This window comes from Acetobacter estunensis (assembly GCF_011516945.1).
In the GTDB taxonomy this organism is placed as follows: domain Bacteria; phylum Pseudomonadota; class Alphaproteobacteria; order Acetobacterales; family Acetobacteraceae; genus Acetobacter; species Acetobacter estunensis.
The window spans coordinates 1-41,405 of the sequence record NZ_WOTH01000026.1; the positions used below are offsets into that span (position 1 = coordinate 1).

The following is a 41,405-nucleotide window of genomic DNA, read 5'->3' on the forward strand; positions in this document are numbered from 1 at the left end:
CAATCTGCTCAAAACGCAGACTGGACGCCATCGCAAAAACCGTCAATCAAATCGCCAAAACCCAGAAATTACCGGCCAAGCACATCAATCAAGGGTTCTTCGATCCCTCCAGGTGCGATACCAAATGACCGAAGTAGGGGCTGGACCCATTTGGTGCAAAACCAAAATCGGTGCGGTTCTTGCCCTGTGGATAAAATCCTCCCTGCGTTCGAACCGCCGCCGCGCGCCAAATTTTGTCCCACCAAATCCCCGGCAATCCCACACAATCCCGAATTACGTGGTGTGCAGAACCCTCTGTCCCCTTACACCGGGTGTTCCCCGCACACGCGGGGATGAACCGACGTTCCGCGAGGGTGGCCGAACGCTTATCGAGTGTTCCCCGCACACGCGGGGATGAACCGTTTCTCCAGATGTCATCATGCGTGTCTGGCTCGTGTTCCCCGCACACGCGGGGATGAACCGGCGGAAAGCAATGCTTCGCCTACCTGACGATAGTGTTCCCCGCACACGCGGGGATGAACCGTTTTCAGGGGCGAATCCAAGAGTCTGAGAGGCGTGTTCCCCGCACACGCGGGGATGAACCGGGGAACGCTGTTCTGTATGTGCGAGATAGTAGGTGTTCCCCGCACACGCGGGGATGAACCGGCTATGATACTGGAATCTCGAAATACGATGACGTGTTCCCCGCACACGCGGGGATGAACCATCCGTCATTCTGATGACGGTCCTGTGAACACCTTGGAACTGCGCCAAGGCTCTATCGTATACATATTACGACACACGTGACGGGGACGGTCCTCTCACAAGCAAGCTCAGGGAGGGCGGGTTCTGTTCACGCTATGCGGGAAGGAGAGGGTGGCGGGGGCCATTCTTCTTGGGGTGCTGATGCATGGGGGAGGGGCAGCTTGGGCGCGCACACCTCCTCCAATCACTGATAATCATGATCCCGGGTTTGGTGCGCAAGGAAAGGTCGAGATCGTTGGCGCGTTACAGGCGCCCGACCCGTCTGGAATTGCCGTGATTGACGGGCGGATGTTTCTCAGCTTCCCCAAGCACGATGGCGATCATGCGGGGCCAGTTCTGGCAGAGTGGAAAGATGGGCGCCTCGAGCCATTCCCGGCAACGACCGTACCAATAGGTGCACCGCCCTCTTCTCGGCTGCTTTCCGTGCATGGTTTGACGACCGACACGCAGGGACGACTATGGGGCATTGATGACGGTAAGATAAAAGGACAGCCAATCCCACCGGGCGGAGCCAAAATTGTCGGCTTCGATGTGCGCTCAGGCAAGCAGATTGTGGCCGTCGTGCTGAAAGAGGCGTTGCTGCCCGGCAGCCATATGAACGATCTGCGCATTGATCTGACCCATGGCGCAGCCGGCACGGCGTATGTGACCGACAGTTCCTTCGATGGTCACCCTGCGCTCGTGGTGGTGGATATTGCGACGGGGCGACAGCGCCGTGTGCTGGAGCATGACCGCTCCACGCAGCCGGACCCGGGTTATCAGACCGTTCTGGACGGTCGGGTTCTGAAAGTTGACCGTGAACACCCGACATTTCCCGGCGGAGGCGCTGACGGGATCACGCTCTCGCATGCGTCGGATCGGCTTTACTATGCGCCGCTTGCCAGTCGTCGTCTCTACAGTCTTCCGACGGCCTTTCTGGCAGATTTCTCGAAATCCGATGCTGAACTTGCAGCGGCTGTGAGTGATGAGGGTGAGAAGGGAGCGGCGGATGGGCTGGCGAGCGATGCGTGGGGGCGGATTTACACGACCGCTGCCGATCATGATGCGGTCTTTCGTCGCAATCTGGACGGATCGTTCGATCTTATTGCATCCGACCCGCGTCTTGTCTGGCCGGACGGTATCTTTGCCGATGATCGGGCCGTTTATGTCGTGGCCGGTCAGTGGTCGCGTCTGCCCCGTTTCCATGATGGAAAAGACCTGCGCCGTCCACCTTACCTGATTGCGCGGATTGGTATTGCGGCTCCGTCCGAAAAGACTCAGCCCGAACAATGAAGTGATGGCTCCTGATGGAGATTGAAAGCGATCAGGAGCGCAGGAAAGGAGTGAAAAAGATGCATGCTGCAAAGCTTTTATCTGTGGCCACCGTTGTCGGCATGATGATCTCCGCAGGCACTTTGCATGCCCAGAATGTGGCTACGGCACATAAGGACGTCCTGTTGCAAAGCGATCGTTCATGGAATGGCGTGGCGTACAAACCGTATTCATCAGGGCAGCCGCAGTTGACGATGATCCGTCTGACGATCCCGGCGCATACGGCGTTGCCGTGGCATACGCATCCCTGTCCCAATGCGGGCTATGTGCTGGAAGGGCAGTTGACGATCACGGATCGTGAAAGCGGCAAGCAGCACACGTTCCACAAAGGAGAGGCGTTTGCGGAATCCGTGGATGACATTCATCGGGGCCAGTCGGGCAACACGCAGACAGTGCTGCTGCTGACCTATGCGGGGGAAGTGGGGCAACCCACTTCGGTGCCGGTAAAGGGCGAGAAGCCCGAATACTGACGCACTGTTCCCTGACATCGAGACCAAGGAGACCATTTCATGACCATGCCGCAAATTACGCTCAATGATGGGACGAAGATTCCAGCCATCGTGTTCGGCACCTACAAGCTCAACGGCGCTTCGGGTGTGGAGGCGATGAAGGGGGCTATCGATGTCGGCTATACCGGTCTCGACAGCGCCTTCAACTATGAAAATGAAGGCGCACTTGGCAAGGCGCTGCGTGAGAGCGGCCACAAGCGGGAGAGCATCCGTATCGCGTCCAAGCTGCCCGGCCGTCACCACGCCTATGATGAGGCTCTGGCCACGATCGAGGAATCTCTTTACCGGACCGGCGTGGATTATTACGATGTGTATTGCATCCACTGGCCCAATCCGAAGGTCGGGAAATATGTGGAGGCTTGGAAAGCACTGATCGAGGCGAAGAAGCGCGGATATGTGCAGTCGATTGCCGTGTGCAATTTCCTGCCTGAGCATTTGCAGCGTCTTCTGGACGAAACGGGGGTTCTGCCCTGCATCAATCAGATTGAGCTGCACCCTTATTTTCCGCAGGACGAGGCGCGTGCGTGGCACAAGCAGCATAATATCGTCACGCAATCGTGGAGTCCGCTTGGGCGCGGCAACGATATTCTCACCAATCCGGTGCTGGAAGGAATTGCCAAGCGGGTGGAGCGTTCGGTGTCGCAGGTGATCCTGCGTTGGCATCACCAGCTTGGGTGTGTGCCGCTGCCCAAGGCATCGAGCCGCAAACATCAGATCGAGAATATGTCGATCTTTGATTTTGCGCTTACGGATGAGGACATGAAGGCGATCGCCACCTTGGCGCGCCCGGATGGTCGCACGGCCAATCAGGATCCGGCGGTGTACGAAGAGTTCTGAACACGAGGAATGGCTTGCTCTGCTGGTTTATTTTCCAGAGTGAGAGATGGCGTGCCGTCCCATTAAGGGGCGGCATTTTTTATGAGGCGGGCCTGTCAAAGAACACAGACTATTCCTGTCGCTATGAAATGCGAAAAAGATAGACAGCGGCAGCGTCAGATAAGTCTGATTCTGTGTATTCGTCCTTCCTACTCAACGTAGAATTCAATGGGAACGGTCAGGGTGATCGTGTCTCCCGACACACTGTCGGGTGGTTCGGGTAGCGGCTCGGCGCGCCGGACAAGAGCCAGTGTTTCCTGATCGAGTAAGGTATAACCGGATGGTTTTGTAAGGCGAGCGGACAGCACACGTCCCTTGCGATTCATGGTGAAGGTCAGGAGTGGTGTGCCTTCCTCCCTATGGCGTTGCGCCTCCGTTGGGTAGCGTTTGAACCGTTCCAGCCTCGCCACGAGATCGCTTTGCCATGAAGCCGGAGCACGCGATGCGTGCGAAGAGGACGCTCCCGGTGAAGGGGACGCCTGTGTAACGGCAGGAGGAGCTTCGGTGGAAGGAGGCGCTGTGGTGCGTTCTGCTGGTGCTTCTTTGAGCGGAAGTGGTTTTTCCTTATGCGAAACGGGTTTGACGACGGTCTTTTTCACGATCTTGCGCGTCTCGGTTTTCGGTACGGGGGCAGGAGGATGCGGCGCAGGAGAGGGTGGCGCTGCTATCTTGGGCGGCTCTTCCGGCGTGGGATCAGGCTGGGCTTGCGTCTGTTTCGGGCCTTTCGGCACGTCTTGCGGAGGCGTGGGGATGGCTGTCGGAAGAGGGGCAAGATCGATGGCGATGGCGGCCGGGGGCGGCAGGGAAACTGCGGGTGGTGAGCGCGGAATGAGCGTGCTCAGGGCCACGCTGACGGCCACGAAAGTCACTACTGCCGTTAGCGCCGTTCCCCAGAGGCGTCGTTCCCGTTGCTGCTCGTGTTGCAGCGCCTGATGACGCCGGTCACGGAACGAGGTGGGAGACGGGAAAACAGCGCTGCTCATTGCTCTGCTCCTTCCTCCTGCCCCTGAAGATTGACCAGCGCGACCTTGAGAAAACCGGCAGCGCGCAGTTTGTCCATCACGCCCATAAGAGTGCCGTAATCCACGGTCTTGTCAGCCCGCAGAAAGATGCGTTCGTCCCTGTTGCCCTTGCTGGCTTTCTCCATGGCGCCAGCCAGAGCGTTGGGTGCGACGTCTTCTTCGCCCAGCGCCAGACCATGATCGGCTTTGATGGTGAGAAACAGCGGGTCATCGGGTCGTGGTGTGGGTTTCTCGGTGGAGGAGGGAAGGTCCACCGGCACGTTCACCGTGGTCAGCGGCGCGGTCACCATGAAGATGATGAGCAGCACCAGCATGACGTCGATGAAGGGGGTGACGTTGATCTCGTGCGCTTCGTGCAGATCGTCAGAACTGTGACGGATACGAATGGCCATGGCGTGTTTCTTATTCCGCCGGAATGCGCTGCTCGCGCGAGGCGAAAGGAATGACCTGCGCGCGCGAGAGGGTGGGGCGGAGACGCCCGAGATCACGGGACACGAGACGCATCACGGAGGCTGTCAGGTCGGCCACCCCTTCACGGCAGGCGGCGCACTGGCGTGCGAGGTGGTTGTAGATCACCACGGCGGGAATGGCCGCGACCAGTCCAAGCGCTGTGGCCAGAAGAGCCTCGGCAATGCCGGGCGCCACAACGGCAAGGCTCGTGGCCTTGGTCGCCGCGATGCCGGTGAAGGAGGTCATGATGCCCCATACCGTGCCGAACAGGCCCACGAACGGCGCGGTTGCACCGATGGTTGCCAACAAACCCGTGCCCCGCATGAGGCGCCGCGCCTCACTGGCTTCAATGCGCTCCAAATGAAGGACGATACGCTCCTTCAGCCCTTCACCGTCTTCAGGAATGTCGTGTGAACGGGTGCGTTCGTCTTCCGCTGCCAGAACCAGAGTGTGTGCGACACGGCAATTGCGTGTCAGGTCCTCCGCGCCATCAAGGGAGGCCGCATCGTCCAAAAGAATGTCGGCAGCCACCAGTCTGGTGCGCAACCGTCTGAGTTCGATGGATTTCGCGATGAAGATCGTCCACGTGGCGATGCTAGCAAGAGCCAGAAGGATCATCACGGCCCGGACGACAGGCCCCGCTCCGAGGAACATTTCCCACGGAGAGAAGGTGAGAGGAACCGAAGCAGGCGTATCGACGGGCATGACGCAGCGGAGCCTTTCATTGAGAACGGGTTTCCACCTTTTCCGCCGTTGCATGGGGAGGAAGAGCGGAGAAAACGCCACTGGATTACGGGTGTTGCGTATGTCCGGAGTCATCATCCGTAACGTCGCGAAACTTCCTGTTGGTTCTATGACGGGGCTTGGTTATGAGTGCAACTGATAATCGGTTGCATAATATGACTGACGCGCCATGTGGCAGGAAGTGTGGCCGGTTTTGTTCGTGGATCGACTGGACGGGAGTGTCACATGCTTATTCATGTGCCGGAGGTGCTCAACGCAGAGGAATTGGCGCGGTGCCTTCATGTGCTGGAAGACATTCAATGGGTGGACGGTCGGGTTACGGCGGGAGACCAGTCGGCCAAGGCCAAGAAAAATCTCCAGGTTCCCGGAGATTCCCCGGTCGGTCAGGAGTTGTCCGAGCTTGTCCTGCGCGCGTTGGGACGCAATCCGACCTTTAACAGTGCGGCTCTTCCGCTGCGTGTGTTTCCACCGCTTTTCAATCGTTACGACGTGGGGATGCACTTTCACGCGCATGTAGATAATGCGATCCGTCCTTTGCCGGGAACGGGATTTCGCATTCGCACGGATGTGTCCTGCACGCTCTTTCTGACCGATCCGAAAGATTATGACGGTGGAGAACTGGTTGTGCAGGACACGTATGGAGCGCACAGCGTCAAGCTGCCTGCAGGCGATATGGTGCTTTATCCCTCGAGCAGTCTGCATAGTGTCACACCTGTGACGAGGGGCAGTCGCTGGGCGTCCTTCTTCTGGACGCAGTCCATGGTGCGAGACGATGCAAAGCGAACGCTGCTTTACGAGTTTGACCGTTCGATCATTGCCACCCGCGCAGTCTTGCCGGATGAGCATCCGGGAGTGCTTGGCTTGACATCGACTTATCATAATCTTCTTCGTCAATGGGCGGAGTTATGAGGTGATACTCAAAAGCCACGATCATGTTTTGACACAGTGCGTTCACAACTCACTTATTGCGAATCATTCTCGTTAACATGTAGCGAAGCGTCATGTTTCGCTTCGCATGTGTAACGGCTGAAGCAGACGAAAGATTTCGTAGCAGGAGACGGGAATGAGCAGGTCTGACAGGTCGGTGATGCGGAGCACCCATGTGCCACTGGCCATGATTTTTGGTGTGTCGGCAGGATTAGGTGTGATCGGCGGCGAAGCCGAGGCGCAGGAAGCGGCTCCAAGCAACTCGGAGACGGAGAGTTCTTCCATTCGTCTGCCATCGGTAAAAGTGCGCGGCACGGAAGATCCCGGTGTGGCGGCGGGTAATACTAATAGTCAGGTTCTGGGCATTTCACGTATGCCAACCTCGGTGCGCGAGACGCCGCAGGCCATTACGGTCATTCCCAAGGAAATCCTCAAGGAGCAGCGGGCCTATACGCTGGATCAGGCACTTGCGAATGTGCCCGGGATCACGCTTTCCACGGGAGAGGGGAATGGCGGCCTGAATGGCGATCAGTTCCGTATCCGCGGTCTTCAGGCCCGACAGGATATGTATACGGATGGCTTGAAAGATTTCGGCACCTACACACGCGACATGTTCAACATGGAGAGCGTGCAGGTCATTAAGGGTGCGACGGGCGAATACTTTGGCGCGGGCAATGTCGGCGGTGTCATCAACCAGAGCATGAAGCATGCGCATGCGGGTGACAGCTACAATTACGATCAGGCTTTTGGTAGCGCGTCTCTTTTCCGGGGAGCGGGCGATATCAATTATCAGATCGATGACAACATGGCCTTGCGTGTCAACGGCATGTACAATCGGTCGGATGTGGCGGATCGGGATCGTGTGACGTCAAACCGTTATGGTACGGCGGTCGATTTCGGGGTGGGTCTGCGCAGCAAGACCTCATGGCATCTGACGTGGCAATGGCTGAACAGTAACAGCACGCCGGATTACGGCGTGCCGATGATCCAGATGAGCGATGGTATCTATCGTCCCATTACCAGCCACGGTCTTGCGCGAAACACAAGCTATGTGCGCGATTTCGACCGTGACAAGTCCGACGTACATTCCCTGACATCGGCTTTGAAGTCCGAGATCACACGTTGGTTTACGCTGACAAATGACACGCGCTGGACCAAATATGACCGTCAGTATACCGCCACAACCCCCGGTTCGTGCTCGGGAACATGCGCATCTCAGTTTCTCGCGGGGGGGAATCCCACCTTACCGTATGGAGCAGGTGGCGGCGCGGCCTATGACCAGCATGGATGGGGCGCCCAAAATGTCCTGATGGGACAGTTTCGTTTCAAGACCGGCTTTGTGCATCATGACATCAAAGCTGGTGTGGATGTGAATTACGTCAATGACGACCGTTATTACGGAAGCTGGAGCGGCCGCTCCAACACACAGACCATCCGTGATCCATATTACCACACTTCTGGGACCAGCCTGGCGTTTCCCAAGTCTGGCTATCGTAATGCGGATGCCACGGATGTGGGGTTGTTCTTTTCCGACCATATCCAGTTGACCAAACAGTTGGCACTTTTTGGCGCGGCCCGATGGGATACGTTCCGAAGCAGCTATGTTTCCCAGAAAGGCGGAGACCGCGCGACCCAGAAATCCGACCGCTGGAGTCCCTCTGGAAGTATTGTTTATACGCCGCTTGAAATGGTGTCGTTCTATTTCACTTTTGCGCGTTCGTATAAGCCGGTTGGCACGGATGTGGCTTCCATGGTCACGCTCAGTGGCAACACAGGGGAAACTCCAGCAACAGGCAAAGACTTTTCACCGCAACGTAGTGACCTGTTCGAATTTGGAAGCAAGGCGGACTTTTTCGACAAACGTCTGGGTGCCACACTGGCGTTTTTCCAAATTAATGAGAGCAATTCCCATTATTACAATGACAATGGCGACCTGATTACGGGGTTTGCCGATCAGGGCAGCGGCCGTCGCATCCGAGGCGTGGAGCTGAGTCTTACAGGAAAGATCACGAAGAACTGGGATATTTACGGATCCTACTCCTACATGGACGGCAAGGTCACGCAAAGCACGACGTCCAATGGGAATGAAGCCCCGCAAGTGCCGCACAACAATTTCTCAGTGTGGACATCGTATGATCTCTCCAGCCGTATTCTCAATCCTGGTTGGGGACAGCTCAAGATTGCCGGCGGCGCACAGTATTCGTCGGGTTACTGGGCCGGACCGGATATTACCAATACAGCACGCATGCCCTACAATTTCTCGCTCAATGGCATGGTGGCGTGGGAGCTGAAGCATTACCGTGTGTCATTCAATGCGAACAACATCACCGATCATCTGAACTACGGATCATCATTTTCGACAGGCCGTGCCGTTCCAACGTCAGGTCGCACGTTCCTGGGCAACATTGGCGTTACCTTCTGATCGCTTGATGCTTCAGATGAAAACTCAAGATGATGCTTCAGGCCTGTCCCTTTCGGTGGAGAGCTTTCTCGCTTTGGGACAGATCAGTTTGAATCAAGGTAATCTTGGCCAAGCATTTATCATGTTTGAGGCGGCGGCTCGCAGTGGAGATGTGCGGGCCGTCAACATGCTTGGACGGGCATTTGCCATGGGGTGGGGCACGGCCAGAAATCCTGTCATGGCAGCGCAATGTTTTCAGGAGGCGGCCCGGGCAGGTTACGGATGGGCGATGTTTAATCTTGCCGATCTGTATATGCAGCAATCAGCACTTGAACGAAACATCCATCGGGCGGCCGAACTTTATTTTTCTGCGGCCCGTCTTGGTGTGATCAAGGCTTTGAACATGCTGGGGCTTCTGTATGAAGAAGGACTGGAGGGCGCGCCAGACATAGCAATGGCCTTCAGACTGTTTCAGATGGCAGCTGAAGTGGGAGATTGCTGGGGGTGTCTCAATCTTGGGCGCCTGTATCTTGAAAGAAAGCAGTTCGAACAGGCGGCTTTCTGGCTCGATCACGCGATCTCCATAGGCTTTGATGATGTGTATAGAGGCGTTGCCCTGCTTGTGGGCGGGGCTCCCTGTCATTTCGCATTGGAAAAAGTATTAGAGCGGGTGCAATGCCTTCATGAGACCGCCTGAATTGACGACCGTCATCATCTGCGGTTGCGTTGCTCTGGCTACCCAACTGGATCGTCCAAGCGCATCGGTATAGTACGGGAGCCCGTAAAAAGAGGGCGGCCGCGGACCCTGCCTTTGATGCCCGGTTCAAGAGTCAGCCTGTTCGCTGTGGGTATGCTCAGAACGGGCTCGCAACTGGAGAACCGATGTCTCAAGCAGACGTCGCAACTGTGGTGCGCAGGCCAAGCCGGTCCAGCAATTGCCGATCCCGCGTTGCGGCGGGATTGGGCGTGGTCAGCAAACGCTCACCGTAGAAAATCGAATTCGCTCCCGCCAGAAAACACAGCGCCTGAGTCTCGTCGCTCATATTTTCGCGGCCAGCGGCCAGTCGCACATGGCTTGCGGGCATTGTCACGCGAGCGACGGCAATCATGCGCACGAAATCGAGTGGATCGACCTCTTCAGCCGAGGCAAGTGGCGTTCCTGCGACTTTCACCAACAGGTTGATGGGCACGCTTTCGGGGTGCTTGGGCATGGAAGCCAAGGCCGCAATCATTCCAGCCCGGTCCGATTCGCCTTCACCCATGCCGACGATACCGCCGCAGCAGACATTGATCCCGGCGTCACGGACATTGGCCAATGTATCGAGGCGCTCCTGATAGGTGCGCGTCGAAATGATCTCACCGTAGAACTCGGGCGATGTGTCGATGTTGTGGTTGTAATAGTCCAGCCCGGCGTTCTTCAGGCGATGCGCCTGCGCGTCATCGAGCATTCCCAGAGTCACGCATGTTTCCAGTCCGAGAGCCTTTACGCCCTCGATCATGGAGCACACTGTTTCAAGGTCGTGATCCTTGGGTGAGCGCCATGCCGCTCCCATGCAGAAACGTGCGGCGCCCGCCTCTTTTGCGCGGCGGGCTTCCGCCACAACTTTCTCCACGGCCATGAGTTTCTCGGCCTGCACGCGCTCTTCATGACGGGAGCTTTGCGGGCAATAGGCGCAGTCTTCGGGGCAACCGCCGGTCTTGATCGAGAGCAGGGTTGAAATCTGGATCTCGGTGGGATCGAAAAACATGCGGTGCAGTGTCTGCGCCCGGTACAGAAGCTCTGGGAAGGGAAGGTCAAGCAGAGCCTGAACATCCGCGCGCGTCCAGTCGTGGCGCAACACTGACGAGACGGGCGTGGAGGTGGCGGAGTGAATCTGGCTGCCATCGGCCATGTTGCGGAACCATCCTCTGATCGAAGCGCGGAGTGAAGCCTTTCCTTGGCATGGAACGGCGACGCTTTACAACGCAGTTGCGATTTCGCGACGATTTTAAGCTCTCCTTATTCTCTTTCCCCCACTCTGGGGCGTCGAAAGTGGAAATGTGCGGAGACCCATGGCCCCCCACAAAGAGAATAAGGCCGGGGCTTCGGCGGACCGTCGGCTTGAACAACTGGCGGCGCTGGCGTTTGCGGCGGCTGACGTGTTGTTCGAGGTGGATCGGGTTTTCCGCATTCGTCATGTGGGAGGAGCCATCGCGAAGTTGGTCGGACACCCGCCGACGGCAGTGCGTGGCCTATCTCTGTTCGATCTCATAGCGCCGCAGGATCGCATTTTTCTCCGTCGTGTCATGGAGGCCTTCGATCGTGAGCAGCCGGTCGGGCGGCTGGCGATGCGCTTCCTGCATGCAGGCTCTCCCGAACTCGTCACTGCCATTGTGGGCATGAGTCCGATGCCCGGCGTGAAGGGGGAGCGTCTGGTCACGGCGACCATCCTCGATCGCACATTTATCGCGGATGCTGGTAGTGACGGGTTTCTTGACCGCACATCTTTCATCGATCTGGCGCGCAGGCTTGTGCCTTCAGCAGAGGAAAAGCCCCGATTCGAGGTGGTCATGCTGGCGCTGCCGCCTCTGATGAAGGATTCGAAGCTGCGTTCAAGTAAGTTGGGGATGGCTTTTGCTGCGGAAGCCGAAGCGATCCTTCGTCTCAACAGCGAAGGAGGCGCTGTGACGCGACTGGGGGAAGACAGTTTCGCCTTCATCCAAAAGGCCGGTGAAGACCCATCCGTTGTCGAGCAAAAAATTATTGAAGCGACGGATGTTCTGCTGGCCCATCCACGCAGTCAGACCTTGCCGCTTGATACGTCCCTGATGGAACAGAAGGAGGTGGAGGCGGCCCTTGAGCATGCCCTTGCGACCTTTGCGCGACATTCTGCCGATTGTGCGGCCGTCACGAATCTGCCTGACTGTCTGGCGGCGTCTGCCCGTCAGGACCGGGAGCTTGTGGCTTCCTGTCGCAGCATCATTGAGGATGCGACATTCTTTCAGGTTCTGCAGCCGATCTTGACGCTCAAGACCGGGATTATTCAGCATTACGAAGTGCTTACGCGGTTCGCGCAGGGCGTTGCACGAGGTATTTCCAACACCTCCGAGTTCATTCAGATCGCCGAGCAGGTTGGCATGATCAACACATTCGATCTCGTGAACTGCGTGAAGACGATCAAGCTGCTTCAGAAACTGCCCGTCAGCGTCCGTCTGGCTCTGAATGTTTCCGGGCGGTCGGTGCAGTCGGCGGAGTTTGCCGAGCGTCTGCGAGCCGTGCTCGAAGGGAGCGACACGCAAGTCGCACCTTCCCGACTTCTGATCGAAATCACTGAAACGCGAGGCATCACCGAATTCGAACAGCCATGTGCCCTGCTGCAATATCTTTTCCAGCGCGGTCATCGCATCTGCCTCGATGATTTCGGCGCAGGCGCCATGAGCTTCGAGTATCTGCGGCGCTTTCCGGTAAACTACGTCAAGATCGACGGTCCGTTCTTCCGTAATGCCATGACCAGTGGGCGTGACCGTATCCTTGTGCGCACCATCGCACGCTGTGCGTTCGAACTGGGATGCCGGACCGTGGCGGAGATGATCGAAACCGAGGCGGAAGCGGCGCTGGCGCGTGAGTTGGGCATCGAATGTGGGCAGGGATGGCTGTTCGGTAAGCCGGTCACCGCCGACGTCCTCATGGCGACATTTAGCGATCATTCGCCACGACAGCCGGCACCCTCACGTATGGTCAGTCCGGCTCCAACGCCTCCTCCTGCCCGTCGCGTGGCGGCGATGCGGAGTGGAGGAGTGGTGTTTCCGGCCGCAGGATAAAGCCGCCACCGACAGGCAGCCTTTCTTGACGTCAGGTGTTTTTGGGGGCAGGCGAGGGCGAAGCAGGCGCGGCGCTCCACGCGCGTTCAGGAACGGGGATGGCATGAAGCACTGGCATATCGATCAACTGGACTGGGGCAGTTTCGAGCCGTCGCGTGTGGATCCCGATATCATTGCGGTCGTGAAGGCGGCCGCCGTTGTTGAACGTAACGGCGTCGATTACGCGGTCTATCTCAACCACGTTTTCTCGGACGATGCCGATTTCAGGGTCGCCGCAGACAACTGGGCCATCGAAGAGGTTCAGCACGGGGATGCGCTCGGTCGCTGGGCGATGCTGGCTGATCCGTCATGGAATTATCCCGCCGCTTTTGAACGGTATCGTTCGACTTTCCACATCGATCTGGACACTTCGACCTCTGTGCGCGGTTCACGGACGGGCGAACTGATCGCCCGCTGCATGGTGGAAACCGGTACATCGTCCTTTTATTCCGCGCTGGCGGACGCCACGGACGAACCGCTTTTGCGCCAGATATGCAAACTGATCGCAGCGGATGAGTGCCGCCATTTCAAGCTCTTCTATGACCATATGCGGCGCTACCTCGAGCGGGAAAAGCTGGGCGGATGGGCGCGCGCGCGTATCGCTCTGGGGCGCATCACGGAAAGCGAGGACGACGAACTGGCGTCCGCCTACTACACGACCAATGAGCCCGAGAGCGTACCGTATGATCGCAAGCGGTGCATTGCCGGTTACATGTCGCGTGCGCTCATGTCCTATCGCCAGAAGCACATTGACCGTGTGACCGGCATGGTTTTCAAAACCATAGGTTTCAAGCCTCATAGCCGCCTGCATGCTTGGGCGGCCCGTGGGGTTTATGCCCTGATCCGTCAGCGCCAGCGCAGTTTTGCAAAGATTGCAGCCGCTACAGGAACTTGAGGACGCGGTTCTTTACCCGTGTCTGCTCTCCGGCCTACCATGGCGCCCAACAATTCATCGCAAGGAAAGGCCGACCGCGCGCGCTTTCCGCAAGGCAGGTAGTGCATTCGGTATGTCGCGTTCCAGCAAGATCGTCCGTCCGTCTTTCGCAGCAGTTCTGATGCTGGCGGCCAGCCTCAGCACGGTCTCCGGGGCCGTTGCGGCCTCTGCTCCCCAAGCGACGGCGAGCATCGCTCCATGGGGGTTCGACCTTGCCGGTCGCGAGACGACCATCATGCCCGGCGATGATTTTTTCGATTATGCCAACGGGCGCGCCGTCCGCTCTCTGGTCATTCCCCCGGACCGCACCTCGTTTGGGGCATTCGATCAACTGCGTGAACTTTCACGTCAGCGCGTGCGCAACATCCTTGTGGAACTTTCGCAGCGTCCCGCCGCCATTCCGGTCACGACAGCGGAAAAGCTGGGGACATATTACGCCGCGCTGATGGACGAAAAGACCATCGAGACGCTGAGTGCGTCGCCGTTGACAGCCGATCTTACGGCCATTCGCGCCGTAGCCAATCCGGCTGACCTGGCCCGTGTGATTGGCAGCGGCCAGACCACCTTCCAGTATTCCGCCTTTGCGCTGTCCATCCAGCCCGATGCGAAAGATCCGACACGATTTACCGTGACACTGGATCAGGGTGGGCTTGGGATGCCCGACCGGGATTATTATCTCAAGCCGGAGTTTGCTGCGAAGAAAACCGCCTATCAGGCCTATGTTGCGAAGATGCTTTCTCTTGTGGGATGGCCGGAGGCAAGCCGTCGTGCGGCCGATATCGTGGCGTTGGAAAGTCAGATCGCAAAAGCACATTGGGCGCGCGCCGACATGCGCGATCCGGAGAAGACCTACAATCCTCGGACCGTGGCCGAGCTGATCGCGGAAGCGCCGGGTTTTGACTGGATCGCGTGGCTGAAAGGGGCGGGCATCACGCCGCCACAGGTGGACAAGGCCCGCATCGTCGTGGGGGAACCATCCGCGATTGTGGGTGAAGCCGCAGTGCTCGGAACAGCGTCAATGCCTGTGCTCAAGGCGTGGCTGGCCTTTCATCTGGCCAACAATGCAGCGCCGCTTCTGTCCTCGTCCTTTGTGAATGCTTCTTATGCCTTCAATCGCAAGACCATCGCCGGTCAGCCGCAATTGGCGGAACGCTGGAAGCGGATGACCGACGCGACAGATGATGCGATGGGCTGGGCGATTGGTCGCATTTATGTGGAGCGCTTTTTCCCGGCCGAGAGCAAGGCCGCCATGGAGCAGCTTACGGCGCGTCTGAAAGTGGCTTTTCGCGTCCGTCTGCAAAACAACGACTGGATGGCCGCCGAGACCAAAAAGCAGGCGCTCGTCAAACTGGATCACTTCGACATTCAGGTGGGGTATCCCAAGAAATGGCGGGATTACGAGAGCCTCACCATCAGGGCCGGGGATGCATACGGCAATGCAGAGCGTGCCGTCGCGTTCGAGTGGCGCTACTGGCTCGCGCATCTTGGCAAAGCAGTGGACCGCGACGAATGGGACATGACGCCGCAGACGGTCAACGCATACAACAATCCCGTCTTTAACGAGGTGGTCTTTCCGGCCTCCATCCTTCAGCCGCCGTTCTTTGATCCCAAAGCCGATCCCGCCATCAACTACGGTGGCATTGGCGGTGTCATCGGCCATGAAATGACGCATGGATTCGATGACGAAGGACGCAAGTTCGACGAGCAGGGACGACTGCGCGACTGGTGGACAAAAGAGGACGCTGAGCGGTTCGAGCAGCGTGGCGCGCGTCTCGGAGCGCAGTACGATACGTTTCAGGTGCTGCCGGGCGTCCATCTCAATGGCAAACTCACCATGGGCGAGAATATCGCGGATCTGGGTGGCCTGACCCTTGGCCTTGATGCCTATCGGGCGTCTCTGGAGGGCAAGGAGGCTCCCGTTCTGGATGGCCTGACCGGCGAGCAGCGTGTATTTCTCGGCTGGGCGCAGGTCTGGCGGATGAAAGTGCGCGACGAGCGGGCGCGCCAGCTTGCCGTTATCGACCCGCATTCGGCACCTGCCGCGCGGGTTAATCTGCCGGCTCACAATATCGATGCTTGGTACAGGGCTTGGAACGTCCAGCCCGGCCAGAAGCTTTATCTTGCTCCGGATGACCGTGTGAAAATCTGGTAAAACCGCATTCCCCAAGGAAAGAACTGTTTCATCATGACCACCACACCGACGCTCGCCTACCGTAACACTCCCCTGCATGCCGCAGTGGCCGCCGCGGTTGCGCGCGTTCTGGAAGCCTATGATCTTGAACCGGATTATCTCACGGGTGACGGTCCTTCGCTGGCGCAGATGATGGGGCAGGGCGAGATCGATATTTTCGCCACGGTCTGGCTGCCGGGAGAGGATGAGAAATTTCTCTCGGCTGCCGTGGAGCCTCTGGGGTGCCTTTATCGCCCAGCCTTCGCTTTTTTTGTGGCTGAACGGGCGGATAGCCCTCTGAACGGTCTGACCTCTGTGGCCGATGTGGCGGCGTCCGGAGCCGCGCGCCATCTCATCACCCCCGAAAGCCTGCTTTCGCATGTGCGTCAGATGGTGGCGGCTTATGGCCTGACCGAAGCAGGGTTCACCATTGAGACCCAGCCGGACGAGCAGGCGTTTTCAGCCATTGCGGCCGCCGTAAAGAGCGGTGAACCCGTCATTGCTCCGCTGTTCTCTCCCTGCCATCTGATCCATTCGTTGCCCCTGCGTCCGTTGGACGATCCGAAAAAGGCGGGTGGTAACGAGTTGGAAGCGCGACTGCTCATAAGTCAGGCGTTCAGGGAGACTGCGGATCAGGATCTGGTCGATGAACTGGATGAGCTGACGCTGGGCAACAAGGTCGTCAGTGCATTGGATGAAGCCGTGCGTCATCTGGACATGTCACCGGACGAGGCCGCCGAGGAGTGGCAGCGCGGCAAACTTCTGCCTCGTTGATCCCAATGAACGTGCCGCCCGACCCGATGCAACCCGATATTGTGCCCCATCTAAGGGGCGTTGACGGTATTCGTCTGGCAATGGCCATGACGAATACGCATCAACTCACCATCGGAGAGGGGGCGCAGGCTGTCGTGGTGCAACTGCCGCCACAGGCGCGTGGTATTTTTCCGCTTATAGATGGGCGCAATACCGTAGCGAATCTGGCCGCCAGACTTGCCTCGCGTGGAGTCGAGGCGCCTCAGTTCGAAGATGTATGGCGCAAGACCGTGACTGCGCTCGCACCCTTTGGGGTGCTGGAGCTGTCGGCTCCGACCACCGGCTGAACGCGCCCATGCTTCCCGTCATCGTCTTTGGTGCGGCACTGGAGCCGGACGGCACGCCCCGTCCTGTGCTGCGCGCGCGTCTGGACGCCGCTCTGCGATTTGGTCGTGAGCGGGCGGACGCGGTTTATCTTCTGACAGGCGGTGTTCCCTGTGCCGGACGCACGGAAGCGGCTGTGATGGCGGATATCCTTCGCGAACAGGGTGTGCTGAAAGATGCCCTCCTGCTGGAGGCGCGTTCACGCGATACCTGCGAGTCTGCCATCGCCTGCACCCGTCTGCTGTGGAAGAGAGGTTATGCAGGGCCGGTGGTGCTCGTCACCAGCGATTTTCACATGATGCGCTGCACCGCAATGATGCAGGCGCTGGGGTGGAAGACGCAGGCTGTTCCGGCTCCCGCCTGTCTGGGACGTTCACGGTCATGGCGGGCATGGGTCTGGCTGCGCGAGTTTCCGGCCATGCTGTGGGATGTGTTTCTCGTCGTTCGCTGGAGGCTGCATCAGCGCGGGGTCTGAGTCCGTGCAGGTCGCCCTGTCATTGACTTTCTGCCGTGATTTCCTTTCATCAGGCCGCTCATGTGCGCGCATCGTGTGCCGATGTCATTGTCTGTCGAGGAGAGGCCCATGCCTGTTTACGCCTTCGTTTTCCCCGGACAGGGAAGTCAGTCCCCCGGCATGGGACAGGATCTTGCCGATGCCTTTTCCTCTGCCCGCGAAGTTTTTCAGGAAGTCGATGACGCGCTGGGCGAGCATCTTTCGAAAACCATTTTCGAAGGACCGGCCGAATCCCTGACCAGCACGGAGAATGCCCAACCGGCGTTGATGGCGGTTTCCATGGCGGTTGTGCGCGTGTTGGAACGTGAAGGTGGAATCGACTTCAGCCAGCGCGCCACGCTCATGGCAGGGCATTCGCTGGGTGAATATTCCGCACTCGCGGCCGCCCGGTCCTTCGGCATCGCCCAGACAGCGCGTCTGCTGCGTCTGCGTGGGCAGGCCATGCAGCGGGCCGTCCCGGCCGGGGAAGGTGGCATGGCCGCGCTGATCGGCGTGACGCCGGAGCAGGCTCGTGAAGTGTGCGCGGAAGCGGCCATCGTGAAGGTTGAAGGCGAACCGGAGCGACGTGAAATCATCGAGATCGCCAATGACAACGGAGGCGATCAGATCGTGGTGTCGGGTCAGATCGGAGCCATTGACCGCGCTATCGCCATTGCCAAGGAAAAAGGCATCAAGCGTGCGGTGAAGTTGCCGGTGTCTGCGCCGTTTCACAGTTCGCTCATGCGTCCGGCCGCCGAGGAAATGGCGGAGGCGCTTGCGCAGGCGGATATCCGGGCTCCCATCGTACCGATTGTCGCCAACGTCACGGCGGAAAAGGTGACATCGCCGGATACGATCCGCGACCTTCTGGTGAAGCAGGTGACGGGCACCGTGCGCTGGCGTGAGAGCGTGGACGCCATGGTCGGCATGGGCATCGATCATTTTGTGGAACTTGGTGCGGGAAAGGTGCTGTCTGGGCTCATCCGGCGCATTGCCCCGGAGGCCAAGACACAGTCCGTCGGCAGCGTGACCGACATCGACAGTTTCCTTCAGAGCTTCTGAAGTTTCCTCAACCATGAGCACACAGGACATTTCCATGTTCAATCTCACCGGCAAGGTCGCTCTTGTCACCGGCGCTTCCGGCGGAATCGGCGCGGCCATTGCCCGGACTCTTCACAAGCAGGGAGCGACGGTCGTGCTCTCGGGCACACGCGAGGCCGTTCTTGCCGAGAGGGCCGCGGAACTGGGTGGCGAGCGCGTTCATATCGTAACGGCCGATCTGTCCGATCCAGCCGCGGCGGATCAGCTTGTCGCGCGCGCGGAAGAGGTCGCGGGCGCACCGTTGGACATTCTCGTCAACAACGCGGGCCTCACACGTGACACACTGGCCATCCGCATGAAGGACGAGGACTGGAACAAGGTGCTGGAGGTCGATCTGGCTTCCCCCTTCCGTCTGTGTCGTGCGGCACTCAAGGGCATGCTCCGCAGGCGTGCGGGCCGTATCATCAACATCGCCTCCGTGGTTGGGGCGACCGGCAACGCGGGGCAGGCGAACTATTCGGCCGCCAAGGCCGGTATGGTGGGCATGACCAAGTCTCTGGCGCAGGAAGCGGGGTCACGTGGCGTGACGCTCAATGTCGTGGCGCCGGGCTTTATCGCGACGGCCATGACCGATGTGCTGCCGGAGGCCCAGAAGGAAAAACTGGTCGGCTCCATCCCGCTCGGTCGCATGGGCACGCCGGACGATGTCGCGTCTGCCGTGGTCTATCTGGCGTCTGACGAGGCTGCGTGGGTCACAGGGGCCACGTTGCACGTCAACGGCGGCATGGCGATGATCTGAGGAGGTTTTCCTCGTAACATATTGGAAAACCATTTGGTTTTTTATTGATGCAGAGACGGGGCGGCCGAGTTTTGGGGATGTGGACACAGATGAAACAATCGGTGTTTTACGCATCCGCTTGGCGAGCGGAAGATTTCCGTGCTAATCGCCCCGGCAGCCTCGTCGGGCATACCCCGGTTGCCCTGTACGAATGTCCTGGTCTGGCGGATGTCCGGACAGGGCGTGAGCAACTCATTCGCCCGTAGTGCCTGGGCAGACAGGAAGCAGAGACAGATGAGCGAAATCGCTGATAAGGTTAAGAAGATCGTTGTCGAGCACCTCGGTGTGGAAGAGAGCAAGGTGACACCGGAAGCGTCGTTCATCGACGATCTGGGCGCTGACAGCCTCGACACGGTTGAGCTGGTGATGGCGTTCGAAGAGGCGTTCAACGTCGAAATCCCCGAGGACGCGGCCGAGAAGATCGCCACCGTCAAGGACGCGATCGACTACATCGAAGCTCAGAAGGCCGCCTGAGGTCTTTTGCGCGTCCGGGCGAGCGCGGCTTTCGGGCGGCGCCGTCTTTTTGTTTTGACGAACTGAGGAGCAGGCGAGCTTGCTGCAGTCGGCCGCATCTGATTTGGGTCGGAGACGCGTTGTCGTCACCGGCATGGGGATGGTAACCCCGCTCGGGCTCGGCACCGAGAATGTCTGGAAGCGTCTTGTCGCGGGTGAAAGCGGCATTGATCGCATCCATGCTTTCGATCCGAGCGAACTTGCTGCCCATATCGGTGGAGAGGTTCCCGATGGGCCGACAGCGGAGGGAAAGCTCACCATCTCCGACTGGATTCCTGTCAAGGACCAGAAGAAGATGGACCGGTTCATCCAGCTTGGGATGATCGCGGCGATCGAAGCCGTGGAAGATTCCGGCTGGAAGCCCGAGTCTGAAGAAGACCGGTGTGCGACAGGTGTGCAGATCGGATCGGGAATCGGTGGTCTTCAGACCATCTACGATGCCTCGATCACGGTTTACGAGGGGCGGGCCAAGCGTCTTTCTCCCTTCTTCATCCCTTCTGCGCTGGGCAATCTCGTCTCGGGAAATGTCTCCATTCGCTACGGCTTCAAGGGGCCGAACCATTCGGCTGTGACGGCGTGTGCGACGGGTGTGCATGCCATCGGCGATGCCGCTCGCACCATCATGTTCGGTGATGCCGATGTGATGGTGGCCGGCGGGGCTGAGGCGACGGTCTGCAAGCTCGGCATTGCCGGATTCTGCTCGGCGCGCGCTCTGTCAACTGGTTTCAATGACCGACCCAAGCAGGCGTCGCGTCCTTGGGACCGTGACCGTGACGGATTCGTCATGGGCGAGGGGGCCGGTATCGTGGTGCTTGAGGAATATGAGCACGCGAAGAAGCGTGGCGCCAAGATTTATGGTGAGGTCATCGGCTACGGAATGTCGGGCGATGCTTACCACATTACGGCTCCAGCCGAAGGCCATGATGGCGCTTACCGGGCCATGTTCGCGGCTGTCCGTAGTGCGGGAATCACACCGGGCGATATCGGCTACGTGAACGCGCACGGCACCTCCACGATGGCGGACGATCTTGAACTTTCCGCCGTGGAGCGCCTGTTCGGCGATGACGGTCGCAAGGTTGCCATGTCGTCCACCAAATCCGCCATCGGGCACCTTCTCGGAGCGGCGGGCGCGGTTGAAGCTATGTTCTCCATGCTGGCGATCCGCGATGGTGTGGTGCCGCCGACGCTTAATCTCGACAATCCTTCCCGCGAGAGCATCATCGACCGCGTGCCGCATCAGGCGCAGGAGCGGAAGGTGAACATCGCGCTCTCCAACAGTTTCGGATTTGGCGGAACCAACGCCAGTGTGATTGTGCGGGGCGTCTGATCGCGCCCATAGGGCCGCCTTCGGGCGGCCCTTTTTATATCCGAAGCCAGCTTTCAGGTGTTTCTTATGAGCGATACCCTCCCAGACCGTCTTTCCGCTGATCCGGAAAGCCCGTTTTTCAATGAAGCCCTTCTTGCGCGTGGTGTTGGTGTGCGCTTCAAAGGAGTGGAAAAGACCAACATTGAAGAATACTGCGTCAGCGAAGGCTGGGTGCGGGTGGCCGTCAGCAAGACGCTCGATCGGCGTGGGCGCCCCATGACAATGAAGCTTCAGGGACCGGTTGAAGTCTGGATCAAGGACGAGGCCTGAAGTCGCAGCAGGGCACATGCGCCTTTGCTCGCTTGAGCACGCCATTTCTTTTTGCAAGTGAACCTCTGTCCGCCAGTGGTGTTCCTTACTTCGAAAGCAAAGGATTCCAGCCTGACGAATGGAATCCTGTTATGCGCAAACGACAGCCATGGAGTGCTTGCTCCCCACTTTCAGGAAGCGCAGGCTGACATTCATGTGAATGACATCGTCTTTCAGACAGCAGGGAGTGGCGCGACATGAGTGAAACAACGCCAGCGCAACAGCCGGACAAGCAATTCACCATTTTGATCGTGGGCGGCGGTGCGGCGGGTATCGCCGTAGCGGCCCGTCTACGCCGCGAGCGGCCTTCGCTTTCAGTCGGTGTCATTGATCCGTCCACCACACATGCCTATCAACCCGGCTGGACGCTGGTGGGGGCCGGCGTGATGACTCTGCGGGAGACGCTGCGCCAAGAAGGCGGATTGATCCCCAATGGCGTGACATGGCTTCGTGCTTCCGCCCAGTCCTTTCAGCCCGATGAGCATGTCGTGACGCTCGATGACGGGCAGCGCATCGGGTATCGGCGTCTCATCCTTTGCCCCGGATTGCAGCTTGACTGGGACAAGATTGAGGGGCTGAGCGAGACGCTTGGTTCCAACGGCGTGTGCAGCAATTACTCCATGCAGCATGTGGAATACACATGGACCTGCATTCAGACGCTCAACGGTGGGAAAGCACTGTTCACGCAGCCGCCAATGCCTATCAAGTGTGCTGGCGCTCCGCAGAAAATTGTCTATCTGGCCTCTGATTACTGGCGCAAGGAAGGCACGCTCAATCGCACGGAAGTCAATTTCTTCCTTGCCGGGGATGCTCTTTTCGGCGTGGCGTATTTCCGACCGTCCTTGCAGTATGCCGTCGATTATTACGGCGTAAATCTGAATTATAAGCACAATCTCGTGGCGGTTGACGGGCCGGCACGTCTGGCGACGTTTGAAGTGACGGCGGGCGACGGGACAAAAACCCGCGAAACGCATCCTTTCGACATGCTTCATGTGACGCCTCCGCAGAGTGCGCCGAATTTCATCAAGGCCAGCCCGTTCGCAGATGAAAATGGGTGGGTGAATGTCGATCCGTCCACTCTGCAGCACAAGACATTCGACACTGTGTTCGGACTGGGCGATGTGATCGGCACCAGCAACGCCAAGACAGCAGCGGCCGTTCGGGCTCAGACGCCAGTCGTTGTGGGGAACGTGCTGGCCTCGCTGGAAGGTAAACCTCTCCAGATGCGCTACGATGGCTATGGCGCCTGTCCGCTGACGGTGAGCTATGGCAAAGTCGTGCTGGCGGAGTTCCTTTATGGTGGCAAGCCAGCCCCCAGCTTTCCCTATGACCAACGCAAGCCAAGTCGCTTTGCATGGTTCCTCAAGACGCAGGTCTTTCCGCGCGTTTACTGGGACATGATGCTCACGGGACGGGACATCAACGTGCCGCATCATCCGGACTGGGTGAAAAACGCCGGTTGATAGGAGGCGGCTCGGCTTGGCTGATTTCAGCCAGCCGAACCGCCGGTCGCTTTGTAAGCAGAGCGCGATGTAGAGTTGTTATGGAATGTTTTCTAAAGCCGCCAGTTTCATAAGATCAAAGCTGGCGGTCAATAGAGAGGTTCTTCGCTTCTTTTCCAGCTCTATCCCCGACGGAAAAAGCAGTCAGTCGCCATAGCGCCGATAGACAAAGGTCTCCGTCGCAGTTGCCGCCTCTGTAATGGCGGCATCCACGAGTTTGCGGTCTGTGGAACGCTGGCAGACCGGATCGGCGGCTTCGGCATGACCTGTCAGAGCCAGCGCCTGACAGCGACAACCACCCCAATCTATCTCGCGTCGATCACAACCTCGGCAGGGTTCAGGCATCCAATCCGTGCCGCGGAATAGACCGAACAGTTCGGATTTTTCCCAGATATCCCCTAGTGAGGCGTCGTGAACGGTGGGAAAGGTCACACCCGGAATCGTCTCGGCGGCATGACAGGGCAATACCCGGCCTGATGGTGTCACGTTGAGAAAGCGTTGGCCCCAGCCACCCATGCAGGGTTTGGGCTCATCGGCGTAATAGTCCGGTGTCACGAAGTCGATGGCCATGCGGTTGCCAAACCGGGTCCGTGCGGCTGCGACGGCACGTTCGGTGTCTTCGAGTTGCTGACGTGTGGGGAGAAGGGCGGAGCGGTTTTTGAGGCCCCATCCATAATATTGCGTGTGCGCAATTTCCACGCGGCGCGCGCCCAGTTCCTCGGCCAGATCGAACATGGCGGGCACACGCTCGGCGTTGAGACGATGGATCACGAAGTTCAGTGTCAGCGGCATACCGTCTTCGGCAATCAGCCGCGCGGCTGCAATCTTGCGACTTTGGGCACCTTTCATTCCACCTATGATTTCGGCCTGCTGTGGATCGACATCCTGAAAGGAGAGCTGGACATGATCCAGCCCGGCATCCGCCAGCCTTCCAAGGGAATCCCGATCCAGCAATACGCCTGAGGTGATGAGATTGGTGTAGAGACCCGCGCGCGATGCCTGCCGCACGAGGTCGGGCAGATCCTTGCGCGCCATCGGCTCGCCGCCCGAGAAATGGACCTGAAGCACGCCGAGAACGGCAGCCTCATCCAGCACGCGCTGCCAGTCCTCGGTCGAGAGTTCGCGGGCTTTCGGTTCCAGCGCCAGCGGGTTGGAGCAATAGGGACACTGGAGCGGGCAGCGATGTGTCAACTCGGCCAACAGGCTCATCGGGGGAGGAGGGGTCATGCCTTCCATATCAGCACCTGCCGCTCGGCCAAATCCTGCACCATTGCCTGCACATCGCGCGCGATCAGGTCGCGTGAGGCAGTAAAGGCAGTGGCAAGGTCGTCGATGATGGCCCGTAACGTGGTGTGTCCATCGACCCGGCGCAATATCTCAGCCGCGATTGGATCGGCCAGAAAGGCTTTTTCAGGAGCCTGCACCACCCACTGATCCCGCACTCGGTCATGTTGCAGCCGTGTGCCGCGGACAAAGGCGGGAATCCGCTCTTCAGTGAGGGGGGAGGTGTCCGTCATGCCGGGCGGAAGCAACCCGGCGGGATACGGCCCGGCGTCACATAGGCATAGTCCAGCGCGTCAAGCATGGACCACAACACGCCGCATTTGAACTTCAGCGCCCGGAGCACGGCCTGCTGCTGCTCGACTGTACGGGCGTGTTCTTTCACATAGGCCAGTGCAAAATCGGAATCGCGGGGAGCCTGTGTCAGTCGCGGTGTGAAATAGGCCAGCGTATCCTCGGTGATGAAGCTGTAATTGCGGAGCATCCCCGCCACGCGCTCGGAGATGATGGTGGGGGAGAACAGTTCTGTCAGCGAGGATGCAATGGCTTCCAGAATCGATTTCTCACCCACGAAATGCACGTAAGCATCCACGGCAAAAAGCGTGCCGGGAAGCAGCCCTTCGAGCGATTCCACATAATTCCGCTCGAGTCCGAGCCCATCCGTCAGATGCAGCCAGCGGGCGATGCCGCCTGTGCCCGGAGCATCGCCGTCATGATCCTCGATACGTCGCCGCCATTCGCGTCGCAGTTCGGCTGTGGGCAGACGGGCGAGAAGGGTGGCGTCCTTCGTGGGGATGCGGGCCTGATAGTAGTAGCGGTTCAGCGCCCAGGCCTGCACCTGAGCCTTGCTCAGCTTGCCGTCATGCAGCGCCCGGTGGAACGGATGACGGTTGTGGTAGCGCTCGGCGCCGATGGCGCGCAATGCGGCTTCGAGTTCATCGGGTGTCAGAAGCTTGTCACTCATAATGTGATCCTCATGCCGTCATGGGACACTTCCCATCCAGCGGCTTCGGCTTCAGCCCGTTCGGGCGAATCTTCCAGCAGGATGGGGTTGGAATTGTTGATGTGGATAAACACCTTGCGTTTCACGCCAAGATCGCGGAACGCGGCAATGGTGCCATCTGAGTCATTGACGGACATATGGCCCATCCGTTTGCCGGTTTTCTCACCCAACCCGGCGCGAAGCATTTCATCGTCCGTCCAGAGCGTGCCATCGAACAGGACAAGATCCGCGCCGCGCAGACGCTCACGCAGACGATCCGTCATGCGGGCACAGCCGGGGATGAAGACGATCCGTGCGTGACCATCCGTGACATCAAGACCGACTGTTTCGCCGTTTTCAACGATCGCAGCGGGATCTGCGCCTTTTTCCGCATAAAGCGGCACTTTTCCGGGCACGGCGAACAGCGTCATCGACAGACCGGTCGGCCGGCCCTCCAGTGTGGTGAGCGTATGGGTCTCGTCGAGCTTCACTTCGTTGCGTGTGACGACCGCGCGATTCAGAGCCTCAAAAATCGGGTTGGCATCAAGCTGATCCAGCACTTGCCGGGTCGCGAGAATCTCGAAGGGCTGCCGTTCGCGAAGAGTGAGAAGGCCCGTGATGGTGTCCACTTCCGCGCCCGTGAGGATAACGCCGGCGATGGGAGTCGAGCGCAGGCCCGTCTTGGGATGCAGGACGGGTGTCTGGTTGATCTGTTGACGCAGATCGGGAGACGCATTGACCACAAACCAGTGTTCACCATCGCCACTGAGGGCGATGGAAGCCTGCGTGCGGGAAGGAGCGAAAGGGTCGCCAGAGCGTGCCCGTTGGCACCCGGGGGCGTTGGAGTTCCACTGCGGGAATCCTCCGCCAGCGGCGGCTCCCAGAACGACAAGATCAATCATGACTCAAGTCCAATAAACGCAAAACGCCGCCAGCGCGAGGCGGGCGGCGTTTTCAGCGGATCTGCGGATCCTTACTTCTTCTGACCGCAGACGTAGCTGTTGATCTCGGCACCCAAAGGTACCTCAGTGATCTTCGGCGTATTCCAAGCCATGTCTCGTCTCCTTCTTTGAAGCGGCAAGTGCAGTCACGATACCGAGGAATGGAACGGACGACCAGCATGAGGATGCATGGCAGGGCATCATCTATGGTCTGTGAACAAACACAGGATTTTTACGAGCTGTTTTTCGAAATGCTCTTTTAAGAAAAGGGATTTTTTATATGTTATGTGTGCCATGGAAGCGTGGAAATCAGCCACGTGGCCTTACCCTCACATTCTTGTGAATATTCTGCGAGAGTTGTTAACGTTTGTGGGCGGTTTCCTCGGTCTTGCGGATTTTGGATGGCTTGGGAAAAAGAGACGAAGAAGAGGCTTGCGCGGGTTTTATACCTGCGCTAGAAGCCTGCCACCGCAAGGCGGGCCGGTTTAGCTCAGTTGGTAGAGCACGTCATTCGTAATGATGGGGCCAGGGGTTCGAATCCTCTAACCGGCACCACTAACCTCGCGGTTTTCCAAGACAATTTGTCTTATATGGTGAAGCGGGCAGGCGAGGGCCTTTCTTCCCGGACTCAATCCGGACTCATTGGCCACTGATCGCGCCACCGGCTCACGTGAGCGCGGGCAGGTGTCCAGTTGCAGGACGATTCTCTTCATGCCCCGGATACGCTGTTCGCTCTTCCTGGACGCCTCTGTGATGCTCTCTCGGATCGCTTCATGCCGACACGTCGCCGCGATCGATCATGGATCACTCATCAGACCCGTCAGTCGGACGACAACAACAACAACACCAAGTGATTTTTTCTTTGCTCAAAGGGTGCCTCTAACCGGGGCGCGAATAACCCCCGGAGCACGACCCTCCCAGGAAGGACCCATAGAAAATGCATGGGTTGGTATCCATCCATGCGTATCGAGCATGGTTTTCCACTCCGTCAAGCTATGCGTTTTTCGCATGACATTCCGCATTTCCTCCCCCTAACTTTCGGTCCTCTTTCTCTCCCTTGTTCTCAAAACGGTGTAACAGGTGTAACGGTGTAACAAGACCTACTAAGACACTGATATTATGAGATAAAAGCGTGTTACACCTTTTTGGGTGCCCTGTTACACCTTCAAAAAATGTGTAACACCACCCGGCACCGATTGGCTGTTTTCCGCCATTTTGCGTGTTGTGCTCTAATGAGCAAAGTATGTTATCCACAGGCAGGCCGGTCATTTTTCGCTGCGATAGGTATGCGTTGTTCGCATGGATAGAAGTGCAATTCAGGCGGCCAGAGCAAAAAAACGGGAAGAAAACCACCGCGCTGCCCGCGCGCTCCGACGCTCATCCTGATGACGAAAAAGGGCCGGAACATCGTTCCGACCCTTCTCAACTTCATACTTATCTGCGTGCTTGCGTTACCCCGCCGCATCCCCAGCATCCGAACCAAGGATGGATGGCTTCACCTGGTAGGCTCGTGTTGGTGGCAATCCGGGCGGTCGTATGACGGTTGCGGCCTTGCCACTCTTGCCTGGCACTAGAAATCCACGCTCGGTCAGAACACGCTGGGCATCGCCCCGATTAAGGCCCACGAGCGCTTCCTTCATGCCGGATGGCGTCAGGTAGAACATCCAACCGTCACGTCCGTCTTCCAGTTTTTCCCAGCGCTTCCAGCCGGCACGCATCTGGGTGCGGAATCGCTCGCCGGGTGGCTCGGCCTGCTCACCGCTCTGAGGCAATTCATCTGCCTTGGGTTCAATCCATCGCTCAAACCGGCCTTCGCCGTTCTTGGAAATGAAGTCGCGCAGCTGCTCGACAGCCTGCTCATCCTCGCGCCGCCCCGAAGTGCCACGCATCTTCAGCCAGTCATTAAAGCAGACGCGGACTAACTCGCGCGCCGTATCCTCGGCCCAGCCCGTCAGTTTGAAATCCGTCGCCAGTTCGCCACCCAGCGCGACCATGGCAAACCGTCGCGCGACTGACCGGACCTGTCCGGACGCCTCAGGCCAGTTCTGAAGATAATAGTCCGTCAGTTCGACGATGCGTGCTCGCAGAACCTCTCGCAACATGAGCAGTCCTTCATCGGAGATCCGATCGGACAGTCCGGCCAGAAAGGCGCGAAAAGGCGTGCCATAAAGTCGGCCGGTTTCTGCCCGCAGGTATTCCGCCAGTTCTCCGGCCGCATCGACATGGTGAAGAGTCTCGAACAGACCGAATGGGCCGCCAGCGTCCGCGGGGACGTCCACAAAGCGCACTTCCTGTCCTGCTTTGGTTGCGCGTCCGGCTTCCGCATTCATGTCTGCTAAGCCGCGCTCGCCGCTGGAGAGGAACAGCACGCGCCAGCGCGCCACGGCTCTGGCACCGCCTGTACGGCTGGCTCGCGCCTTACCGGTGCCGTTGGCCAGCATATAGGAGATGTCGCCCGCCTCTTTTGGATCGAGTTGCCCGAGTTCATCCAAGACCAAAAGAGCATCGCACGCGGAGAGGGCCACGCTTTCCAGAGCGTTGCCCGTGGCACGCCAGCTGCGGACGAACCCTTCGGCGCCGAGTTGCAGCGTTCCGCCGCAAACTGAGGCAGCGACGCGCAAAGCGGTCGATTTGCCCAGGCGCGATGCCCCCAGAAGGTTGAAACCGCCGCCATCCTCGCCGAGCAGAGTGAGAAGAGGTGAGGCGAATGCCGTTGCGGCCGCCAGCACGAGACGCGAGTTGCCACGGCACAGGTAACCGATGCGCTCACGCCATTCATCGACCGTGCCAGCCATGTTGAACAGATCCGGCTCGACTGTTTCCTGCTGCAACACCACTCGTTCATACGTATGGCCAAAGGTTTCGGTCGGCAGCACGTAGACCGGACCGTCGCGGAAAGTGTGCCAGCCAATCCGGCTCACGCTTCGTGCCCGCTGATCGGTTGAAATCGTGGCCAGCCATTCGGAAAAGCCATTCTTGGCGGCTGGTCCGCTGGCCAATGTGAGACCGCCACTGGCGAGACGGCTCCGTAACTCGCCGCAGTCGCCGGAAAACAGGGCGCGAGCAAACGCCTCTTCATGTCGCACGCCGTCACGGTCAGTCCAGCCGAGCAGCAGGCCCCAACCGTTTCCTTCCGCATCCCGCGTTTCGGCCAGGCACTCGATTGGTCCGCAGATAAAAGTATTTGGCTTGTCTGGATCGCCGGAATTCCGAAACAGGCCTTCCGCCTGCATCACAAACCGACGTGACACGCCTGGTGGCGGTCTACTGAACTCAGTTTGCTGCGATGATACCGGCAGTTTCACGACCTTGGCGTCCTCGAGCGCCGCTCGCACACGATTACGTCCGCGCCCCGTCTTTTGGTCCATTTTCTTCCCGGATGACATCGTTCCAGTCCCGGCCTTTCGTTTCCGGCATGGCCACACGCACAATGCGGCCCTGCTCGATGAATTTCTGACAGGCAGCGTCCAAGGCTTTCCGGGCACTTTCGTTGCCGGCGTCATTGTCCGCTGCGATGATGATGTCCGTGATGGCTTCAGGCAGTTCGAGACGGCCCATGTTGGAGAGGCTCACGGCGCAAAGGGTGCGGTATTCCGGACAGGCGAGCGCAACAGACAGACCGGTTTCGATCCCTTCCGCCACAATCACGCTTTCTCCGGGTTCGGCCATGCCCAGACTCTTGCCGGTCGCCCCGCGCCATAGGCGGATCGAACCACCTGCAAAACTTCCCAGAACTTTCTTGCTTGCCCGCAGATCCGCCTTGGTCCACATGCCCGACGCTGTCTGCACCAGCCATGTCCGGTGGACGGCTACCTGTTTGCCATTGGCACCGCAGATGGCGGCCAGCATGGCTGGCAACGGACGTTCGACCTCAGCGCACCAGACGGCGGGATTGAATCGCAGCGAGCCCGGCGCGCGTCCCATTTCGCGCAGATCGATGCCACGACCGCGCAGATACAGCTCGACCGGCGTATCCGCGATGCCTGCTGGCGTCTGGTGCCACAGCTCGCGGGCTTTGGCGCGCCGCCTTTGCTCATCGCGGTCCAGGTCCTGGTTATTCGTTTTTTCGGAAATCTGCTGTCGCGTCGGTTGCGGCACTGGGCTATCACCTATGCCGAGCCAATTCTTCGCCCAGGCCATTGCGTCACGGCGGCTACCTGCAAACAGAACGGCCGCCACCAGATCCAGAGCATCTCCTTTTTGGCCGCCGCTGAAATCGCACCACACTCCCCGGCGTGGGCCGGTCAGCCGTACGGCCAGAGACTGACCTTTCTCGCCTGCCAAGGATCCGCAGCGCCATTCGCAGCCTTCCCGATGGCCGGCACGCAGCAACTCGGGGGCAAGCGCGACGATGCGCTCCGCTAGAAGGTGCGAAAGGGTTCTGGCGTCAGGCCCGCGCACAGTCCGTATCCTTGGCAAAGATCGCACCGCTTTCATCCAGCAAAGCGCGACCGACACAGAACTCTTGCACGGCATGATCCATGCGCCGGGCGTCCGACAGGATCTCGGGCCATGGAAGAGTGTCCAGCCATTCCAGTGTCGCCTCAGATCCCGCATCGCTCTGGAGCACATGGCGGAACTGGATCAAGCCGCCTTCCACGGACCACAATGGATCCTTCAGCACTTCACAGCTCAGAAAATCGACCACGGAATCGTAACCAGTCAGGAACTCCCTTAGTGCGGTTTCGCGCCGCGCAAGGCCTGCAAGTTCGCTCACTCCAGGAGCGGGGGTGAAAGCGCGTGCCGCAGCCATCATCGCCTCAAAGGACGCGGTATCATGCCCCGATCCGAGGTAATCTCGAGAGCGCAGCATCAGGTCCAGGAGGTGATTGAGCGGCGTGTGGTTGCCGAACTGCGAGAAACCACCCCACAGCAGGCCCTGCGGCGTCTCCATCGCGCTCATGCCACGGCTCCCGCGCTTTCGATCTGCATTGCTGTTACAGCGTCAGAGACAGATACCTCCTTACGGATACGGATGCATCCAGCCGTCCGATCAATGACCGCATATCCTTCTTGGATGGATCGGATGGCCATGTCGCGCCCCGAAGCGTTCCACAACAATTTGAGCATCAATGAACGGTGCAGCCAGTTCCGCAGGGCTTTGGAACTTGCCTGCTCGCACACGCGGCACCACCATTCCACAAAAAGCGGATAAAGCTCCGGCACCTCTCCAAACGTCCCAGAGGCAATGCCAGCCGCAAAAGTTTTTTGCAGATCCGCTATCGCTTGCTGTCCGGCTGTGTAGCGCATGAGACCGATCAGCACGGGCGGGCTGGCACCCAGACGCTTGCCCACACGTTGGCGCCCCTCGGTCAGGGGTTTGCCCACTTCGGACTGTTTACCAAAGAGACTCAACAAGGTTTCGAGAGGTGAGGGCGTGCCACGCCAGTCCGCAAAACGATAGAGCGCACCATCCTTGTCCGCGAAAAATGTATACGTTTCTGCGGCGCTCATGCTTTTGCTCCCCGACGCATCGTGACATCGGCCGTGGAACGGACAGCATGCGCTTCGACCCAGGCATCAAGATCGCATTGCCTGTAGGCGATACGTCGGCCGAGCTTGATAAATGTAGGACCAGAACCATCCTGTCGGCCTTTCTGCAAAGTGCGCGTGTGCAGACCGAGATAATTGGCGGCGCTTCTTTCGTTCAGAAGCGCGGACTGGACGGGAGTGTGAGCCGCTCGAACAACCTTCGGGCGGACAAAAGCAACGGGATTCATTTCGTTTCTCCGCGATTAGAGGCGAATTAGTTCGTCTCTATGTGCGGCTCTCTATTGGTGCGTTTTTTATGCAAGAGACAACAACAAAAAATCAGGCGTTTTTTGTTGTCTCTCTCCAGCGCTGCACTTCGGCACGCAGAAAATTCGTGCAGTCTTTTTTCCATTGGTAGGCGACTGACACCGGTAACTCTTCCGGGATTATATCGCTGAAGGCTTCGAAAAAGGCATCATCACGTATTGCGTTCCGCTCAGCCTCTTTTCTTCTTCGATATTCATCCATTAAGTTTTCATATATTTCCAATGTTTTGGCAATTAGTCCAAATGTATTTGATTTGCATCTTTTTTGGAAATTTAAGCGAGAATAAATTATTTTTAATGTCTTCGATATATATGAATACAAGTCTCTTGCGCTGCAATCACGGCGGATATGGTTTTCATGGGTTGCCAAACTAAGTTCAATTTTCGTCAGGAGATCAGGCATTGAAAGACGCTCTTTCAGTTCGGCAACTGTCAGCAATCCCGCCTCAGCTTCACGCTTTCTGACTGTCTTCCTAAGAACGCTCTCTAATGCTCTGATGCGGCCCTGACGTTCGTTTTCATGAATTGCCTTGTCAGCAGAAATGACTTGTTCAGCTATTTTTTTGAAAGAGGCATTTTCGGAAAGCAGCCAAAGGCGATACCCTTCGGCGATCCAGTCCTCATGTAGTTTTTTGGGTGGTGCACCTCGTTTTGCGCCGACCGAGACGTAGGCCCGCGCTATGCGTGTAAACGCACTCTCGCCGATGTCCTGCAAAAGACGTTCCGCAGTGCGCCGGTCAACCGGTTGTAAACTGTCCAGCCAGTTCTTTTTGTCGGAATCCGCCATAGAAGCCCCACGCCAGCCATCCCCACGCGCAAGAGTTGATGGCGCGGCCGGCCAGACGTGGGGTTCCGGCGTCCGGCGGCCAAACCTAGCCGCGCCGTCCAGCAGCATCGGATGCAAACCGGGAACAGGCAACGTCTGGTGTACTGTCCCCACCATGGGGCAAGTGAAGATCATCATGACAGCTCTCCTGTCAGAGCCCGTGCGCCAGCGCGCATCGCCTGCTCGTCACTGAAGAAAATGGGGTCAATCGCCCGTGTCAGATCACGTCCTGCGACCCGAAACGGCATCTTGATACTGTTGATCATGCTGTCCGTTCTCCAAGGTATTTCACCACATCGTGAGCTAGACTGATAGCAATCTGAATATCTGGATTGGTCTTTTCAGATTCAAATACGTGTAGATACTCAGGTAGACGCTCCATTACGATTAGAGATTTTGCCACGAGATCATCAGATGTATTTCCCGATATTTCACCAAGACGACCGAGAAGGAGATATTTCTGATCTAAAAGATCATTAAATTCCCGGTCTGAGCAGGCAGGAAGACGTTCGAGGGCCTTGGATACTTCATGATATGCGTGGGAAAGCCCGATAAAGCTGGTATCGGCTATGGCTTTCGCTCCAGCTCGTGCGTAAGCGCATATGGTTACCGCATCGGGTGAGCCTATCTCGCGTATAGGCTGGTCGCGCCGGACGCTCCATCGTTTCTCTGGTTGATAACTCATCGGATCTCCTGTCAGGGCCTGTGCGCCAGCGCGCATTGCCTGCTCGTCACTGAAGAAAATGGGGTCAATCGCACGTGTCAGGTCACGTCCTGCGACCCGAACAAGCGTCGGGAGAGTGCTTGCAAGCGCCAGATAGGCCGCTCGGATGCTCGCTGGATCCGTCTCTTCCAAGGAGATTGCTTCGTCGAGTAATTCCAGAGCGATACCAACCTGGGCGCCTACATCCGAAAGCGTCTCGCACCTTGTAAACGGAGCCAGCTTGATGAGAGCAGCCGCCAAGTCGGCCGCGACATCGGCTTGTCGATTGGCTTCAATCTTGCCCATTCCGCTCGCTGTCCGTGCGCGTCCCTGGGCGGAGTCCATGTCCTCAAAAGCAGCGCGGCGTCGGCAGGCCAGTTCGTAAGCGTGAAACGCACCGGCAGGTCCCAGACGGCTTGGTGGATAATCTTCGCTTACTTCTTGGTTATCCGGCGCCGCAGCTTCCGTGCCCTCAGCCAGTGAGCGCACCAGCGTCTCCACCAGTTCGGACATGTACAGGCGTTGCGGGTTCTTCGGCAGACTACCGTCCGTGTCTTCAATCAGCCGTGCCAGGGCGCGTGCGCCGTCGATGGTCATCGCCCGTCGCGCACGGATACGCTCCACCTCATCCCAGAAGCGGTCCGCGTAGCGCTCAGCTTCATCGTCCGGGATGGTGTGATCGTCTTCCTTCCGTCGCAGTTCCGCTGCCTGCCGGCAGATGTCGATCAGCTCGGCATCCGCCAGTGGCGGGGGATTGGCCAGCATGGTCATGGTATCACGGCCAGAGGCAAATTCGGCCCATTCAGATGCGGAATCCGCGCATGGCTTGCTTGCTCCGGTCCACACTGAAAAGGCGACTTGTCGGGCGAACCAGCCATCCCATGTGGCCGGCTTGATATCCGCCATCGCGCGTATGCCATCCGTTGTTTCGGCAAAGAGCGGATCCGCTTCAGTGTCATCCACCGTTGCCCGTGCTCTCAGTTCTTTGGCGGTGACTTCGCGAGCCTGTTGAATCAATCCGTGGTCCGCCACGTTGAGCGCGTGCGTGCGGATAGGGAATGCCTGGGCGAGATCGGCCGTGCTTTCGTGAGCCGGGATCGTGCCGGTTTCACCATTCATCGGATGGCCTCCACCGCATAGGCGCGGCCAGACGTGACCGGATCGGACGAGCCGAACCCGAATACGGACAGGGCGATCAGGAGGGAGACAAAGAGGGCCACCGCGATATTGGCGCGTGACTCCGCTGCCCGCACGGATGCGGGTGTGCTATGGGCGTTCTCAGCCATTGCCGAACCTCAGCTTCGGTTGTGGTTAGGACAGGCGAGAAGGTGCGAACTTCACGCCTGTCCACCTTGCTCTTTGACGCAAGGTCGCTACAATGTCGCGATGTTATGAGTGATCGTCAAGTGAAATATCGCCACATGGTAGCGAAGTAGAATGAACGCCTCACAATGCAAGATGGCGCGGGTCGGTCTCGGTCTCGGAGTCCGTGAGCTTGCTGCACTCGCGGATGTATCCACCAATACCATCACTCGCTTTGAACGCGGCGAGGTGCTCTATCCTCGGACTGTGGAAGCGATTCGATCTGCCCTAGAAGCTGAAGGCGTGGAGTTCATCGCAGAGAATGGCGGCGGAGTTGGGGTCCGGCTAAGGAAGGAATGAAACGGGCTCTGATGCTGGCTGCGGTGACACTGCTTGCTGCCTGTTCGGGCCACACACGGCTAACTCCTCGGCAGGAAGCTAGGCGCGATCACACGAAGCTGGTTAATTGTAACGAGATATCCAACCGGACTGCGAGAGGACGGTGTCTGATGGCGGAATCCCGGCGTCACTACCTGTACGAGCATCCGCTGGGGCAACATAGGCCGCGCGTTCGGTAAACGGCAACCCATCGCACCACACTATTGTCGTATCCACAGAATTTCCCTCGGAATCTTCTTGTCTTTCGCTACCTAGAGACTCAATCCCCGCTCCAACGAGAAGCGGGGATTTTATTTAGTAATGTTTTTTAATGTCTTATTTCCGCTTTTTGCCATTCGGTAACATTTCCGCGACCCGCTCCTTAAATACTGTGATAAGCGGCGCATCTATATCCTCTAACGAGTTAGTTAGTATTTCTCCACCCAAGCCTTCACCAAAATCAAACTTATATTTAAATTCTTTGCTTTCATACAAATCAAATAATCTTCCAGCACGCTCCTTCCCATAGAATATCACGAATTTACCTTTATAATCTCTATATTCAATGCCATCTATAGCAGAGAACAACTCATCAGTATCAGAAAGAAATGCTAATCGTTTTTTGGTATAATCATACACTTCCAATTCAATAGCAGATGGAATAGGATCTGGCTCCTTCGTCACATCCACATCGCCCTTCGGGGCGTCGATGACTGCAAGCGGCTTCTCTGTCTCTTTGTCTTTGGCCGGCAGATCCAGACGCTGCAATATCCTGAGGTTGATGAATTCACCAAACGCACTCTTTGTAAGTTCGGTGTACTCTGCCATAGCTTTAGAGCGGATATTGCTTAGACCAATACCTTGAAGAAGAAGTCGCACAAACGGATCGCTTGGCTCTTTAGCAAGCAGCTCTATCTGCTGAACGAGGTTTTGGAAGATCAGCTTTCTTTTAGCTTCGGCTCCGATATTTTCTGGATCAAAATTAGACTTTTGCAGGCTTTTCAGCCCGTCTACCACAGAATCCTCTATCTTGCCTTTAGCGATGTCGTGAAGGTCGAAAGACAAGAAAGCGTTGGAATCCATCATATTTGGCTCGTCCGAGTCCGCGAAGAACTCATAGACCATTCCATCTGTGATGACGCCCATCTTCACAGTTGGCGCTGCGTTAAAATATGACCGTAACTGTCCCCTGTCGTCTTTTAATTCAGCTCCAAGCGCCTTGCACTCTATAGCAATAACAGGCTCGCCATTCTTCAATATCGCGAAATCCACCCTGTTCTTGTACTTATCAGAGAAATCGGCATTATGCTCGGGGCATACTTCATCGGGGTTCATGGTATCGTAACCCAAGAAGTTTATTAAAGGCAGCACAAGAAAAAGCTTGGTTGCTTCCTCATTATTGCAACGCGTAGAAATACTGATCATTCGCTCTGAGAACGATTTAAACTTCTGACGAAAATCGTCTGACATCGGGCCGAATCCTGACATGTCCAAAATGACAGGGAAAATCTATTGCATCCAAGGAAAGAAAATGAAAACACACACCCACGCGGGACACTTATGATGAAAATCACCTTTTCTTTCGCTTCGGATGGCTCCGAATCCTTACCTTCGCGTGCCTTGGCAATATCAAGAATGATATTCAGTTCGGTAAGAACCGCAGAACATCAAATAAGTTTTTGAGATTTCTCACAAGGTGTCTCATGCTATTCCGCTGATCTTAAAATTGGGTCAGCCAATGCTCGCCTCTTTCCGTGTCATGGCCGCGCTCTGTGTGGCACTGTTCTTCGCGCCGCTGTCTGCCACGGCGCGTGGGCCACAGCCTCCCACACTGCCGCCGACAAGTGAGACTGCCCCTTATGTCGAGCCGGACGAAGGTCAGCTTCTGGAGCATAGGCACTACACGAACCGCGCGATGGCCGAGTGATTCATTCTCCTGCTCACACGCGCAACGGAGCATCGCCTCCGGGCGCGTCCGCCAAGTGTGGCGACGGGTCGTTCAGCTTCAGTCAGCATCATCGCGGCACATGCTCACGGCATGGTGGCGTGGACCAGTGGCTCTAGGCGGAACTTCGGGTGGATCAGTGCGCGGAAGCACTCTCCCGCACCACATCCAACATCTGCTGCGCAATGAGAGCATGAGCACGTCGCGTCGGATGATATTCGTCCCACCAGAGATGGGCGTCTGGATCGCCGCAAACTTTGCCGGGTGCAGGAAGCGTGGGCTGACATGGATGGACAACATCTGACAGTCGTTCTGGCTGGTTATTTGCGAGAAGCTTCTCGGTCGCGTTGCTCCATGAGAACCAGACGATGTGTGATCCCGCAGATGCTGTGATCGGCTCGATAGCGGTCTGAGCACGCCGATCGTATTCGGCCTGAAAAGCGCGCGCTTCCGCCGCAGCATGGGGGTCTTTCGCAACCGCCGGCACGCGGTCGAGACTGTAGGCACCGAAGATCAGGAAATGCCGCGCCCCGTGCTGTTGGAGAAGTTCGATAGCTCCCTTCATCTCCTGGGCGCATTGCTCAGCGATTGCCGGGAGCGGCTGCGGCGTAGCCATATCTTCGTGGAGAAAGAAATCGTTGGCGGAGGCGCCGAGAACGTACAGGGCGGCTGGATCAAGACGGGGTCTGGCGTAAATGAATGACAACACCTGCCCCCGTAGACCGGTGTCCCGCCAGCCGTCCAGCCATGTGTAATAATTCCCGCTACCGCATCGTGCACCACCGACCGCCACATTCTCGATGGGTGCTCCCATCTTGTTGGCCAAGTCCTCAACCGCAGTCGGGCCATTGCTCCACCGTCCTTTCCAATAGAGCCCGGTTTTATCATCCGCGGGCAGAACGACCGCCTGCGGAATCTTGGCATTGACGGCCTCACTGGAAACGGTGCGTGAGGCGCCACTGTCGCTATAGCTGTCACCGAAAACATAGAGCCGACTGAATGGGATTTCGGCCGCACTAGTTGGCATCGCCAGTATCGTTGAAACCATGGCCGAGACCGCACTGAAGAGAGCAAGACTGCGACGCATGACGGTGGCTCCATACCGGTTCTATTTTACCAGGACAGGCTGGGCTCATTGCCGCTGCTGGAGATAGAACAAAAACGTCATCCAACGATGATGACTGAGGTTATTCACGTCGCAATATCGTCTCCAAAAATCGTACCGTTTTCGGTCCGGACGATGGCGAATAAATCGCTCACATTGTGGAACGAGAGGGACGTGTCAAAACCCACTTGAGACTTGTCCCGAGAGAGACGTCAGAGGAGACTTGCACCACTGTGCGCCATTCACTTGAGACATGCTCCGAGAGGGGCTGTTTCAACCGATGCGCCAAATTGCGCCATCCACTTGAGACATGGCCTGGACGGGTCGTTTTTGACGCTGCGCCAAATTGCGCCATCCACTTGAGACATGGTCTGGGCGGGTCGTTTTCGACGTTGCGCCAAATTGCGCCATCCACTTGAGACATGATCTGGACGGGTCGTTTTCGGCGTTGCGCCAAATTGCGCCATCCACTTGAGACATGATCTGGACGGGTCGTTTTCGGCGTTGCGCCAAATTGCGCCATCCACTTGAGACATGGTCTGGACGGGTCGTTTTCGGCGTTGCGCCAAATTGCGCCATCCACTTGAGACATGGTCTGGCAGGGTCGTTTTTTGGCGTTGCGCCAAATTGCGCCATCCACTTGAGACATAGATCTGTCGGCTCTTTAGCCACGCCAGAAAGCTGGAGAAGAGGCGGTGATTCAGGGAGCGATTACGCCTCAAAATGTCGGGTCAAGCCAGGACATTGATTTTTATATGTAATTTCTCGCGAGAGACATTTGTCTTGCTGTCGTCAAGCGTAACCACTTTGCGATATTTCTGTGAAATGTCAGCCAGTTAGGTGGAGACAGTAGAGGGCGCCATTTCCGAAAAAGTGCAACGCTTGCGAACAGTATCAATGACGGGAGAATATCGCGCACAAGCTCGCATTTATGGCTGTTTCAGAGCCAGCTAGATCCGTAACACCCGCTTGCGCCAAGCGTAACATTTTGTCGGAAGTTATGGGGGGAGTGCTCCAAGCACGCAATTGAGGTCGCCTGCTGCAGGCTCCTCTAGTGTGAGGGGTGACCCCGAAAACCGTGTCACCCCTGATGCTCGGGGGTCGCGAGGCAGAAATACGGAGAGCACTCCGACCGAGAGCGAACAAACGGCCGCATTGGGTAGACCTTGTCCGATATGTGCCCAGGCGAAGAACGGTGCGGCCGCGTCAAGACTGGATGCTCATCCGCGAAAGACGCCTCAGTTGTGCGACGTCACCTTGGACGCTTTGGTGCTGCCTGTAGGTAGACGTGGCAGCATTTTGCTTCGACGGCCAATTCCTGAGGGGGGGAGTTTTAGCAGGGCGTCCCGCACTCTCGGACAATAGGCGATACACTCGGTACCAATGGTTCACGACATCAGTGAGGCCAAGCTGGTGTGCTCGCTCCAGCCGGTCAGCAGCCACACTTCGGGCAGACAAGCCATGTAGTCCGACGAGGCGGCCGGCTTCATCTTCTGGCGAGAGATTTTCCTTTTTCGAGTCTTTCATCTTCACCTCCAAAATCAATCGTGCGGAGTGATGGTGAATGAAGGGTTAACTCGAAACATTCCTCATACGCCGTTTACCAATCGAAGAATGACCTCACATTTCTGCCCAATCGGGTATGAAGAATCATCTGTATGGAAGATGGTGCTTGAGGATCTGTGGTCTGAAAGGATTACACGTACGAAAATTGCCGAAGATATCCACTTGCCTCAAGAAGAAGTCGAAAAGCTTCTTTTTGGACTTCTTCGAAGCGTGAATCATGAGCGAAAATCTAAGGATATTGGACGTCATTTACATCTTGTGAGTGGATAATTCACTTTAAACCTCTTTTTCTGAAGGCTTTGATGATTTCTTCCTGCACGATCCGGTCCTGACGTCGTGAGACCGTAGAGTTGACGATTTGTTCAACTGGTAGAACGGCTTTGTAATTTGGGGCGCGTGGGGTGAAACGGATGATTTGGGCCACTTTTCCCGGTCCAACCAATTTGTAAATGCCTGTTGGAAGCCCTCGGCCGCGCTCCCGTGCAATGAAATAGTCGCTTCGCTGACCGGCTGCATTTCTTTTTCGTTTTTGAAGACGTGCAGCGGTCCGTTCGCTCATGTTCATGTAGGCAGAAGTGCCTGACATCAAATTGAAGCGGGAGAGTATCTGGATCAGAATTCCTCGGGGAATGTTTCCGTAACGATCAAGCGGAGCATCTTTCCCTGGAACTGCATATTGCCCTTGCGACAAGGCAGCGAAATCTCGCTCGAATTTTTTCATGTCACGGCGACCACCGTGTATTTCCGGCCCCAAGTATCGAACAGCGGGCGTACCCTTGGGAGCCATGTCTTTTGTCATAACGGCCGCCTCCAGCTTGTTCGGAGTGGCTGTGTCGATCCAGAAGCTATTCAGCGTAAACGGTTTGGGTCGATCAAAAATCTCTTCCATTCGGTCACGCACTTTTAATCGTGAACCAATAGCGAGGCGATTAAGAGCATTTGCTGCTGCTCGTGGGATTTCCTTTTCTGATAGCGCGCTTAAATCTCGCATCAGTTTCTTACTGTCGACATTTACTTTGAGAGTAATGGCCATAATTCTTTCTCAATTTGATGAATGCCATAAGGTATCAGAAACTTTTCCAAGACTTCGTAAGGAAAGTTCAGGCAGTCGTAGCGATGTCCGGCAGATCTCGACACAGATCGCTGCAATCCGCACAAGCATCATCCCTCAGGCGCTCGATAACTTGATGCCATTTCTTCTGATCGGCGGCCAAATGGCCAAGATGCTGACAGGCCATTCTTTGCTCATCGAAGTGAAAGCCTTGTGAAGCCGCCAAGACGTGATTCGACACGGTTAAATTCATCTGAGCGTAGACTGGATGCTCTAAGGTAGAGGAAGCGTAACCATCCGGCGAGAGACGCGGGCGTATTCAGGCGGCGATGGTATTGTGGACCTGCTGGTGGGCTTTCCAGTGCCAGGGCAGGAGTTCATGGAGGCGTGGATTGGGAAT

General features: G+C 57.5%; 44 protein-coding genes, 1 tRNA gene and 1 CRISPR repeat array. Of the genes, 24 read left to right on the top strand and 21 right to left on the bottom strand.

Annotated elements, in window-relative coordinates:
• Positions 1-311 precede the first annotated feature (311 nt).
• Positions 312-706: a CRISPR direct-repeat array (repeat unit 29 nt; unit sequence GTGTTCCCCGCACACGCGGGGATGAACCG).
• A 179-nt stretch (positions 707-885) separates the two neighbouring features.
• From GOB87_RS11565 to GOB87_RS11575, 3 genes are all read left to right on the top strand, one after another.
• Positions 886-2,016: an L-dopachrome tautomerase-related protein gene (locus tag GOB87_RS11565; RefSeq protein WP_166316916.1), complete on the top strand. Its 1,131-nt coding sequence runs from the start codon at positions 886-888 to the stop codon at positions 2,014-2,016.
• A gap of 101 nt (positions 2,017-2,117) precedes the next feature.
• Positions 2,118-2,525, top strand: a complete 408-nt coding sequence (locus GOB87_RS11570) for a cupin domain-containing protein (protein ID WP_242006347.1) — start codon at positions 2,118-2,120, stop codon at positions 2,523-2,525.
• Between the two features lie 39 nt (positions 2,526-2,564).
• Complete coding sequence (locus GOB87_RS11575; protein WP_166316812.1) at positions 2,565-3,401, top strand: aldo/keto reductase; 837 nt, start codon at positions 2,565-2,567, stop codon at positions 3,399-3,401.
• 188 nt (positions 3,402-3,589) lie between these two features.
• Here GOB87_RS11575 and GOB87_RS11580 read toward each other — a convergent pair whose 3' ends face one another.
• Genes GOB87_RS11580 through exbB form a run of 3 tightly spaced genes read right to left on the bottom strand, consistent with a single transcriptional unit; the run spans position 3,590 to position 5,617 of the window.
• Complete coding sequence (locus GOB87_RS11580) at positions 3,590-4,423, bottom strand: energy transducer TonB family protein (RefSeq protein WP_166316815.1); 834 nt, start codon at positions 4,421-4,423, stop codon at positions 3,590-3,592.
• Complete coding sequence (gene exbD, locus GOB87_RS11585; RefSeq protein WP_166316818.1) at positions 4,420-4,854, bottom strand: TonB system transport protein ExbD; 435 nt, start codon at positions 4,852-4,854, stop codon at positions 4,420-4,422. The genes GOB87_RS11580 and exbD overlap by 4 nt, the downstream gene beginning before the upstream one ends.
• Before the next feature lie 10 nt (positions 4,855-4,864).
• On the bottom strand, positions 4,865-5,617 hold the full coding sequence (exbB, locus tag GOB87_RS11590; protein ID WP_166316821.1) for a tonB-system energizer ExbB: 753 nt from the start codon (positions 5,615-5,617) through the stop codon (positions 4,865-4,867).
• A gap of 264 nt (positions 5,618-5,881) precedes the next feature.
• Here exbB and GOB87_RS11595 point away from each other — a divergent pair, with 264 nt between their 5' ends.
• The 3 genes from GOB87_RS11595 (at position 5,882) to GOB87_RS11605 (ending at position 9,681) form a co-directional block, all read left to right on the top strand.
• Complete coding sequence (locus tag GOB87_RS11595) at positions 5,882-6,565, top strand: Fe2+-dependent dioxygenase (RefSeq protein WP_166316824.1); 684 nt, start codon at positions 5,882-5,884, stop codon at positions 6,563-6,565.
• 154 nt (positions 6,566-6,719) lie between these two features.
• Entirely contained in the window at positions 6,720-9,005 is a 2,286-nt protein-coding gene (locus tag GOB87_RS11600; RefSeq protein ID WP_166316827.1) for a TonB-dependent receptor, read from the top strand.
• Positions 9,006-9,021: 16 nt separating this feature from the next.
• A complete protein-coding gene (locus GOB87_RS11605) occupies positions 9,022-9,681 on the top strand; it encodes a tetratricopeptide repeat protein (protein WP_166316830.1) in 660 nt (219 codons plus the stop codon).
• Positions 9,682-9,871: 190 nt separating this feature from the next.
• Here the strand turns inward: GOB87_RS11605 and bioB are convergent, their stop codons facing one another.
• A complete protein-coding gene (gene bioB, locus GOB87_RS11610; RefSeq protein WP_166316833.1) occupies positions 9,872-10,876 on the bottom strand; it encodes a biotin synthase BioB in 1,005 nt (334 codons plus the stop codon).
• Positions 10,877-11,036: 160 nt separating this feature from the next.
• Here bioB and GOB87_RS11615 point away from each other — a divergent pair, with 160 nt between their 5' ends.
• The 12 genes from GOB87_RS11615 to GOB87_RS11670 all read left to right on the top strand — a co-directional run bounded on the left by GOB87_RS11615 (position 11,037) and on the right by GOB87_RS11670 (position 23,088).
• Positions 11,037-12,785 carry an EAL domain-containing protein gene (locus tag GOB87_RS11615; protein WP_166316836.1) on the top strand — a complete coding sequence of 583 codons (1,749 nt, stop codon included), beginning with the start codon at positions 11,037-11,039 and terminating at the stop codon, positions 12,783-12,785.
• Positions 12,786-12,888: 103 nt separating this feature from the next.
• Positions 12,889-13,719 carry an acyl-ACP desaturase gene (locus tag GOB87_RS11620; protein ID WP_166316839.1) on the top strand — a complete coding sequence of 277 codons (831 nt, stop codon included), beginning with the start codon at positions 12,889-12,891 and terminating at the stop codon, positions 13,717-13,719.
• A 112-nt stretch (positions 13,720-13,831) separates the two neighbouring features.
• Positions 13,832-15,910 (top strand): M13 family metallopeptidase, encoded by a 2,079-nt coding sequence (locus GOB87_RS11625; protein ID WP_166316842.1) that lies wholly within the window; start codon positions 13,832-13,834, stop codon positions 15,908-15,910.
• Positions 15,911-15,943: 33 nt separating this feature from the next.
• Positions 15,944-16,702, top strand: coding sequence for a glycine betaine ABC transporter substrate-binding protein (locus tag GOB87_RS11630; protein ID WP_166316845.1), 759 nt, complete (start codon positions 15,944-15,946; stop codon positions 16,700-16,702).
• A 5-nt stretch (positions 16,703-16,707) separates the two neighbouring features.
• The gene (locus GOB87_RS11635) at positions 16,708-17,028 is read left to right on the top strand and encodes a hypothetical protein (RefSeq protein WP_242006340.1); all 321 of its coding nucleotides are present in this window, start codon (positions 16,708-16,710) and stop codon (positions 17,026-17,028) included.
• An 8-nt stretch (positions 17,029-17,036) separates the two neighbouring features.
• On the top strand, positions 17,037-17,540 hold the full coding sequence (locus tag GOB87_RS11640; RefSeq protein ID WP_166316848.1) for a YdcF family protein: 504 nt from the start codon (positions 17,037-17,039) through the stop codon (positions 17,538-17,540).
• Positions 17,541-17,648: 108 nt separating this feature from the next.
• Complete coding sequence (gene fabD / locus GOB87_RS11645) at positions 17,649-18,620, top strand: ACP S-malonyltransferase (protein ID WP_166316851.1); 972 nt, start codon at positions 17,649-17,651, stop codon at positions 18,618-18,620.
• A gap of 34 nt (positions 18,621-18,654) precedes the next feature.
• Positions 18,655-19,398 carry a 3-oxoacyl-[acyl-carrier-protein] reductase gene (fabG, locus tag GOB87_RS11650; RefSeq protein WP_166316922.1) on the top strand — a complete coding sequence of 248 codons (744 nt, stop codon included), beginning with the start codon at positions 18,655-18,657 and terminating at the stop codon, positions 19,396-19,398.
• Positions 19,399-19,671: 273 nt separating this feature from the next.
• Entirely contained in the window at positions 19,672-19,911 is a 240-nt protein-coding gene (locus tag GOB87_RS11655; protein WP_166316854.1) for an acyl carrier protein, read from the top strand.
• 79 nt (positions 19,912-19,990) lie between these two features.
• Positions 19,991-21,277, top strand: a complete 1,287-nt coding sequence (gene fabF, locus GOB87_RS11660) for a beta-ketoacyl-ACP synthase II (RefSeq protein WP_166316859.1) — start codon at positions 19,991-19,993, stop codon at positions 21,275-21,277.
• Positions 21,278-21,343: 66 nt separating this feature from the next.
• A complete protein-coding gene (locus tag GOB87_RS11665) occupies positions 21,344-21,586 on the top strand; it encodes a DUF3297 family protein (RefSeq protein ID WP_166316862.1) in 243 nt (80 codons plus the stop codon).
• A 236-nt stretch (positions 21,587-21,822) separates the two neighbouring features.
• The gene (locus tag GOB87_RS11670; RefSeq protein WP_166316865.1) at positions 21,823-23,088 is read left to right on the top strand and encodes an NAD(P)/FAD-dependent oxidoreductase; all 1,266 of its coding nucleotides are present in this window, start codon (positions 21,823-21,825) and stop codon (positions 23,086-23,088) included.
• A gap of 183 nt (positions 23,089-23,271) precedes the next feature.
• Here the strand turns inward: GOB87_RS11670 and pqqE are convergent, their stop codons facing one another.
• The 5 genes from pqqE to pqqA form a co-directional block, all read right to left on the bottom strand.
• The gene (pqqE, locus tag GOB87_RS11675; RefSeq protein ID WP_166316868.1) at positions 23,272-24,363 is read right to left on the bottom strand and encodes a pyrroloquinoline quinone biosynthesis protein PqqE; all 1,092 of its coding nucleotides are present in this window, start codon (positions 24,361-24,363) and stop codon (positions 23,272-23,274) included.
• A complete protein-coding gene (pqqD, locus tag GOB87_RS11680; RefSeq protein ID WP_166316871.1) occupies positions 24,351-24,644 on the bottom strand; it encodes a pyrroloquinoline quinone biosynthesis peptide chaperone PqqD in 294 nt (97 codons plus the stop codon). Before pqqD ends, pqqE begins: the two co-directional genes overlap by 13 nt.
• Positions 24,641-25,372: a pyrroloquinoline-quinone synthase PqqC gene (pqqC, locus tag GOB87_RS11685; RefSeq protein ID WP_166316874.1), complete on the bottom strand. Its 732-nt coding sequence runs from the start codon at positions 25,370-25,372 to the stop codon at positions 24,641-24,643. The genes pqqD and pqqC overlap by 4 nt, the downstream gene beginning before the upstream one ends.
• Positions 25,369-26,292 carry a pyrroloquinoline quinone biosynthesis protein PqqB gene (gene pqqB, locus GOB87_RS11690; protein ID WP_166316877.1) on the bottom strand — a complete coding sequence of 308 codons (924 nt, stop codon included), beginning with the start codon at positions 26,290-26,292 and terminating at the stop codon, positions 25,369-25,371. The genes pqqC and pqqB overlap by 4 nt, the downstream gene beginning before the upstream one ends.
• Positions 26,293-26,363: 71 nt before the next feature.
• Positions 26,364-26,444, bottom strand: a complete 81-nt coding sequence (gene pqqA / locus GOB87_RS11695) for a pyrroloquinoline quinone precursor peptide PqqA (protein WP_010666882.1) — start codon at positions 26,442-26,444, stop codon at positions 26,364-26,366.
• Positions 26,445-26,810: 366 nt separating this feature from the next.
• Between pqqA and GOB87_RS11700 the strand changes: the two genes are divergently transcribed.
• Positions 26,811-26,886 (top strand) — tRNA-Thr (locus GOB87_RS11700).
• Between the two features lie 137 nt (positions 26,887-27,023).
• Complete coding sequence (locus tag GOB87_RS11705) at positions 27,024-27,185, top strand: hypothetical protein (protein WP_166316880.1); 162 nt, start codon at positions 27,024-27,026, stop codon at positions 27,183-27,185.
• A 597-nt stretch (positions 27,186-27,782) separates the two neighbouring features.
• Here GOB87_RS11705 and GOB87_RS11710 read toward each other — a convergent pair.
• The 9 genes from GOB87_RS11710 to GOB87_RS11745 all read right to left on the bottom strand — a co-directional run bounded on the left by GOB87_RS11710 (position 27,783) and on the right by GOB87_RS11745 (position 34,944).
• Positions 27,783-29,717 carry a DUF927 domain-containing protein gene (locus GOB87_RS11710; protein ID WP_166316883.1) on the bottom strand — a complete coding sequence of 645 codons (1,935 nt, stop codon included), beginning with the start codon at positions 29,715-29,717 and terminating at the stop codon, positions 27,783-27,785.
• On the bottom strand, positions 29,671-30,732 hold the full coding sequence (locus GOB87_RS11715) for a DUF7146 domain-containing protein (protein WP_373320732.1): 1,062 nt from the start codon (positions 30,730-30,732) through the stop codon (positions 29,671-29,673). Before GOB87_RS11715 ends, GOB87_RS11710 begins: the two co-directional genes overlap by 47 nt.
• Positions 30,719-31,234, bottom strand: coding sequence for a hypothetical protein (locus GOB87_RS11720; RefSeq protein WP_166316889.1), 516 nt, complete (start codon positions 31,232-31,234; stop codon positions 30,719-30,721). The genes GOB87_RS11715 and GOB87_RS11720 overlap by 14 nt, the downstream gene beginning before the upstream one ends.
• On the bottom strand, positions 31,231-31,785 hold the full coding sequence (locus GOB87_RS11725) for a hypothetical protein (RefSeq protein WP_166316892.1): 555 nt from the start codon (positions 31,783-31,785) through the stop codon (positions 31,231-31,233). The genes GOB87_RS11720 and GOB87_RS11725 overlap by 4 nt, the downstream gene beginning before the upstream one ends.
• On the bottom strand, positions 31,782-32,051 hold the full coding sequence (locus GOB87_RS11730) for a helix-turn-helix transcriptional regulator (RefSeq protein WP_166316895.1): 270 nt from the start codon (positions 32,049-32,051) through the stop codon (positions 31,782-31,784). The genes GOB87_RS11725 and GOB87_RS11730 overlap by 4 nt, the downstream gene beginning before the upstream one ends.
• 66 nt (positions 32,052-32,117) lie before the next feature.
• Positions 32,118-32,186 (bottom strand): hypothetical protein, encoded by a 69-nt coding sequence (locus GOB87_RS17170; RefSeq protein ID WP_368040904.1) that lies wholly within the window; start codon positions 32,184-32,186, stop codon positions 32,118-32,120.
• A 903-nt stretch (positions 32,187-33,089) separates the two neighbouring features.
• Positions 33,090-33,221, bottom strand: coding sequence for a hypothetical protein (locus GOB87_RS16990; RefSeq protein ID WP_264806307.1), 132 nt, complete (start codon positions 33,219-33,221; stop codon positions 33,090-33,092).
• A complete protein-coding gene (locus tag GOB87_RS11740; RefSeq protein ID WP_166316898.1) occupies positions 33,218-34,777 on the bottom strand; it encodes a hypothetical protein in 1,560 nt (519 codons plus the stop codon). Before GOB87_RS11740 ends, GOB87_RS16990 begins: the two co-directional genes overlap by 4 nt.
• Positions 34,774-34,944 (bottom strand): hypothetical protein, encoded by a 171-nt coding sequence (locus GOB87_RS11745; RefSeq protein ID WP_166316901.1) that lies wholly within the window; start codon positions 34,942-34,944, stop codon positions 34,774-34,776. Before GOB87_RS11745 ends, GOB87_RS11740 begins: the two co-directional genes overlap by 4 nt.
• 172 nt (positions 34,945-35,116) lie before the next feature.
• On the opposite strand from GOB87_RS11745, the gene GOB87_RS16845 reads away from it, so the two are divergent.
• Positions 35,117-35,320, top strand: a complete 204-nt coding sequence (locus tag GOB87_RS16845) for a helix-turn-helix domain-containing protein (protein ID WP_242006360.1) — start codon at positions 35,117-35,119, stop codon at positions 35,318-35,320.
• 354 nt (positions 35,321-35,674) lie between these two features.
• On the opposite strand, the gene GOB87_RS11750 is transcribed toward GOB87_RS16845, so the two are convergent.
• Positions 35,675-36,808 (bottom strand): type I restriction endonuclease, encoded by a 1,134-nt coding sequence (locus GOB87_RS11750; RefSeq protein WP_166316904.1) that lies wholly within the window; start codon positions 36,806-36,808, stop codon positions 35,675-35,677.
• A gap of 268 nt (positions 36,809-37,076) precedes the next feature.
• Here GOB87_RS11750 and GOB87_RS16610 point away from each other — a divergent pair, with 268 nt between their 5' ends.
• A complete protein-coding gene (locus GOB87_RS16610) occupies positions 37,077-37,265 on the top strand; it encodes a hypothetical protein (protein WP_198911716.1) in 189 nt (62 codons plus the stop codon).
• A complete protein-coding gene (locus GOB87_RS17175; RefSeq protein ID WP_217408766.1) occupies positions 37,262-37,402 on the top strand; it encodes a DUF3761 domain-containing protein in 141 nt (46 codons plus the stop codon). Before GOB87_RS16610 ends, GOB87_RS17175 begins: the two co-directional genes overlap by 4 nt.
• A 17-nt stretch (positions 37,403-37,419) precedes the next feature.
• Here the strand turns inward: GOB87_RS17175 and GOB87_RS11760 are convergent, their stop codons facing one another.
• Together GOB87_RS11760 and GOB87_RS11765 are read right to left on the bottom strand one after the other, a co-directional pair.
• Positions 37,420-38,370, bottom strand: coding sequence for an SGNH/GDSL hydrolase family protein (locus GOB87_RS11760; protein ID WP_166316907.1), 951 nt, complete (start codon positions 38,368-38,370; stop codon positions 37,420-37,422).
• Between the two features lie 1,855 nt (positions 38,371-40,225).
• Positions 40,226-40,987 carry a hypothetical protein gene (locus GOB87_RS11765; RefSeq protein ID WP_166316910.1) on the bottom strand — a complete coding sequence of 254 codons (762 nt, stop codon included), beginning with the start codon at positions 40,985-40,987 and terminating at the stop codon, positions 40,226-40,228.
• On the opposite strand from GOB87_RS11765, the gene GOB87_RS11770 reads away from it, so the two are divergent.
• Complete coding sequence (locus tag GOB87_RS11770; protein WP_166316913.1) at positions 40,980-41,222, top strand: hypothetical protein; 243 nt, start codon at positions 40,980-40,982, stop codon at positions 41,220-41,222. The two genes, GOB87_RS11765 and GOB87_RS11770, sit on opposite strands and share 8 nt — an antisense overlap.
• The last annotated feature ends 183 nt before the right edge of the window (positions 41,223-41,405 follow it).

Bases quoted from the DNA above. Each gene is read 5' to 3' on its own strand.
- GOB87_RS11745 (WP_166316901.1), bottom strand. From the start codon at position 34,944: ATGGCTGAGAACGCCCATAGCACACCCGCATCCGTGCGGGCAGCGGAG.
- pqqE (WP_166316868.1), bottom strand. From the start codon at position 24,363: ATGGAAGGCATGACCCCTCCTCCCCCGATGAGCCTGTTGGCCGAGTTG.
- GOB87_RS11605 (WP_166316830.1), top strand. From the start codon at position 9,022: ATGAAAACTCAAGATGATGCTTCAGGCCTGTCCCTTTCGGTGGAGAGC.
- GOB87_RS16610 (WP_198911716.1), top strand. From the start codon at position 37,077: ATGCTCGCCTCTTTCCGTGTCATGGCCGCGCTCTGTGTGGCACTGTTC.
- GOB87_RS11580 (WP_166316815.1), bottom strand. From the start codon at position 4,423: ATGAGCAGCGCTGTTTTCCCGTCTCCCACCTCGTTCCGTGACCGGCGT.
- GOB87_RS11720 (WP_166316889.1), bottom strand. From the start codon at position 31,234: ATGAGCGCGATGGAGACGCCGCAGGGCCTGCTGTGGGGTGGTTTCTCG.
- GOB87_RS16990 (WP_264806307.1), bottom strand. From the start codon at position 33,221: ATGATCAACAGTATCAAGATGCCGTTTCGGGTCGCAGGACGTGATCTG.
- pqqA (WP_010666882.1), bottom strand. From the start codon at position 26,444: ATGGCTTGGAATACGCCGAAGATCACTGAGGTACCTTTGGGTGCCGAG.
- GOB87_RS11615 (WP_166316836.1), top strand. From the start codon at position 11,037: ATGGCCCCCCACAAAGAGAATAAGGCCGGGGCTTCGGCGGACCGTCGG.
- GOB87_RS11670 (WP_166316865.1), top strand. From the start codon at position 21,823: ATGAGTGAAACAACGCCAGCGCAACAGCCGGACAAGCAATTCACCATT.
- GOB87_RS11630 (WP_166316845.1), top strand. From the start codon at position 15,944: ATGACCACCACACCGACGCTCGCCTACCGTAACACTCCCCTGCATGCC.
- pqqB (WP_166316877.1), bottom strand. From the start codon at position 26,292: ATGATTGATCTTGTCGTTCTGGGAGCCGCCGCTGGCGGAGGATTCCCG.
- GOB87_RS11565 (WP_166316916.1), top strand. From the start codon at position 886: ATGCATGGGGGAGGGGCAGCTTGGGCGCGCACACCTCCTCCAATCACT.
- pqqC (WP_166316874.1), bottom strand. From the start codon at position 25,372: ATGAGTGACAAGCTTCTGACACCCGATGAACTCGAAGCCGCATTGCGC.
- exbD (WP_166316818.1), bottom strand. From the start codon at position 4,854: ATGGCCATTCGTATCCGTCACAGTTCTGACGATCTGCACGAAGCGCAC.
- pqqD (WP_166316871.1), bottom strand. From the start codon at position 24,644: ATGACGGACACCTCCCCCCTCACTGAAGAGCGGATTCCCGCCTTTGTC.
- bioB (WP_166316833.1), bottom strand. From the start codon at position 10,876: ATGGCCGATGGCAGCCAGATTCACTCCGCCACCTCCACGCCCGTCTCG.
- GOB87_RS11725 (WP_166316892.1), bottom strand. From the start codon at position 31,785: ATGAGCGCCGCAGAAACGTATACATTTTTCGCGGACAAGGATGGTGCG.
- GOB87_RS11655 (WP_166316854.1), top strand. From the start codon at position 19,672: ATGAGCGAAATCGCTGATAAGGTTAAGAAGATCGTTGTCGAGCACCTC.
- GOB87_RS11570 (WP_242006347.1), top strand. From the start codon at position 2,118: ATGATGATCTCCGCAGGCACTTTGCATGCCCAGAATGTGGCTACGGCA.
- GOB87_RS11740 (WP_166316898.1), bottom strand. From the start codon at position 34,777: ATGAATGGTGAAACCGGCACGATCCCGGCTCACGAAAGCACGGCCGAT.
- GOB87_RS11750 (WP_166316904.1), bottom strand. From the start codon at position 36,808: ATGTCAGACGATTTTCGTCAGAAGTTTAAATCGTTCTCAGAGCGAATG.
- GOB87_RS16845 (WP_242006360.1), top strand. From the start codon at position 35,117: ATGGCGCGGGTCGGTCTCGGTCTCGGAGTCCGTGAGCTTGCTGCACTC.
- GOB87_RS11635 (WP_242006340.1), top strand. From the start codon at position 16,708: ATGAACGTGCCGCCCGACCCGATGCAACCCGATATTGTGCCCCATCTA.
- GOB87_RS11710 (WP_166316883.1), bottom strand. From the start codon at position 29,717: ATGTCATCCGGGAAGAAAATGGACCAAAAGACGGGGCGCGGACGTAAT.
- GOB87_RS11730 (WP_166316895.1), bottom strand. From the start codon at position 32,051: ATGAATCCCGTTGCTTTTGTCCGCCCGAAGGTTGTTCGAGCGGCTCAC.
- exbB (WP_166316821.1), bottom strand. From the start codon at position 5,617: ATGCCCGTCGATACGCCTGCTTCGGTTCCTCTCACCTTCTCTCCGTGG.
- fabG (WP_166316922.1), top strand. From the start codon at position 18,655: ATGTTCAATCTCACCGGCAAGGTCGCTCTTGTCACCGGCGCTTCCGGC.
- GOB87_RS11770 (WP_166316913.1), top strand. From the start codon at position 40,980: ATGGCCATAATTCTTTCTCAATTTGATGAATGCCATAAGGTATCAGAA.
- GOB87_RS11575 (WP_166316812.1), top strand. From the start codon at position 2,565: ATGACCATGCCGCAAATTACGCTCAATGATGGGACGAAGATTCCAGCC.
- fabD (WP_166316851.1), top strand. From the start codon at position 17,649: ATGCCTGTTTACGCCTTCGTTTTCCCCGGACAGGGAAGTCAGTCCCCC.
- GOB87_RS11625 (WP_166316842.1), top strand. From the start codon at position 13,832: ATGTCGCGTTCCAGCAAGATCGTCCGTCCGTCTTTCGCAGCAGTTCTG.
- GOB87_RS11600 (WP_166316827.1), top strand. From the start codon at position 6,720: ATGAGCAGGTCTGACAGGTCGGTGATGCGGAGCACCCATGTGCCACTG.
- GOB87_RS11595 (WP_166316824.1), top strand. From the start codon at position 5,882: ATGCTTATTCATGTGCCGGAGGTGCTCAACGCAGAGGAATTGGCGCGG.
- GOB87_RS11640 (WP_166316848.1), top strand. From the start codon at position 17,037: ATGCTTCCCGTCATCGTCTTTGGTGCGGCACTGGAGCCGGACGGCACG.
- GOB87_RS11620 (WP_166316839.1), top strand. From the start codon at position 12,889: ATGAAGCACTGGCATATCGATCAACTGGACTGGGGCAGTTTCGAGCCG.
- GOB87_RS11760 (WP_166316907.1), bottom strand. From the start codon at position 38,370: ATGCGTCGCAGTCTTGCTCTCTTCAGTGCGGTCTCGGCCATGGTTTCA.
- GOB87_RS11665 (WP_166316862.1), top strand. From the start codon at position 21,344: ATGAGCGATACCCTCCCAGACCGTCTTTCCGCTGATCCGGAAAGCCCG.
- GOB87_RS11765 (WP_166316910.1), bottom strand. From the start codon at position 40,987: ATGGCCATTACTCTCAAAGTAAATGTCGACAGTAAGAAACTGATGCGA.